The organism is Dokdonia pacifica, from assembly GCF_900188275.1.
In the GTDB taxonomy this organism is placed as follows: Bacteria; Bacteroidota; Bacteroidia; order Flavobacteriales; family Flavobacteriaceae; genus Dokdonia; species Dokdonia pacifica.
Genome location: NZ_FZNY01000012.1, coordinates 1 through 57,671, shown reverse-complemented (window position 1 = coordinate 57,671; position 57,671 = coordinate 1). Strand labels below are relative to the sequence as shown.

Genomic DNA, 57,671 nt, shown 5'->3' with positions numbered 1-57,671 from the left:
TTGTTGGAGGTGGTCTTGCAGGACTCACAAGTGCTATTCATCTCGCAAAAGAAAACATTAACGTTGTTCTCATAGAAAAAAACACCTACCCAAAACATAAAGTTTGTGGAGAATATGTATCTAATGAAGTCTTTTCTTATTTAGAATCTCTGGGTGTTCACCCCTATAACCATCAAGCAAAAAAGATTGAAAAATTTCAATTTTCAAGCCTATCTGGCAATACATTAGATATTACACTTCCTTTAGGAGGATTTGGTATCAGTAGGTATGCCTTAGATGAGATAATGGTAAAAAGAGCTATAGCTTTAGGTGTTGAGGTAATACAAGCAACAGTTGCTCATATACTTTTTAAAGAGAATCATTTTCAAGTAATTACAAATGACCATCAAGAATATATAGCAAATTATGTAATTGGAGCCCACGGAAAACGGAGTAATTTGGATAGTACGCTTTCGCGAAAGTTTATAAAGAAAAAATCTGCATGGCTAGGGGTAAAGGCACATTACAAATCAGATTTCCCTGATGATTTAGTAGCACTTCACAATTTTAATGGTGGATATTGTGGATTATCAAAAGTCGAGACAGGCAATGTAAACGCATGTTATCTGGCTGATTATAAGTCATTCAAAGCATATAAAAACATAGAGGAATATCAACAAAAAGTACTCTACAAAAACAAAGCCCTTAAATCCTTTTTTGAGAATAGTCAAATTACATTTCAAGCACCAGTAGCTATAAGTCAAATATCATTTGACAAAAAAGAACCCGTTCTTAACCATATATTTATGGTAGGTGATAGTGCTGGTTTAATACATCCATTATGTGGTAATGGGATGGCAATGGCAATCCATAGTGCAAAGATCATTTCTAGTTTACTCACAACACAGAAAGTAAATACATATAGCCGATTAGAATTAGAACAACAATACACCAAACAGTGGAGTCATACATTTCAAAAAAGACTTAAAGTAGGACGTTGGATACAAAATGCACTGCAAAACAAAAAAATAACGCGTATGGGAGTATCTATCGTAAGTACTTCACCATACCTTCTTAAAACAATTATTAAATCTACACACGGTACACCTTTATGAGAAACTTGACCTATAGAGCTACCGAAAGAGAACTTATGGATGATCCAGATATTTCTCTATTAGATTTAAAAGAAGCGCTTTATGATATTTCTAAAACCAATAGAATGCTAGGGGGTAATCGTATTACACTAAAAGCATTAAGTAATATTTTTAACGAAAACCCATTAAAAAAGCAATGGACTATCGTAGATGTAGGATGTGGAGATGGAGAGATGTTACGTCTTATTGCAGATTATTTTACATCTGAAAATTTAGAGATAGAACTTATAGGTATAGAGATAAGCGAGCAAAGCATCGTAATGGGTGAAGAAATGTCTCATTCCTATAAAAATATACGCTTTTTGAAAAAAGATATATTAAAAATAAATCATACGTCTTTTCATTGTGATATTATCATATGCACATTAACATTACATCACTTTAAAGATCAGGAGATTCTCTCCTTTATGAAACAATTTGTAACATTAGCGCAAGTTGCTGTTGTTATAAACGACTTACAAAGAAGTAAAATCGCTTATCAGTTATTTAGATTATTTAGTCGTATTTTTATCAAGAGTCATGTAGCTAAAAATGATGGACTTGTATCTATAGCAAGCGGATTTAAAAAACATGAACTAAAAAAAGTTGCACAACAATTGAAATTAAAACATTCTGAGATTACTTGGAAGTGGGCATTTCGATACCTGTGGTTAATTAAGACCCTATGAATGTAAAAATTACGACTGTAGCAAAACAACTTCCGCAATACCACAGAACTACCGATGAAATTATTCCTTTTCTTGATGTTTGGTTACACGAACAGGACGATCGTTTTAAACGAAAAGTAAAAAAGATTTTTGGAAATGCAGCGGTAGATAAACGGTATAGTATTATGTCTCCAGAAGAAGTATTTACAGCAACCAGTTTTGAAGAAAAAAATGATATTTACACACGCGAAGTTGTAAAACTAGGGGAACAAGTACTTAAAAAAGCACTTACAAAGGCAAATTGGGAGTCACAATCATTAGATTATATTATTACAGTAAGTTGTACAGGTATTATGATTCCATCTTTAGATGCTTATTTGATTAATAGCTTACAATTAAGACAAGATATTGTACGCTTGCCAGTTACAGAAATGGGCTGTGCAGCAGGTGTTTCTGGTGTGGTATATGCCAATGAGTTTTTGAAGGCAAATCCAGGAAAGAGAGCCGCTGTAATTGCTATAGAAAGCCCTACAGCTACATTTCAACATACAGATTTTTCTATGGTAAATGTAGTGAGTGCAGCCATTTTTGGAGATGGAGCCGCCTGCGTTTTATTATCTTCAAAAGAAGAAGATACGGGGCCAGAAATAGTAGATACAGAAATGTATCATTTTTATGATGCACAACACATGATGGGGTTTAAGCTTGTAAATACAGGATTGCAAATGATACTTGATCAACAAGTGCCAGAAACAATAGCCCAACAATTCCCAGATATTATACATCCTTTTTTAGAAAAAAATAAACTAAATATTCAAGATGTAGCGCATTTGATTTTTCATCCTGGTGGACGAAAAATTGTGGAGACCGTAGAAGATCTTTTTGGTAAATTGGGTAAAAATATAGAGGATACCAAGGAAGTCCTACGTTTATATGGAAATATGAGTAGTGCTACGGTATTATATGTTTTAGAACGATTTTTAGATAAGAAGTTGCCTAAAAATGATATCGGGATTATGTTAAGCTTTGGACCTGGATTTTCAGCACAACGGGTTTTATTAAAATGGTAAATAATACATGACCACACAACAGGATTATATTGGTAAATGGGCAGTCATTTTAGGGGGCAGTAGCGGTTTAGGACTAGCTACCGCACAAAAGCTTGCAAAGGAAGGAATGCATATTTGTATCGTACATCGTAGTAGGAGAAGTGTTTTAGCAGTTTTTGAAGAAGCAATGAAGGAGATGAAATTATCTGGTGTACAAGTAATTGCATTTAATACCGATGCTTTAAATGCTGAAAAACGAACACAGGTAGTTTCAGAGCTTTTAGAAATAGTAGGAACATCCCAAGTAAAATCACTTATTCATAGTGTGGCAAGAGGAAACCTAAAACCTTTATATAGTGAGGAAGGAACGGTGTTGAGTAATGACGATTTTATGCGTACGGTAGACGCGATGGCCATCAGTTTATATGATTGGGTATCCGCTTTCGCGAAAGCGAACTTATTTTCACCAGATGCGAGAGTGATTGCATTTACTAGTGAAGGAAGTCGTAAAGCTTGGAAGCAATACGGCGCTGTGGCAGTCGCTAAAGCAGCATTAGAGAGTATTACACGGAGTATTGCCTTAGAATTTGCACCAGTGCATATCAAAGCAAATTGTATTCAAGCGGGAGTGACAGATACAGAAAGTTTGCGTTTAATACCAGGAAGTGATGTAATGAAAGAAAAATCAATAGAGCGAAACCCATACGGTAGACTTACACTTCCAGAAGATGTAGCAAATGCAGTATACTTGTTGTGTAGAGATGAAGCGTCTTGGATTAATGGTGCTGTTGTGCCTGTAGATGGAGGAGATCATATACGATGAAAACGGAAGAGATCATAGCGTTATTGCCCTATACGGAGCCTTTCTTATTTGTAAACGAGATAGAAGAGGTTACTGAACAATATATTAAAGGAACGTACATATTTAAAGAAGAATCTTATTTTTATAAAGGTCATTTTAAAGATTTTCCAGTTACCCCTGGTGTTATCTTAACGGAATGCATGGCGCAAATAGGACTCGTCTGTTTAGGCATATACCTACTAAGAGATAAAACATCCTTGCACACCATGCAGGTGGCTTTTACAAATGCCGATGTTTCTTTTTTAAAACCGGTATACCCTAATGAAAAAGTAACTGTTATTTCAGAAGTAGATTACTTTCGGTTTAATAAATTAAAGTGCCATGTAAAATTATATAATCAAGCTAATGAGTTGGTCTGTCAAGGCAAGTTAGCAGGAGTTTTTAAAGTATGAGTAAACAAAGAGTAGTGATTACTGGATTGGGAGTATGTGCACCAAATGGAGTAGGAATTCCTGCGTTTACCGAAGCTATTAAAAATGGAATTTCTGGAATACGATTTCAACAACAACTTGCCGATTTAAATTTTGGGTGTCAAATTGCTGGACAACCAGAAATCCCAGATGACTTATTAAAAGAATATTTTACCCCCTTACAACTAAGGGATTTAGAGGCTACAGGAATTACATATGGTATGATTGCTGGTGTAGATGCATGGAAAGACGCTGGACTTGCGATTACGGATAAGGATACTGTAGATTATGATAGCGGGATCATTTTTGGAACCTCTCTCCTTGGCGTTGAAAAGTTTAGGAAAGCTATTTATCTTACAGATGAAGGAAAAGTAAAACGTTTAGGAAGCACTACAGTGATCCAAACGATGGCAAGTGGTATAAGTGCTTACTTAGGAGGTTATTTGGGGTGTGGGAATCAAGTAACCACCAATTCTAGCGCATGTACTACGGGAACAGAAAGTATCTTGATGGGATATGATCGAATTGCAAATGGATATGCAAAACGTATGCTTGTAGGTGGTTGTAATGATGCAGGACCCTATATATGGGGCGGATTTGATGCCATGCGTGTACTTAATAAAAAACATAATGATCAACCAGAGCAAGGAAGTAGACCGATGCAAAGTGATGCTGGTGGTTTTGTACCAGGAAGTGGGGCAGGAGCTTTAGTATTGGAAAGTTTAGAAAGCGCTCTTTCAAGAAATGCGACTATTTATGCTGAAGTATTAGGTGGTGCTGTTAATAGTGGTGGACAACGACAATCTGGGAGTATGACAGCTCCTAATAGTATTGCCGTACAACATTGTATTAAAGATGCGATGAAAAACACGGCTACACATCCTCAGGATATAGATACTATCAATGGACATCTTACTGCAACAGGAATGTGTCCTACCGAAATAAAAAATTGGAGTGACGCATTAGGAAGATCTGGTGAAAACTTCCCATATATTAACTCTCTTAAAAGTATGACAGGTCATTGTTTAGCTGCGGCTGGAAGTATAGAAACTGTGGCTACTATTTTAGAATTACAACATGGAATGGTTTTTGGAAACATAAATTGTAATGATATTCATCCAGACATTACAGCTATAATAGCAAAAAGTAAAATACCCAATAAAACCATTCATAAAGAAATACATATAGCGGCAAAAGCAAGTTTCGGATTTGGAGATGTAAATTGCTGTATGTTATTTAAAAAATATAACTCATAAACAAAACTAGATGACTATGAATACAGATAACTATGATGCATTAAAAAAGATTATTAAAATTTATTTACCTGAAGATGTTTCTGTAGATGATATCACACCTAATAGTCATTTAATTAATGAGTTGAATATTAACTCTGCAAATTTAGTAGATGTAGTCTTAGATGTAGAAGATCATTTTGATATTACTATAGAAGATGATGAGATTGAAAAAATGGATACTGTAGCAAGTGCCTTAGAGATTATTAGTCAAAAAGTTGCTAAATAGAGAGTTAGAAATACGTCATTTTACTGACATTTTGAAGAAATATGACATGTTTAATTGAAACTATTGCAATTTTAACACTTATTTAAACCGACTATAATTTACTTCTTTATTTTTCGCATCCGACAAAAGTTTACTTTTTAAAATGTTGATTTTGAATTATTTGTGTTTTTTCGGATTGTTAAGGTAACTTTTAAAATTCATGAATACCAATGTAAACTTTTATCGGTGCATACCGTATTACTTGGTTATGTACGACAATTTTGTACCTTTAGATTGTTCATATACATAATACCATCCGATATGCAAGTCCTTAAAAATATTCTTAGAACCGTCTTTTTACTCTTATTCTTCTTTAGTATCTCTAGTTTTACTACTAGTGATATAGTATTGAATGATACTCAAGTTTCAACGGATTCTCAAACAACACAAGCTGCTATTTATAAGAACGAGTCATTAGAGTGTGCAAGAATTGGAGAAGCAGGACCGGCGGTAGAAAATCTTAGAAATTATATACTTGCTACAGGAGACTTTGAGATATTAAATAATAGTGCTTTTGAGTATATATATGCCGATGCTGGTTTTATTGAATTAAAGGAAAAGTATCAAGTAAAATTAGGAATGAGTTCATTCTTTTATTTGTATGTAGGACTTATTGGATTTTTTATTGCAATTGTATTGAACCTTAGAAGAAGAACAGACAGAGTAGCTAACGGGCTTATTGGGCTATTTGTACTGATGCATTCTTTCTTTTTAATCCATACGACTCTCTTTATAAGTAATTTTACTTTAAACTATCCTCATACACAAAACATGTCGACATTCTTGTCATTTATGTATGGCCCAGTTTTATATTTCTATTTTAAGAGAATTACAGAAAATTATAAATTTAAAAAGTCTGATTTAGTTCACCTATTACCAACACTTGGATTTATCATAGTATTTATTCCAATCTATACCTTATCTGCCGAAGAGAAATTAAAAGTAATGTTAGGAGTAGGACAATATGAGACACATCCTTATATAGAATATATAACATCAATAAAGATTGCTTCACTTTTAGTGTATGGCTATTTTACCTATAAATTGTATCGTAAAAATGCTAAGAAAGCAGCCAAGACATCTCCTAAGAAAGTAAGACTTCAGCGTACGATTATGATCATTCATACAGTATATGCAGTTTCGTATATTCTATATGCATATATTTTCATTCAAAATGAAAACTTTAAAGATGCGGCTTCGAGTATTCAATTTGTGGCAATGTCATTCTTAGTATTGTATGTTGGATATATTGCATATGCAAACCCTCAAGTACTTGTAGGAACTGTTCAGGCAGTTAAAAAGAAGATTGTTAAGTATAAAAACTCTGGTTTAACACCTAGTTTCTCTAGTGAGCTTAAAGAAGAATTAGTGCGTTTACTTGAAGTTGAGAAAGTATATCGTCAAAACTCTATTAAACTTGAAACGATAGCAGAAAGATTAGGTACAACACGTCACAATGCTTCACAGGTAATTAATGAGCATTTTGGACTGAACTTCTTCGAATTGATCAATAAGTATAGAGTAGAAGAAGCTATGGAATTATTAAGGTCTAATAGTGAAAACCTCAATATTATTGATATTGCTTATGAAGTAGGTTATAATAATAAAGTGACTTTTAATAAATCTTTTAAGCGTTTTAGTAATTTGACTCCTTCGCAATTTATGAAATTAGAAAGGGCGTAATAAAAGCCTATTCTATTTGGTAGTCTTCATATTCATATGAGGCTCTTAGATAAGTTGGGTTTTGTGAAGCATCTGTTCTATAACTTTTACGCTTTCGCGAAAGCGTAAACCCATTTACTTCTATCATTTTTTCATTGATAATGAGACTGTAGTGATCTGATGTTTGTACCCAATATCCTTTCCAAGATAGATCCTCTTCATCATAATAATGTCTCCATATATCTTTAGAGCCTTCAAAAGTAACTTTTAATACATGACAAGGCATTTCTTGAAATGTTGTAATTCCTTCATAAGTAAGCGAGGCAGAAGGGTTATCAAGGGTATATGGAAGTCCTACTACAAAAGTTGCAGCATTTAGTTTTGATTGTAGTTGATTTGATGTTATTAAGGTATCAGATACCCCATTTTTAATTTGATAAATCGCGCTGTCCGAACGATGTATTTCATATAGTGTGTCTCTTTCAATCCAAGTTACTTCACGATTAATCCCGTTTATAAAGTCATAGATGTGATTTTCTTTACGGTCTATTTCTATCGATCCATCTTCACGATATAGTTGAAAAGATTTTTTATAGGACATCTTTTCTATAGAGTTCCACGCATCTTTACCTCCATTTTTATCCATAACAGCTTGCAGTAAAGATGTTCCTGTATACTCAGGTTCTTGATCAGGTAAGATATACCCGATAATCTTAAAGAGAATAAAACCAATAATTGCGATTCCTATGATATAAATAAATACATCAGATTTGTTTTTTTCTGCCATGATTCATTTTTGGTTAAATATACTATAATTGCTTTTCCTGTCTGTTTTTTATAAATTGTATAGCATATAAGCTATAAGGTGTCTAAATATAGCTATATAATACCCAACTAAAAATGTCAAAAATCATCACATTATTGTGTTGTGTTTTTGTGCTGCCTAATTTTGCGCAAGAATCAACATATGATAGTTTGCAACAGGTCCTTGCGAGAAGCAAAGATCCAAGTGAACTAGCTAATGCTCATTATGCTATTAGTGCTTCTTTTTCATCAGAACAGATAGATTCTTCACTTTTTCACCTCAGAAAAGCATATCAAATAGCAACGCATAATACGTTAGACTCTATCCGTCTTGTGTCTTCTGTAAGTTTAGCAAAAAAATATTACCATGAAGTATCAAATAAAGACTCTACTTGGTATTATATGTCAATAGGAAACAAGATAAATGAACAGTTACAATCTAAAAACAGTATGTATAGTCTTAATGCACTTAAAGCATATGTACTGGAAGGTGATGGTAAATTTGCAGAAGCAATTGAACTCCATATAAAAAACATTCCTATAGCAGATAGTCTAAAAGATGCTAAGAAAAAAGCATATGCATTTTCTGGTATTGCAGACGTATATAGATTGCAAGGTAATGGTAAGAAAGCTGTAGAGTATATGGAATTTGCTTCACAAACAGCAGCTACACTTGATGATAGTTATCTGAATACAAAATTTGCAATGTCGTTAAATCTAGCACTAGCTTATGATGTCAATGATCAACGAGAAGAAGCAGTAGCGCTTCTTGAGGCTACTATTCCTATAGCTATTAAAGACAAGCCATTTAGTGAGGCACTTATCTATCATAATTTAGGTAGGTCCTATATTATAAGTGGGAAGTATGAAGCTGCCGAAACATATTTAAATAAGGCGCTAAATATAGATGCTTGGTCTACTATTCCTAGACGAAAATTAGCATCTTTAAAAGAATTAACAACGCTTTATACAGCAATAAATCATTATGATGAAGCTGTGAAATTTGGAGAACAAACCTATGACCTAGCATGTCAGCTTGAACTTCAGTATCATCTTGAAGACGCAACTCGTAATCTAGGAGAGGCATATGAACTTTCTGGAGATTTTAAAAATAGCGTTCGATTAAAAAATGAATATATAGCGATTGTTCAAAATATTTTTGATGAAGATAAGAATAGCATTATGCTAGAGCTAGATGCAAAATATCAAACCAGTCAAAAGGAACAAGAGATTCAACAGCTCATATCACAAAATAGTATCCATAGGAGGAATACTATCATATGGATATTAGTAAGTCTTTTGGTGATCTTGTTTTTTTATTACAATAGATTTTATAATAGGAAGAAGAATACATTTTTATTAAAACAGAAAGAATTAGAAATTACTTCAGAAAAAGATCGTAATGCTCTTATTGAGTTACGTCTTAAGAATGAGAAAATATTTTCTAAACAACAACAACAGGAGAAAGAAATAATAGCACTTGAATTGAAGTTGAAAGAAAAAGAACTCACTACAAATGCAATGTCGTTATTACAACAAAAAAAGCATTACGAGTCCCTTGTAGAAAAGTTGAATGATATTCGTCACACAAGTGAAGATAAAGATGCGAGTTCTAAAATCACAGCAATTATAAATGAAACCAAAGCCTCATTAGCAAGTTATAATTGGGAAGAGTTTCAACATGTTTTTGAAAAAGTTCATGTAAATTTCTACCATAACTTATTAAAAAAGTTCCCTACAATTACATCTAATGAAAAAAAGATAAGCGCTTTTTTAAGGTTGGGATTATCTACAAAAGATATATCAGCTATTACAAATCAAACACCCCATAGTATTCTGATTGCCAGATCACGACTACGTAAAAAACTAGGGCTTTCTAAAGAGCAAAGTTTGACAAAGTACATTAGTACATTTTAAGAATTGTATATAGATTGTATAGGTGCTTTTTTTTCTCTTGTATATACATTGTATATATGTTTTTTAAGGTATATAATGAATGGATGATTACATTTATACCAATCATGACTATAGGGGTTTACAGTAGTATGATAATTCCCCAGGAATTCATATAAACTTATATAATCACCATATGGTTGTTTAATTACAAGTAGGACCATAAAAAGATTTGGGGAAGTTTATAAAGAAGTGGAACACTTGAATTTGGGGTTTAAGTGTGTTAATGATTTGTATATAACTAACTTCTTGGGGAATTTATACGTTATGGTTGTAGTAATAGCTAACCATACAAAATGTGATTTATTGATCCCGCTTTAGAGCGGGATTTTTATTTTAAAATGAAACCTATAATTCTAATGTTTGTAGTGTGTTAAAAACAATCAACAGTTATGAGCATAAAATTGTTGATTACTTCTCTTTTGTCAGGTTTTATAAGCGCTTATGATGTCTTATATTAGCCATTCTACCTACAATTATGACGAAAGAAACACAATACAACGAGGATAATATACGATCGCTTGATTGGAAGGAGCATATTCGTATGCGACCAGGAATGTATATTGGAAAATTAGGCGATGGTTCTAGTGCAGATGACGGTATCTATATTCTAGTAAAAGAAGTACTAGATAACTGTATCGATGAGTTTGTGATGGGAGCCGGAAAAACGATCGAAATTTCTATTCAAGGAGATAAAGTCATCGTACGTGATTATGGACGAGGTATTCCTCTTGGGAAAGTAGTAGACGTAGTTTCGAAAATGAATACGGGTGGTAAATATGATTCCCGTGCATTTAAGAAATCTGTCGGCCTTAATGGTGTAGGTACAAAGGCAGTTAATGCGTTATCAAATTACTTTAGAGTAGAATCTACACGTGATGGTAAGTCGGCTTCAGCAGAATTTGAACGAGGAGAACTGACCAATCAAGAACATCTTGATGAAACTTCACGAAGAAGAGGAACAAAAGTTTCTTTTATTCCAGATGAGAGTATTTTTAAAAATTATAAATTCCGTAGTGAGTATGTAGAGCGTCTCATTAAAAACTATGTATACCTTAATCCAGGACTAACCATTGTCTTTAATGGTGAAAAGTATTTTTCAGAAAACGGATTAAAAGACCTTCTTTCAGAAAGTATAGCAGAAGGAGATCGTTTGTATCCAATCATTCACTTAAAAGGAGATGATATTGAAGTAGCTATGACACATAGCCGTACACAGTATTCTGAAGAATATCACTCTTTTGTAAATGGTCAGAATACAACACAAGGAGGAACACACCAGGCAGCTTTTCGCGAAAGCATCGTTAGAACCATACGTGAGTTTTATAACAAAAATTATGATGCTTCAGATATTCGTAAGTCTATTGTCTCTGCCATAAGTATCAAGGTAATGGAGCCTGTATTTGAATCTCAAACAAAAACAAAGTTAGGGAGTACAGATATGGGAGGTGATTTACCTACAGTACGTACCTATATCAATGATTTCCTAAAACGTTCATTAGATAATTTTCTTCATAAAAATACGGAGGTTGCTGATGCTTTACAGCGAAAAATTTTACAAGCAGAACGTGAACGTAAGGATCTTTCTGGAATACGTAAACTAGCTAAAGAGCGTGCTAAGAAAGCAAATTTGCACAATAAGAAATTACGAGATTGCCGTATCCATCTTACAGATAGTAAAAAAGAACGTAATCTAGAAACCACGTTGTTTATTACAGAGGGAGACTCTGCAAGTGGATCTATTACAAAGTCAAGAGATGTGAATACACAAGCAGTTTTTAGCTTAAAAGGGAAACCACTCAATAGTTATGGGTTGACCAAGAAAATTGTGTATGAAAATGAAGAATTTAACCTTTTACAAGCGGCACTTAATATAGAAGAATCTATAGAAGATTTACGGTATAATAATATTGTGATTGCTACCGATGCCGATGTAGATGGGATGCACATTCGATTGTTATTAATAACCTTCTTCTTACAGTTTTTTCCAGAACTTATTAAAGAAGGACATTTATACATTTTGGAGACTCCATTATTTAGAGTTCGTAATAAGAAAGAAACGATTTATTGTTATAGTGAGCAAGAACGTCAAGATGCCATGGCTAAATTGGGAGCAAAACCAGAGATTACTCGATTTAAAGGACTTGGTGAAATCTCTCCAGATGAGTTTAAATATTTTATTGGAGAAGATATACGTCTAGCACCTGTAATGCTAGATAAAGCATTAATGATAGAAGAATTACTTTCTTTCTATATGGGGAAAAATACTCCTGATCGTCAGAAATTTATTATTGAAAATTTAAAAGTAGAATTAGATAGAGTGGATGAACTCTAACGAATATAGATACACTTATTTGCCTAATATTATAACTAACTAACGCGCTTTATTGCCCAATGAGTGAAGAAATAAACGAGCATAACGAAGAAGAATTAAACGAAGATATGGAGCCTCTGGAAGGTGGTGAAGCTACAGGAGAAACAATTACCCGAGTATCTGGGATGTTTCAAGATTGGTTTCTGGATTATGCATCTTATGTAATTCTAGAACGTGCAGTTCCTGCTATAGAAGATGGTTTTAAACCTGTACAACGACGTATCATGCATGCACTTAAAGAGCTAGATGATGGTCGTTATAATAAGGTGGCAAATGTAGTTGGACACACCATGCAGTATCATCCACATGGAGATGCAAGTATTGGAGATGCAATGGTAGGGATAGGTCAGAAAGATCTATTAATAGATACTCAGGGTAACTGGGGAAATATATTAACAGGAGATCGTGCTGCAGCTTCCAGATATATAGAAGCTAGACTTTCTAAGTTTGCGCTTGACGTTGTGTATAATCCTAAAATTACCGACTGGCAAGCGTCTTATGACGGACGTAAAAAAGAGCCTATTAATTTACCCGTAATGTTTCCATTACTCCTTGCACAAGGAGCAGAAGGAATTGCCGTAGGGTTAAGTACCAAAGTATTACCACATAATTTTATTGAACTTATAGATGCTTCTATAAAGCATCTTAAAGAAAAACGATTTACACTAGTACCTGATTTTCCAACAGCAGGAATTGCAGATTTTTCAAATTATAATGATGGTCTTCGTGGAGGAAAAGTACGTGTTCGAGCACGTATGTCTCAACAAGATAAGAATACACTTGTCATTACAGAAGTTCCTTTTGGGCAAACTACAGGATCTTTGATAGACTCTATTCTAAAAGCGAATGACAAAGGGAAAATTAAAATCAAAAAGATAGAAGATAATACCTCTGCAAATGTAGAAATCTTAGTACACCTCCCTTCTGGTATTTCGCCAGATAAAACGATAGATGCTTTATATGCATTTACGAATTGTGAGACTTCTATCTCTCCTTTAGGATGTGTTATTGAAGATAATAGTCCTCTATTTGTTGGCGTCACAGAAATGTTGAAACGAAGTACCGATCGTACTAAAGAGTTACTTCGTCAAGAATTAGAAATACAACGTAACGAGTTTGAAAACCAATGGCATTATGCTTCTCTAGAGCGTATTTTTATTGAAAATAGAATCTATCGAGATATCGAAGAAGAAGAAACTTGGGAAGGTGTTATTAAAGCGATAGACAAAGGGTTAAAACCACATGTAGGTCATTTAAAACGTGCTGTGACTGAAGAAGACATAACACGCCTTACAGAGATACGAATCAAGCGTATTTCTAAATTTGACATCGATAAAGCTCAGCAAAAAATTGATGCCTTAGAAGAACAAATAGCCGAAGTAAATCATCACCTTGAGCATCTTACTGAATATGCTATAGACTACTTTACGCGTTTAAAGAAAGACTACGGAAAAGGAAAAGAACGTAAAACAGAGATTAGAATCTTTGATGATATTCAAGCGACAAAAGTAGTGCTTCGTAATACAAAACTCTATGTGAATAGAGCAGAAGGGTTTATAGGAACATCACTTAAACGAGATGAGTATGTAACAGATTGCTCAGATATAGATGATATCATTGTTTTTACTAAAGAAGGTAAAATGATGGTGACCCGTGTAGGCACTAAAACTTTTATAGGAAAAGATATTATTCATGTTGCTGTTTTTAAGAAAAAAGATAAGCGTACTACCTATAATATGATTTACAAAGATGGCACTGGAGGTGCTACCTATGTAAAACGTTTTAATGTTACTTCTATCACACGTGATAAAGAGTACGATCTTACCAATGGTAAGAAAGGATCTATCATGTATTATTTTACAGCAAACCCCAATGGAGAAGCCGAATTATTAACCGTGTACCTAAGAGCAGTAGCCAGTGTTAAAAAACTTCGATTAGAAATTGATTTAGCAGATATTCTCATTAAAGGACGTGCTTCTAGGGGTAATATTGTGACCAAACATTCTGTAAAATCTGTCGAACTTAAAGAAAAAGGATTGTCTACACTTAAACCTCGTAAAATATGGTTTGATGAGACAGTACAGCGTCTCAATGTAGATGAGCGTGGGGAGCTTTTAGGCGAATTTAGATCTGAAGATAGATTGCTTATTATTAATCAACACGGAAATGTACGAACCATTGTTCCTGATGTGACAGCACATTTTGATAACGATATGATTGTTCTTGAAAAATGGGAACCTCAAAAACCAATTACGGCTATCTATTGGGATGGAGATAAAGAACGATATTATGGAAAACGCTTTTTAATTGAAAATCCAGAAAAAACAGAAACATTTATTTCTGATCATGATAATAGCCAATTAGAACTAGTCTCTACAGATCATAGACCCGTTGCAGAATTGGTATTCTACAAAGAACGAGGTAAAGACCAGAAAGAGAATGAATCTGTCAGTATGGAAGATTTTATTGCTGTAAAAGGAATAAGCGCTCTTGGAAATCAATTATATCCTCAAAAACTGAAACAACTTAACTGGTTAGAATCATTACCGTACGAAGCTCCTGTAGAAACTCCAAAAGAAGAGATGGAAGTCATTGATGAAGAAACCGTACCTTCGGTAGCTTCCGAAACGACGGCAGTTCCAAAAACAGATACCTCAACTTCAGAAAATAACACTTCCGAAAATGAGAATGGGGAAGAGTTGGATGATGAAGGGCAAATTACACTGTTTTGATAAATAACAGTTTTTCATAATCAACACTACAACGTTTTCGTTAATTTTCGTTTATGAAGTTTGAACAGTAGGCTGTTAAAGTTGTAGTCTTTTTGGTCGTTATACGTTATATTTAACTAAAACTATAGCTATTTTTAAAACAGGTTACATAGTAAAACAAATCAGTTGGTGTATTGTATTATGCGTTGTTTCCGCTTTCGCGAAAGCGCAAGATTGTGCCATATTGACAAGTCCAAATGTCTTGCCTGTTGAAGATCCTGTAACGTGGACAGATGAAGGGGTTGCTGGAGGATATATTCTTACCATTACAGATTCTGATGGAGTCACATCTACGATTCAAAGAACACCTTCTCAAACATCATATATACCAGCAATAGGTTGGCCAGAAAATGAAACCTACACCATTGTTATAGCTCTAAGGGAAGATCCTGCCGATCCAGATCCTACGACTATTTGTAATTCACAAACATTTAGCACAGGGATGATCACAACCTTACCTGGCTGTAATATGATTACGAGTCCGCTAGACGGTACCATAGATGTGTCTTTAACTCCTTTGATTACATGGAGTTATGCACCTAGAGCTACTGAGTATTTATTAAATTTAGGAACTACTTTAGGCGGTAATGATGTCATTGCAGATCAACTTATTACAAATGGAGGGCTTTCCTTTCAAGTAGTTACTCCGCTAGCAGAAGGCACCTTATATTACGTAAGTGTAACACCTCGTAATGCTATAGGGGAAGCCGTAGGTTGTGCTAATGACAGCTCATTTACAACGTTAATTAATGCTTCTGAAGTCCCAGATTGTACCATGCTTAGTTCTCCCTCTAATGGAGAGGATAATGTGGCATTAACTCCCTTGCTTACATGGTTTCCTGTTGCAAATGCAGATGGATATAGACTCACCATAGGCAGTAGTCCTACAAATTCTGATGTGGTTGATGATATAGATTTTGGGAATGTTACTTCTACATTTGTGGTAGATTTTGAAGAAGGGATCAAATATTATGTTACCATTACTCCTTATAATAGTGCCGGTGATGCTATAGATTGTACGCAAACGTGTTTTACAACCACCTTGGGTTGTGGACCTTATTTTGACCCCATTACAGGTGAAACGGTTGATTTAAACCCACAAATCGATTTAGAGGATAGTTATAGCTTTTGTACCAATGAAGGACCTCTTACTTTAAACTATAATGGCGTAGGGCAAGAATTTTCTTGGATTCAATTTGTAGATGATACCGAATTAGAAATTTCTTCTACACGCGATGTTACGATTACTGAGAGTGGTACGTATCGATTAGATGTTATTTCAGAAGTGCCTATAGAAGAAGGCATTATTATGTGTGATAGTTCACATACATTTACGGTGACATTCTCAGAAGTCCCAGTGATTGTAGATTTAAATCCAACGCTACAGAATTTAAATATTAGTATAAATGTGGAAGCAAGTGGTATAGGCGATTATGAATATTCAGTTGTTTCGGCAGAAGGACCGTATCAGGATAGCCCTATATTTACCAATCTAGGAGCATCTGATGTTGAGGTGTTTGTACGCGATAGAAATGGTTGTGGTATTGCTAGTGAGCGACTTGATTTTGATATTGATTTAGGATTTCCTAAATACTTTACGCCTAATGGAGATGGGATCAATGATTATTGGCAAGTACGTGGTACGGTAGTCAAAGGAGAGACGATTACATTTATAGAAATTTATGACCGTTATGGCAAGCGTATTACAAGTTTTAGCCCTCGTAGTATTGGATGGGATGGAACCTTTAATGGAAGGCGTTTGTTAGACGCTGGATTTTGGTATAAAGCTTCTACCTTAAGTAATAATGTGTTGATAGGACATTTTGCATTGCGTAGGTAGTAATCACTCTTCCTGATAATAATACATCGCAGTTACTTGTGTTTCTCCTACCTGTTCTCCTGCGTAAAAATAACTTGAATTTCTATGTGTAGGTAAATTATATTCATTAAACTCATAGTCACTAAACCATTCATCTGGTGGTCCTCCCGGTTCATACTCGCGAATTCTATTATTTTCAGAAAAGAACATATAAAATTGACTCATTTCTTGTCTTAATTCAGGGATAAAAGCAATGATATCTTTAAGGTTTGTATTTGAATGTAGAGGATTTCTTTGATTGTCAAACATATATGTGTAATAATGAGGGAAGATAGAGGTGAGGTTTGCATTGTAAAAACCTGTTGTCCAACCAAAATCTTCATGACAAGATTCATAAAAATAATAGGGATCTAGCTCTACGATTGTCTCCATATTACAGTACTGAAGCATTGGATTACCTTCTTCATAATAATAGGTATTGTAAAACACATCTTCTTGTGTATTTAAGAGTACACCATCTTGCATATGCTCACTGTCCTCATAATAGGTGTTTTCTTCTGTATTATAGAAGAAGGTTCTATCATTTATCTGAGAAATATTACCATTAGAATCATATGTAATATCCTGTAATACTTCAATAGTATTACCTGAAACATCTTTTTTTACAATGGCTGTTATTTTTAAGTTATCGTCTAACTCAAAATGGGTTTCAAAATCATTTGCTGCATCGCGGTATTTGAAGATGTTGCCATGAGTATCAAAGTAATACACACGTGTCGTTTGATCATTAGAAATGATATGATACTCAGTAATAATAGTAGGATCAATTTCTGTGACAGGTGTTATTTCTGTAGTTGTGTCTTCTTGAAGAATCATTTCATCTTGGTCAGTTTCACAAGAACATAAAATGCAGGTAAGAATAAACGTGAAGAAAATAGTATTTTTCATCATAGTTGTACTGATTTGGGATGTCTAATGTAGTAAAAAAGAAGGGAACTTGTTTAAAACAAGTTCCCTGCAACTCATGTTACTGAATTTATCAGTGTGATATTTTTATTGGGTATAGGATTATTTCACTTTTTTAAATACAAAGGTTTCTCCTTGGATTACTTCATAACCAGTAACTTGACCTTTTTCATTCCGTTGAAATTTGAAGGAGGCATTCACAGCTTTTAGAATAAAAATATCTTTATCTGACGGGGTTAATATTGCATCATTTGCAGGTGCTTTAGGATCACTCAGGAGTAATTGGTTGTCATATAGTTTTATTTCAAAAGTTCTTGATAATTCTTCACTTTGTAACTCATAGATTCCTATATAGTCTTGTAATTGTTCTTTGGAGATTTCTTTTTTACTGAAAATTTCGATAGGATTATTCAGTAATACACTTGCTAGATAATTTGCGAGTTCTTCGGTTCTATCAAATTTTCTATTGGCTAAAATGCAAATAAAGAGATCTTCATTGGGTAAGTATAGTCCGCTGGAAGTATACCCAAATAGGTTTCCCCCATGCTGGATGGTGGGACTTCCCTTAAGGTTTTTGATAAAAAAACCATATCCATACCCAGTCCCTTCGCCAGAATCAATGGTCTTTTCGGTGGTTAATTGCTCAACAACAAACTCAGAAATCACTGTTTTTTGTACGAGGGCTCTATTCCATAGCAATAAATCTTGTACAGTAGATACGATACCACCAGGTGCATATAATGCCGAACCTACGATTTTAGGACCTGGATATACCTTTCCATTTTTTTCATTATATCCTACAGGGATTCTATTCTTCTTGATGTTTTCAGGATACCAAAGACCACTAGAAGTCATTCCTAAAGGTTCAAAAATATGAATTCTGAGATAGTCTTTTAACGATTGTCCTGTTACTTTCTCAAGAGCAGCGCCTAGTAATGGGTAGTTAGAATTACTATAGCTCCACTTTGATCCTGGTTTAAATGTAAGCGATTCATCTTTATAATAGTGTATTAATTGCTGTGGGGTATGTTCTTGAGCTAATAAGTAAAACTCATTATCATCAACATCAAAATAATTAGGGATTCCTGAAGTTTGAGATAATAAATGATGAATGGTGATAGGATGTGTTTTGGTAGGGTAGTAGGAGACGTATTTTTGAATCGTATCTGATAAACTCATTTTACCTTCTTCCACTAATTGCAGGATAGCCGCCGAAACAAATTGCTTTGTCATCGAAGCGATTTGAAAAACCATGTCTTTCTTTAGCTTTCGTTTGGGGTCTAACGATGCCAAACCATATGCTTTTTCAAAAATTATCTCGCCATTTTTAGCAATAAGAACAGCAGCTCCAGGTTCATTTTTTGGGTATTCTTCAATTAAAAATTGTTCTATAGTTTTTAAGTGTTGTTTTTCGCTTTGCGCGAAATTTGAATGCGAAATAATGACTAGAAGTAGTGGTAAAAGGTATTTTTTCATTTGTGTTTATTTTCAAGCAAATGAATTGATTTATAAGACATCAACCTATCCAAATCTAGATTTGAGTATATGTTTAGGTCAATTTTTTATAAAAGTTTTTATGATGTTTTACCATTTCAGTGAATTCGTCATACATATGAAGTTGTATTCATTTTACCTGTTATGTCGTAGAAAAATAAATTGCATTAGGATGCTGTATTTTCATTCTTTTCCTCAAACCCTAAAGAATGGAATGAAAATTCATACTAGGGTACTTTACGTTAAGGAACATTAGTAAAAATAATATCAAATGTACAACAGGCAAGTTGTATACCTTTTCGCTTTAAGCGAAAAAAACCTTAGACATAAGAGATTCATACGTTCAAAATTTTAAAATAGAAACCATATGCATAAAAACCATTCCTTTGATTGATGCTAATAGTACATACACATATGGATCGTTGTATTCGGCATTATTCTTTCAAATCATAAGGAATATAGTTAGACCACTCCCAAGGCGTATACACATCGGCTAAAGCAACTTCTAGTAATTCCTTATAAATACGCTCTCCATTATCACTATTGGTCATGATTAACATTCCTTTACCTACTTCAGGAAATAAGATAGAATAATGCTGAAATCCATCGCCATGTCCGCCTTTTGTAACTGCCTTTCCATAGGGCGTATCAAAATATAACCACGCTAATCCGCAACTTAATTGAATATCATCGTATTTATCGGTGATTGTTTTAGAATTAGGACCAAAATGCGCTAAGGTGTTAATTCTAATCTGAGAACGAAACATTTCATCGTAAGATGTTGTACTTAGAATTTGCTCATTTAAGACAGCAGTTAAGAATTTGGTATAATCACTGGCTGTTGTTTCTAGCGTACTGGCAGATCTAGGTTCGTTATCGATATCCTTGCCATAGGTTTCACCTTTAATGTTATGTCCATGCGCGAAATCTTTTTCAAATTGCGGTTGCCATTGATATGATGTGTTGTGCATCTCTAAGGGTTTGAAGATAAATTCTTGTGCCAGTTCTTCAAGTGACTTATTTGTAAGTTTTTCTAAAACCACCTGAAGATACACTAGACCTTCACCACTATAGAAATATTGAGACCCTGGTTCGAAATTCACTCTTAATTTCCTGTCCGATTCAAAAAATCGCCAGTTATTAAATCCAGAAGTATGTGCTAGACACATTCGTGCTGTTATCTTATGATACAAACTATCTGTCTTTAGATCAGTATAGTTGTCATGCCATCTAGTGAGTGGCTCATATTCATAAATTTTCTTGGGTAAATACGATTCAAGTGGTGTGTCTAGATCAATCACATTGTTTTCTACCAATTTCATCACAAGAACACCAAATACAGCTTTACTTAAAGATGCCCCATAGATGTTTGTAGAATCTGTTAATACCAATTGTTTAGGAACATTTTTATAGCCAAATGTTTGTTGGTACACAGGACTTTTATCATTAAAAACCGTAACGGCCAATCCATGTACTTCGGCATCTTTTATGAGGTTATTGATCTTATGAGTTAGTGAATCTTTAGAGATATGAGTCCCATCCAAACGTTCAACGGATGTTACACTTGTATGGTTACAACTTGTAAAAAGTAATAATCCAATAATGATCAAACTAGGAGCTGCAAAAGACTTGCTTTTCTTCTTTTTCCTAATAAAAGGAAATGCCAATGGATAAAAACAGGTGAGTGTATTGGTTACTTTTACGATGTTGATTAACATGATGAGCATACTAAAAGGAATCACCGCTATAAAAAAGAAAAACCCCCATTTTTCAATAGTCACTAATGTAATGAGGCTTAAAAGATAAAGAATACTCATACTAATCTGGAAGTTGATGATTTTTCTACCATGTGTATCATAGATGCTATTATCCTCTCTCTTGTGAATCCACAGAAATAACGGAAATAGTATATTTGATAATGGAATGATAAACCCTAAAAATGGCGTACTGTGTAATAGAATAAGCCATTTCTTTTGAATGTCTTCTTCCTTAGGGTTTTCTAAAACCACCAGATCATCAACCTCTATTTGTAATGCATCTGCTAATAATTTGATGGTTTTAAGATGTGGCGTGACATCTCCTTTTTCTATACGCTGAATAGTTCGTACTGTTACTTTAGTTTCTTCCGATAATTGTTCTTGTGTATACCCTTTTCGTTTTCTTTGATAGATTAGATTTTTTCCGATTGAACTAGTTTCCATATGTTTCGTTTTTTGATATTACAAAGGTATGGGTGTCCCCTTGTTTTTATAGCGACATTTAGATGTCATGTAGGTGTCATTTGTTCTATAATAGGACTTTTCAACGCAATAAATTACATTTTATCACTATATGTTGTTAGTATACTAAATACGAGATAATTTTTAGGATGTTGCTGGAAAAAGGAAATTATAGGTGTTGTACTTCCACCTTTAGTACTTACTTTTTGAGTTACATAAGTAAAAATTGAGCTTTGCTCTAAGCGGAGAAAGAGGGATGAACTATGTTGATCCCAAATAGGAAATCCAATACATCAAAACGCTTCAGGCTACGCCTTGCATCTTTTTGATGCGGAGAAAGAGGGATTACAGATCCCTGCATCACACGCTGGTGACAATAAAGCTCAATCTCGCTATCGCGATCTCTGGGCTTTTTCTTTTCCTGTTCTCTTTTAAAAGCGATGCTTTTAATGTTCACATAAAAAGAAAAAGCCCGATTTCTATTCAGAAATCGAGCTTTGCTCTAAGCGGAGAAAGAGGGATTCGAACCCCCGGAGGTGTGACCCTCAACAGTTTTCAAGACTGCCGCATTCGACCACTCTGCCATTTCTCCTGAGTGCCTCATCAAGGTATTTCCTTGAATGCGGGTGCAAATATATGACGCTTTTTCTTTTTAAAAAACTTTTGAGAATAAATATTCTAAAAAAAACAGTATTCCTGTCAAAACAATGAAACCTTTCGTCTTGTAAACGCATCATTAGTAGCAGTAGCGTCATTCCGAATTCATTTCGGAATCTCATAGTGTTTGTATTAGATCATTTTAATGAGAACCTGAAACGAGTTCAGGTTGACGTTTATATAGTATCACAGAGTATCGAATTGATAAAAATAGTAGCAATACATTTCTTATTTATAAGGAAATCTTATGCTTCATATGATAATTATAAATAATAATATATGTAAAATTAACTAGATATTTGCACTCGTAATTAGAGATAATAAACACAATGAATAAAGGCACACTCATCGGTTTTATAAAAGAATATATTCAGATTCTATTTGGGATTATCCTTGCAAGTATTGGGCTAAAAGCTTTTTTACTGCCTAATGGTTTTTTAGACGGTGGTGTTACAGGAATTGCTATTTTATTGAGTAAAATTCTTGAGATAGATATTTCTTTTATTCTGATAGGCGCAAGTATTCCTTTTATAATTATCGGGATATTTACGATATCCAAACGTATTTTAATTAAATCAATCATTTCTATCCTATTGCTTTCTATTTCTATTCATTTAGAAACCTTTCCAGTAATTACCGATGATAAACTCTTAATTGCCATTTTTGGAGGTTTGTTTTTAGGCTTAGGAATTGGTCTTGCCATTAGAAATGGTTCTGTATTGGACGGATCAGAAATATTGGGAATTTTTATTTATGATCGATTTGGGATTAGTATCGGAAAGAACATTCTTATATTTAATAGTATCCTTTTTATGATTACTGCTTTTGTGATCTCTACCGAAGTGGCGATGTATTCTATATTGACGTATATCGTTACCGCCAAAATAATTGATCTAGTCATAGAAGGATTTGAAGATTTTGTAGGCTTTACTATTATTTCTAAAAAAGCTACCCAAATTGAAAGTGCATTATTAGCCGAAATAGGGGTAGGAGTTACTGTTTATAAAGGCGCTTCAGGATATGGTAGTTCAGGGCAGCAAGAAGAGATACGTATTATTCATACGGTAGTAAATCGTATTGATATTCGGAAATTGTATCGATTATTAACCAAAATAGATAAGACTGCCTTTATCATTGAATTTGATGTTAATAATGTAAAAGGAGGAGCTTTACGTCATTATTTCAATAAGAAAAAAGGAACACGTTTATCTACGTCTATTATTGCCTCTGCTAATGAATAAGTTATAAGACATCGTTTATGTTGTATCGAATTTTTTAAAATACATAGGATTTGACTTTATACGCTTTCGCGAAAGCGTACTTAGATACATTTTCATAGATATATCGTATTCCATTATCTTAATGATTCTAAATAGGGTAGTGGTCGCTTTTGCACCTACAACATCTGTTTTACTTCTTGTCTGGTCGAGCACAGTCGAAACCTTTCTGAATTACAATGAGTACTAACTAAGCTCTCGACTGCGCTCGAGATGACAGTATAGTGCGACTATTTAATTACTAGTATTTAATAATATGTACTATTGAATCCGTTGTGCATTTGATGCTATTTCTACTATTTTTCCAATGCTAAAGGGGAAATAGTAAAAATTTTCATTCCATCCTTTAGGATTTGAGGAAAAGAATGAAAATACAACATCTGTTTTACTTCTTGTCTGGTCGAGCACAGTCGAAACCTTTCTGAAAGATAATGAGTACTAAGTGAGCTCTCGACTGCGCTCGAGGTGACATTCTTATTGAATTCCCTATTTTATAGTAACCACCTTAGATACTAAATTAGTAGCCACAGAATTGTTGAGCTCATCGGCAGTAGGTTGTCTACCACCAATACTGATGGACATTTTCCCTTCTAGATATATCTTGTTACCTGCTTCATCTAATTGTGCATACAGTTTTGGTGTGATGCTAAAATCAACTGTTTTTGTCTCATTTGCTTTTAAATGAATACGTTTAAAACCTACTAGCGATCGTATAGGAGCATCATTTGTACTATTGATATGGGTGATATACACTTGTACGACTTCGTCGCCATCTACCTTACCAGCGTTGGTTACTGCAACCTTTAAAGCGATCTCTTTTTGGGCTTCTACAACATCAGATACTTCTAAATTTGTATAGATAAAATTAGTATAACTTAGTCCGTGGCCAAATGCATATAAGGGATCTCCTTTAAAATATTTGTAGGTTCTATTTCCCATATCGTAAGACTTAAAATCTGGTAAGTTCTCTACAGATTTGTAAAAAGTAACCGGCAATCTACCCGCTGGATTGTAATCTCCAAATAACACATCGGCAATAGCCTTTCCACCAAATTCTCCGGGATACCATGCTTCAAGAATAGCAGGAATGTTTTCATCTGCCCAATTGACTGCTAGGGCACTTCCATTCATAAGTACCAATACGGTAGGTTTTCCTAGCGCATGAATCTCTTTGAGTAATCTTATTTGTGTTTTAGGAAGTGTAATCTCAGAACGATCTCCTTTATCAAACCCTTCGAGTAAGACGGGCATTTCTTCTCCTTCTATATTAGGAGATAAGCCTAAACAAAGCACCACCACATCTGATTTTTTAGCTGCTTCAATAGCAGGGCTTAATAAGTCTTGATCCTTTTTTGCCCATACCAAATGAGCTTGAGGGTCTGTGTGATAATTGAAGTAGTCTATTTTAATATCGTAGGCAACTCCTTTGGTAAGCTCAGTATCAAAATATCTAGTTTTTGGTTCATGATCATCACTAAACTCAAATTGTAATTGTTCATTAAAATAGATTTTTCCACCGCTACTTGCTTTCAATCCTATTCGATAGGAACCTGTTTCTTTAGGAATAATTTGCCCTGTCCACCTAACCGAAAATTCATCATTCTGAATATCTTTTACAGGTTTTTCTGGCATCCAGATAAAATGAACGGCAGTATCATTTCTTACCAATGCGGGTTCACCTTCCCAAGATCTATTGGCGAAATAGGCTCCTTTTAAACCTTTTTTATCTCCATTTTTAAGTACAGAAGTGGGAATGGGTTCTAAAATAGGCCATCCTTCTGCTACATCACTTCCTAATGCATAATTGATTTGTGCATTGGGGAGTTTGTCTTTGATAGCTTTCAGAGGAGTAATAAATTGATGAGGTGTTCCATGATAGTTTCCTAGTAAGGCTTGTTTTGAATTTGCATTTGGACCAATCACTGCAATGGAGGTAATGTCTTTGGATAGCGGTAACAATTGGTCCTCGTTTTTAAGCAATACCATAGATTCTCTTGCAACTTTTTCAGAAAGTTGGTAGTGTTTATCACTTGCGACCACATCATACGGGGTTTGTGCCCATTTTACATCTTCAGCTGCATCAAACATACCGAGTTTAAAACGAGCCGTAAATAAGCGTTTCAAAGCAATGTCTAATTTGGATTCATCTATGAGCTCTTTGAGTACAGCTTCTTTTAAATTAGGGTCGTATACATTACCACAATTTAAATCGGTACCACTAGTTACAGCCAATGCACCAGCTTCTGCAGCTGTCTCAGTAAGACCATGTCTGTTAGGTTCCCAAAAATCTGCTATCGCCCAACAGTCTGATACCACATACCCTTGAAAGTCCCAATCGTCTCGTAAGATTTTTTGAAGTAATAAATTGCTGCCACAGCAGGCTTCATCTCTAAATCTATTATAGGCACACATTATGGAGTGTACCTTAGCTTCTTTGACAGCCGCTTCAAATGCAGGGAGATAGGTTTCATACAAATCTCTATTGGATACCTGATAATTATCTTGATGTCTAGACTTCTCAGGACCACTATGTACCGCAAAATGTTTGGCAGTTGCGACTAGTTTTAAATATTTAGGATCGTCTCCTTGTAGTCCTTTGATGTAATTGACGCCAATTCTACTGGTTAAATAGGGATCTTCTCCATAGGTTTCTTGACCGCGTCCCCATCTAGGGTCTCTAAAGATATTAATGTTAGGTGTCCAAAAGGTCAACCCTTGATAAATACCTCTCTTTCCTTCCTTGGCGAATTTATGATGTTTCGCACGCGCCTCATCAGAAACGGCAACGCCCATATCATGGATTAACGTTGGATTCCATGTTGCTCCCATACCAATTCCTTGTGGAAATACAGTGGCTTCTCCAGCACGAGCAACACCATGAAGGCATTCGTTCCACCAATTGTAGGCAGGGACTCCTAATCGCTCTATTTCTGGAGCATCATATCGCATTTGTGATACTTTCTCACCTAATGTCATCTGATGGATCAAATCTGTAGCTCTTTCCTCAAATGATATCTTAGGGTTTTGAAATGTATACTCATAGGTAGTTGTAGTATGCTCGGTACAGGCACAAAATAGCGATATTAAAATAACACCTATTAAGAATTTGTGGACAGTTTTTAAAGTAAATATAATTCGATCTGATTGCGTATTCATACGATGATTATTTATAGTATCTTATATATATTATTTCCATAATTCTTCCATCTCTTCGAGTGTTTTTCCTTTGGTTTCAGGAATAAACCTCTTGACAAATAGAAAAGCTAAAATGCCCATAATGCCATATACCCAATAAGCAAATCCATTGTGAAAATGCTCAGTAAGATAGCGGTTATCATCCATCATAGGGAATGTAAAAGAGACTGCATAATTTGCGATCCATTGTGCTGCCACTGCAATTGCCATGGCTCGTCCACGAATTTTATTTGGAAATATCTCTGATAATAATACCCAGGTTACAGGTCCCCAGCTAAGTGCAAAACTAGCGACATAAATTATCATGCATACGAGAGCGAGATAGCCTGTAGATTCGGCATAAAAAACAAAACCTAATGAAAGCATTGCTAAGGACATTCCTAAGGCACCTATCATCATTAAAGGCTTTCTTCCGTAGCTATCTACTGTTTTGATAGCAATAATGGTAAATAAGAAATTGACAATACCCACAATGATGGTTTGTAAAAGAGCACCATCGGTATCTGGATTTATATTTTTAAAGATTTCTGGGGCATAATATAAAACCACATTAATCCCAACAAACTGTTGAAAAACAGAAAGTAGTACTCCAATAATAATAACCGCCCAACCAAATGAAAGTAGTTTTTTTGAATCTGGTTTATGAATAGAGGTTTTTATCTCTTCCTGTATCTTATGGGCCTCAGATTCACCATTTACGTTGATCAATACTTCTAATGCTTGTTCTTGTTTATTTTTAAGCATTAGCGATCGTGGCGTGTCGGGCACAAAAAATAGCAATAGTAAGAATAATACTGCGGGTATGATTTCTGAAGCAAACATCCATCGCCAGCCTACAGTATTGAGCCATTGGTCAGAACCGCCAAACTTAGAGATAAAATAGTTGACAAAATAGACCACCATAAACCCAGCAATGATTGCTAATTGATTATACGATACTAATTGACCTCTTTTTTTTGCAGGCGCTATTTCTGCAATATATAAGGGAGATAGCATAGACGCTAGTCCTACACCAATACCTCCGATCACTCTGTAAATGATGAAAATAGTAGAAAATGTATGATCTGCTTCTCCAATAGGTTTTAGTAATAGTTCAGGCATCGCCGATCCTAATGCAGAAATGAGGAATAAAATACCCGCTATAACAAGTCCTTTCTTCCTACCTACGGCAGTACTAATAAAACCACTCAGTATGCCTCCTATAATACATCCAATCAAAGCACTGGAAACAATAAACCCTTTAAAAGCACTTGCTGCATTTTCGCTAAGGTTTTTTGGTGTCACAAAAAAGCTTTCTAAAGAACCCACTGTTCCTGAGATAACTCCCGTATCATAACCAAAAAGGAGCCCTCCTAAAGTAGCGATCATGGCTAATTTAATTAGGTATGAAGAATTCTTAGAAGAAGCCATAAAATGGGTGTTTAGATATATTGATTAATGATGTTTTCAAAAAGCTCTTGCTTACCACTTTGTAAAGGAAGTTCGCCATTTTCTTTTGCGATCTCATACAAGTCTTGAAGTTTCAATTGACCAGTTTCAAATGCTTTTCCTTTTCCTGCATCAAAGGAACTATAACGTTCTTCTCTTAGTTTTAGATAGGATGATGATGTCATAATCTTATCTGCAGTAATAAGTGCTCTGGCAAATGTATCTGCGCCTCCAATATGTGCATAAAAAACATCTTCCATATCGGTAGAATTACGCCTTATTTTAGCGTCAAAATTAATACCACCTCCTTGTAAACCACCAGCTTTTAAAAATACCAACATGGCTTCGGTGGTTTCTTGGATATTATTTGGAAACTGATCTGTATCCCAACCATTTTGATAATCACCTCTATTGGCATCTATACTACCTAGCATATTTGCTTTAGCTGCTACTTCCAGTTCGTGTTGGAACGTGTGTTGTGCTAATGTCGCGTGATTCACTTCTATATTTAATTTAAAATCTTTGTCAAGTCCATACTCTTTTAAGAATCCAATGGCCGTAGCAGCATCAAAATCGTATTGATGTTTCATAGGTTCCATAGGTTTTGGCTCTATGAAGAAAGTACCTTTAAAACCTTGTGATCGTGCATAATCTCTTGCCATTGTTAAGAACTGTCCCATATGGTCTAACTCTCTATGCATATCTGTATTTAGTAAAGACATATAGCCTTCACGACCACCCCAAAACACATAGTTTTCACCGTTTAACTTAATAGTTGCATCTAGTGCTAGTTTTATTTGTGCACCTGCTCTAGCCACTACATCAAACTGAGGATTGGTAGCTGCACCATTCATATATCGCGGATTAGAAAAGCAATTAGCAGTTCCCCAAAGGAGTTGAATATCTGTTTCATTTTTCTTTTGTTGGATATAATCTACAATCGTATGAAGACGTTTTTCAGATGCAGTAAATGTGGCTGCTTCTTGTACAAGGTCAAAATCATGAAAACAGAAATAATCAAACCCTAATTTTGAAATAAATTCAAAAGCAGCATCTGCCTTATCTTTTGCGGCTTGTATAGGGTCTGAGGCGCTATCCCAAGCAAAACTTTGCGTGCCGGGTCCAAAAGGATCAGATCCTTGACCACAGAAAGTATGCCAATAGGCAATGGCAAACTTAAAATGCTGTCGCATTGTTTTTCCTGCAATTACTTTATCTTGATCGTAATATTTATACGCCAAAGGATTATCTGATTGTGGTCCTTCATAAGCGATCTTTGGAATACCTTTAAAATACTCTTGGCTAGCCATAATTTTAATTGTTATTTAATGTATGTTCTAATTCTTTTTTCCAGTGTTGATATGCTTTTTGATATGGAGAAATATCTTGGGAAGGGGGATAGGTCATGATATGATCATTTGAAACTATTTGTTTGCTAAAGAATGTAAAGTCATAATCTTTAAGATTCGCAGCTCTGGCAGCGCCTACAGCACCAGTTGTATTATAAATTTCAATGGGTTTTCCAAGTAATGTAGCGATCGTTGTTCCAAAAATTTCTGATCTAAATAAATTGTCATTACCCGCTCGTAATGTATGTATCTGAGTATGATCTTCTTTTAATAATTCCATACCATATACAAAGGAGAAGGCAATACCTTCTAGCCCAGCTCTGTAAAGATGTGCATCTTGATGACGGTTTAGATCAAGATTTTTGATGTGTGTCCCTATGATACGATTATGAAACATTCGCTCTGCACCATTACCAAAAGGCAATAAGATAATGCCATCAGATCCAATAGGGATCGTAGCTGCTTTTGTATTCATTTCTTCATATGATGAGGCTTTTGTATTGTTGAGTAACCAACGGTATTGTATACCAGCACCATTTATATTTAGCAACCTTCCTATGGTAGGAGTTTCAAACGAGTAATTGGCATGTGCAAATTGATTTACACGTTGAATTTCTTTAAATGTAGATTGCTCGGTGACTGCATAGATCACACCAGAAGTTCCTCCTGTGAGTGCTGCTTGTCCTGATTCAAAAACTCCTAATGAAAGTGCGTTGTTGGGTTGATCACCAGCTCTATATGTTATAGGTGTATCCACGGGTAATCCTGTTGCTTCAGATGCTTCTGCGTTCACCTTACTTTGTAGTGTAAAATTTTCTGTAATAGTAGGAGTGAGGTCTTTAGCAATACCATACTGTTCTAGTAACACATCGGCAATGGTATGATTTTTATAATCCCATAAAATACCTTCTGAAAGTCCATTTTTAGTGGTATGAATAGTACCACTTAATTTATAAGCAATATAGTCACCAGGTAACATATATTTATGAATAGCATTATAAACATCTGGCTCATTGTCTTTTACCCATTTTAACTTGGATGCTGTAAAATTACCCGGAGCATTAAGAAGTTGATTCATACATTTTTGAGTTCCTAAATCTTCATAAGCTTTATGACCAATTGTTACGGCACGGCTATCACACCATATAATGGAATTTCGTAAAACTGCTCCTTTATGATCTACCAGTACTAATCCATGCATTTGATATGCAATCCCTATAGATTGAATGTCTTTGGGAGGTATTTGTGTTTCTTTTAGAGCGCGTTTAATGGCTTTACAGGTATATTCCCACCATGTTGCAGGATCTTGTTCTGCCCAACCCTTTTTGGGTGCATGAATTTCCATCTCTATAGAAGGCTCCTGTAAACTAATCATACATTCACCTGTAGTAATCTTAACGATAGCTACTTTAATAGATGAGCTCCCTATATCTAATCCTATACTATACATGTTTATAAGGACTCTCTAAGTGTTAGGGTAGTAGGTACATAGTGCTGCATAGGATCATCTGATGTAATAAACTCGGCGGCTTTAGTTCCTAATTCCTTAAAATCTGTTGAAATCACAGAAATCCCTTTATAAATAAATTTTTTCATAGGGGTTTCATTGTATGAAAGGAAACCAACATCTGTTCCAGGTTCAAAATTATTGTCTTTACTCTGTTCAAGAAATCTTCCTAGCATACGGTCACTAACACTTAGATAAGCAACTCCTTTCTCTACCTTGAAATTCTTAGGATCTGTAATTATCTGATAATCGAAATTGAAATCTTTACAAAATTTTTCAAAATAGACTACTGTTTCTGTTGGATGATAGGTAAAAGAAGGATATAAGAAATCGAGCCTTTTGTACTTTCGTAGTGCTGTTTCAGCTTTAGTTATTGATGTGTAGAAAGATTCTCCAAAGTCTTGAAAAACATAGTTGTTAGTAGCATCTGTATAGATGTTCCAATCTATTTGTAGTAACTTATCATTATTAATTTTTGACACCACATCTTTCACTTCTTTGTGGTCAAAATTCATGACAATGTATTTATAATACTTACCAAGACTGTTATTTATGATCGTTTTAAAATTATCAATATTATAGTGATGAAATTGTACATCAGAAATAATGTTTTCAGGTAAATTATTGATAAATGAATGGTATAGAACTTCCTTATATGCTTTAAAAGTATCTAGAACTAATAATACTTTTTTTGTGTCATGAGCGACAAAGTATCCCTTATTAGGTACCGCATCTACAACACCATTATCTTTTAAAATAGAGTAGGCCTTAAATACTGTATCTCTGGATAACTTATGTGTTTTACAAATGGCATTTACCGATGGTAACACACTTCCTTTTTTAATAGAGCTTTCTGCAACAGCATCAACTATTGATGTTACAATTTGTTGATATTTGGGGACATCACTGTCATGATTTATCTGTAATATTGATTCGTTTACATCCATTCTGTTCTGTTATGGTTCGAATTTATAAAAATTAATTTAAAAACCAGTATATCTAGATGTTTTTCTTATCAATATCGTTTTATGTGTGGTGTAAAATGTATTCAATATAGACGCTTCAAAAGCCTTTGAGGTAGGTCGTATATATGCAAATGCTAATTGAACTTTTGTGCACTTAGAATACGTTTTATCGCTTTGCTATCCTTATGCTTGTGAACCTGACTATCGGCAGGCAGGTCTCATGAGTACGCTTTACCGTTTCACTCTCCCTTTGGTCATGAATCTCACAAGTTCGCTTTCGCGAAAGCGTATACATAAAGGATCGTATAGATTTCGCTAGAATTATGTTATTTTTAAGGTGATACCTTATGTGTAAAAAGATTAAAAATGATTACAGTTTAAAAATAAAAATCACCGCTATCCATACGATAGCGGTGATTTTATATCATAAGTATCAAATATTTTATAGCCCAGTTCTAAAAATAAGGTCTAACCCAACAAATGGTGCCGCCTCAAATTCTGAATTAAGCCTCGTTCTATCATCGCCTCCCACTTGAAATGTTAGTACTTGCACTCCTACATCATCTCCTTGTGCATATAAACCATAATCTGTGGTGTCAAAACCAACGCGCGCACGTACAATAAGACTGTCATCTAGCAACCCATAGGCTGCAAATGCAGAAAATCGTATAGACTCTTCCTGTACATAAAATCCATCACCTAGTTGTGATGCGATATTATATGATTTTACAGAAGTAAGAAGATTTCCTCCTACACTAAAGTGATCAGTTACAGAATAATTTGCATCTGCTCGTATAGGTAATGTAGCGTTTATGTAAAATTTCTTGTTTTTTGACTTATACCATAAACCAATGAGTGGGGTTACCGTTGTTCCAAAATTTTCTGAAGAGACATACGTACCAAATTTTAAACTATACTTACTTGAATATCTTTTTTCTAATAATGCAAGACCTCCCATTTGAAAATCATTATCTCCTATGTTATTAAAATCTGATGCAAATTTAGGTAGCGCTACATAGGTACCACTCCATTTATTACCATGATCAAGCTTGACACCTAAATTAAGTCGGGTCATGATTAAGTTGGTTCTACTTATAGAATTATTTAAACTTAATCGTGTGTTTTCATAGGTAAAACCAGAAATTAACGTAATATCACTAGTTAATGGTAATGGGAAATACACTTCGACATTAGCATTCCCAACATCAGTCTCTTCGTCATTATCTACATTACCTAATGTAGCTGAATGGTAGGTCGCTTTTACTACATCTAAGTAATCTTGAGCATAGCTCATGGTTCCAAAAATTAAAAAAGCGAGTAAGGTTATTTTTTTTGTCATAATGATTTGGTTGTTTTGTTTATTCTTTAGATATGGAAATTAAACAAATTAAATGATTCCTAATAATTTATTACAATAAAAAATAATTATGCTATCTATAAATAGGGAGGTAACTATTGGTTTTATAGTGGTTTATAATATCAAAGCCTGATTTCTAGCAAGAAACCAGGCTTTGGTGTGTATTGTATTGGATAGACACTATATCCTTATCTAATTTATATGTGTCAGAGTTCGCTTTACCATTTCATTCTCCCTTTGGTCGTGAATCTCGCAAGCTCGATTTCGCGAAAGCGTATACCTCCACGATACTTTTATTGACGCTACTAAAGGGTAATACCCTTAGACTTGCCCCGAGGTAGTTTACCTATCTATGCCATTCTTTTTGATAAGCTGGTTTTTCTATAATCTCCTCCTGTACCGAATCAGAAAGTTGATTTCCTTTTTTATCAATTGTAATCTCCCATACATTGGTTTTACAATTGTTTTTTAAGGCTAGATTATTTGATTTGCATTCTTGTTTGGTTCCTTTAATGATATATCCTGTTTCAGTTTCTTCAGCAAAATTCCCATACTCATTATAAAAATCACCATAGGTAGCACTCCATTGCTCTTTTCCTTTGGCATCTACTTTAATCACATAGACATCATAGTTTCCATTGCCATACGAGCTTGTAAATCCTACTAGAAGATAGCCTCCGTCTTTGGTATCAATAATAGAGTTGGCTTTATCGTAGCTACTTCCTCCGTATTGTTTAAACCAAATTTCATTACCATTTTCATAATTTTTAGTCAATAAAATATTAGAACCTTTTCCTTTAGAAGCAATGGTAGTTACTTGTATAGAGCCATTGTCTGTAGGAATGATAGGTTGAAATTCTAAAGATGTTTTCTTTACAAATTTGATATTCGCCACACGATTTGTGGTAAGTAAAATTTCACGCACTCGGTTAAAAGCATCTTTTTGTACTTTTAATTTATAACCAGATACTAAAAAGAATGAAGGTGTTAACTGGGTAATTTCTGACGTTTGTTTTCTGCCTGTTTGTTTGATGAATAATGCGTCATTTTTTCTGAAAATCTCAAAAGCAACATCTAACTCTGTATTTTCATAATGACCTGTGTAGGCATCTAACTCATAACTATTTAAACTTTTATTGATCAACTTTGTATGATGTCTGGGTGCTGCTCCTGGCAGATACAACGTAAGATCTATAGGCTGTCCAGTAGTTCGAGTAAATGTAATTTTTGCATCAGAAGACTCTTCAAAAGTATATAGATTTTCTTTTTCTTTTATGAGTATAAATGGATTGTTGTTACCTCTTTGGTATTTTATTTTCCCATCTTCTTCAAAAATAGTTATGATTATATTTTCATCGGCTGTGGCATAGGTTCCTGTAAATGCTTCTAGTGATAATGGATCACCGAGAGTTAGGTTTTCAAAATCTGTTTGAGTGATTTCTACTTCCTTTTTAGGTAGTAGGACGTTTGCTACTTCATCTGCAATACCGCCACTCCAAACGTTACTATTAGAACTCATTACAAAAATAGAAAGCCTCTCCTCAGGATAACGTACCATCTCTGCACTATAAGAACCTGTACCTCCCGAATGATGTACTGCTTTATAGTTAAGTCTATTGGTGAGCTCTAATCCAAAACCATAGCTGGTAATCTCACTATTAGGTATAGGAAGCTGACTTTGTATTAATAATTGATTATTTGTTTTCTGCGCATTTTGAACGGCTTGCTCATAGATTAATTGATCCTTTAATGTTGTATATAAAAAACCATCACCATATAAATTGGTAAGCATAGGAAACTGTTGCCATACACCATCTCCCCAATCAGAGTAGGGAAGTACCTGATTTGGCATTACCGCCATGTAGTTTTTCAAAAATGATGTATTTTTCATTCCTAACCTTTCAAATAACTGTTTTGAATAGTCATGGAAATTTATTCCAGAGACTTTCTCTACAATTTTTGTCAATAGGGTATAATTAGAATTACTATACGTATAATCAGATCCAGGCGCAAAATTAAGATCTTCTTGTTTTTCTAGTAATTCAATTACATCATCATTATCTATTCCTACGCGTCGCCACCAAGGATTTCTTTGCACCCCCATTAAATCGGGATAGTCTCTAATACCACTTGTGTGATTGATGAGATGCCTTATTTTAATAGGTTCTTTTATATTTTTATATAAATTAGGAAGATAGGTACGTATATCATCTTCTAGGCTGAGCGAACCTTCTATGCTTAATTGTAAAATACATAAAGCGGTAAATTGCTTAGCTACCGATGCTATATTAGAACGAGAAGTTTTAGTTGCTTTTACTTGATGTTGTAAACTGGTAAGGCCATTATAATATTCATATACAATAACTCCATCTTTAACAACTCCTACAAATAGACTAGGATCATTTGCCTCTATTTTTGAAGAAACAATAGCGTCTATTTTATCTGTAGCAATGGTTTGTGCAATGCTTATAAAAGATAGTAGAATAAGAATAGGTGTGATTATTTTTTTCATGACGTGTTTTTAAATTGATACACAAATATCCTTTGTTTATAGGTCATGCGCGCTTCAAATCTGGATTTGAGACCTATTTTTATGCTAAAGTTGCAAGAAATTCTTTAGGAGAAAGTGATGTGTGTTTTTTGAATGCTCTATTAAAAGTAGCTTTAGAATTAAAGCCGCATTCTAACGCAATTCCTAATAAGGTCTTTGTTTTTTGAGCATCGTTTTTTAGTTGCTCTTTCACGGCTTCTACTCGGTAATAATTTATAAAATCATTAAAATTCATTTGAAACACACTATTCACCAGAGAAGAGATAAATTTTGTATTGGTCTCTAATTGTGAAGCTATATCTGAGACGGTTAAGGAAGGGTTTTCATAAAGCTTTTCTACCAACATTAAGTCTAGTAGTCGTTGTTTCCAAGTTTCAGTATCTGGAATGGTAATTTCTATTCTTTTCTTTTTTGTATTTTGAATAGATATTTCTGGCACCTCTTCATCTATAGAAGGATTTATAGGAATCATTGCCTTTACCGTATTGGAATACCCGCTCAATGCTATATAATAGTATAATGCCGAAAAACAGAGATAATACCAGAACTTACGTCCAAATTGACCCCATTCAGGATTGATAATAAAGTACAATAGCCTTAACAATAGAATAACTAAAAAAGCAATAAAGAAACGTTGTAGCCATTTAAACAAAATAGAGTCGGCAAAACTTACGGTTTCAAAAGCTATTTTTTTATAGTTTAAATAAAAACGTAAACTTAAAACTAAGTAGAACACCATAGATACTAAGCCTGCAATTTGATACCATAAGTCAAAATCTTTATCTCTACCATCTGCATAAAAATAAGGCTCGTCTACGATAAATACATCTGTGATAAAAACAATAAGGCTATACCCCATATAGACTATAGCGGGAACGAGATGGATATAATCTTTTTTTGAAATTTTAAAGGATGCATTTAATAGACTTTGCGAATAAAAATAGAGTACAGGTCCAATAAGAAATAGCTGTTGAAATGGTATGAAAAATAAGATCTCCCTATAAGGTGATTCAGAGTACCAATTGGCATACCCCAACATAAACGGGGTAATATATAAGGTACATAAGAATGTAAAAAGGCTTAACCACTTACTAGACTTGATATCATTCTGTATGCCTTTTTTAAATAACAAAAAAGAGAATACGATCCCATGAAAAAAGAAAATAAGTAAAATAGAACTCTTAAGTCCAAAGCCAAATAACATAGGTGATTCTTAGGATTGATTGATGAAGCAAATACACGAATGACATATACTATGAGCGTGATTTGCTATTTAAATTCTCCTTAAATATAGTTTTATTAAGTGATTTTTTATAAAATGTCATAAAAAAATGTCAAATATTCAAATTGTAAGATATTTCTATTTTTTTATACGTAAAAACAGTATTTTTGTACTGTTAATGAATTCAGCCCCTTATGTTTAAGCGAAAAAGAAATATGAATACAATGGATCGTGTTGCTCGATTTATTGTAGCGATTGCTCTTCTATCTGTAGTGATTTTTGGACCTCTCTGGAATTTTTTAGGTTTTTGTTTAATTATACTTTCTGGACTTTTTTTAGTTGCTAGTTTTTCTGGTTTCTGTCCTTTTTATAAATCTATAGATGTAGATTTTAATAAATCTGATGAATATTTTAAATAATGTTTTTTTATACGCTCCTGTCTGCCGACTGGCAGGTTCACGATCTCAAGGAGCACAAAATGATAATGCATATTCAGTAATTTATGATGAATGGCTATAAAATCAGCTCCTTAATCTTATCTGCATAACTGCGGCTTACTTTTACTTTCTCATCATTTTTAAGAATTAGCAAATAGCTTTTTCCATACTTAGAGACCTCTTTTATGGCAGGCAAACTCACGATACTGCTACGATGAATGCGTAAAAACTGTTTTGGATTTAACTTTTCTTCCAGTTGGCTAATCCCACGATTGCTTATATATACATCTTTTGTGTCATAAATTTTAGAGTAGTCACCATAAGCTTCTATATGATAGATATCTTCTGTAGCGAGGGTTACATATTTAGATCCTTTCTCCACAATCATACGATCAGGATATTCTGTTTTAGACATGATATGTTGATCAGCTAGCGGAACAATATGTTGAGGTGAACTATCTTTTAGTTTAGAGATTGCCTTATCAAAACGTTCTCTGGTATACGGTTTTAAGAGGTAGTCTACTGCATGTACTTCAAAAGCTTGTAAGGCATATTTGTCATAAGCTGTACTAAAAATAATGGTAGGCAATTCTTGTAGATGTTCTAATACATCAAAACCTGTCAATCCAGGCATTTGGATATCCATAAATACCAAATCAGGTTGAAATTCATTAATGATTTTTATAGCATCTACGCCATTATTAGCTTCGCCTACAAGAATAAGTTCTTTGTGATTTTCTAAATATTCTTTGATAAGCGCACGGCCTGATTTTTCATCATCTACTATGACTACTTTTTTCATTCATTATAGTTTTATAACTCAAATTGCACTTTGAGTCCGCTAGGGAGATTATCGGTTACTTTTAAAGTAGATTGATACATTTTTTGAAGACGCTTTTGAGTATTACTCAAACCAACACCTAACGTAAAGATGGCTTCTTTGTCTTCTACACCAATGCCTGTATCACTTATCTCAAAACACAATTTGTTCTCTTTTTCGTGTATACTAATATCAATACGACCTCCTTTTACAAGCGGAGAAATACCGTGCTTTACCGAATTTTCAACCAAAGGCTGTAAGATCATGGGTGGGATTTTTCGCGAAAGCAAACTATCATCCACATTGATATGTATGGAAAGACGATCTTCAAAACGCTTTTGCTCTAGTTTTAAATATTTATTGACAAACTCTAACTCTTCTGCAAGCGTTACAAAATCTTCACGACTCGCTTTTAATTGATACCTAAAAAGATCAGAAAGCTCTGCAATCATTTCACGAGTTTCTTCCATTTCTTTAGGAACACTCGCATTAATAGTATTAAATACATTGTATAAAAAATGCGGATTTAACTGTGCTTTGATGGCACTTAATTCACTCTTAAGTGCTGAGTTCTTAAGCTCTATTTCATATTGTAACCTACGTTGATTAATAATATAATGCTCATAGGCATGAAAAACGGCAAACTGTATCAAATAGAAAAGCCCTGGAATATATACATCCCAAATCTCTGCATTTCCATCTAAGTGCCAATATCCTAAATACTCGCAAATCCTATAAAACAGCGTTTTAGCAAATAGAATAAAAAATGGAAGCCCTAAAAAATGGAGAAGTAGTCGGTATTTAAGAGGCCATGATCTACATATTCTAAAAATCACAAACCACACAATGGCAGTTGCTACAAACATAAAAGTATATTGTAACCCTTTTGTAAAATACCAATCTCCTATATCCCATAGTGTATCAGCTGGATCATTTTGCCCACCTCTATTAAAATAAAGCGTCATATGATAGCAAAAGGATAGTACAAGATAAACACTTACAACAGCGATTACTTCTGGAATCCGTATATTAATTAAGCCTTTTTTCATAAAATATGTACGATAATTTCTTCAAGAACCCATATGGATAAGAAGATACTCAAAACTACGATGAATTATAGGTTTATAAAATAACTTTCGACGAGTTGCCCTATAGACCGTTCAATGGACTTTTGCCAACTCATCGAGTTATGAGACGCTCTGTCGGTTCTTTATTTAGAGTGGGATCATAGTACTTCATATTTGTGCCAAACAAACACAGATATGAACACTCGAACCCTATTTTTAGTATTATTTTTTATAGTATCCGCTTTCGCGAAAGCGCAAACCTTACAAGGCACTGTAGTGGCAGAATCACAAGAACCTTTACCGTATGTAAATGTGATTATCAATGCCGTAGATGGGACGCTAGTTAAAGCCGCGATCACCAATGAACAAGGTGTTTTTAGGATTGCAGACTTAGCGCCAGATACCTATACACTTGTACTCTCTTTTGTAGGGTATACAACCGTAGAACAAACAATTACCATCACCTCAACACCACGTATACTACCCGCTATTCAATTACCACTTGCTACCGAATCTTTAGAAGAAGTTACCGTAGTTGCACAAAAACCTATCATTCAGGTAGAGCCAGACAAAACAGTGTTTAACGTCGCAGGAACGGTGAGTAGTGCGGGTAATAATGGCATTGAATTATTACGGAAAGCTCCTGGCGTACGTCTGGACAATAACAATAATGTGATTGTAGAAGGTAAAACTGGCGTACTTATCTATATAGACGGAAGACAGAGTTTCTTGCAAGGAGACGATCTTACGGCCTATTTACAGGCTTTGCAAGCAGATACTATAGAAAGTATTGAAATCATCACACAGCCCTCCGCACGTTATGATGCAGCAGGTAATGCGGGAATTATCAATATCCGTTTGAAGAGAGAAAAAGGATTAGGAACCCGTGGAAGCATTTCTAGTACGGTCACTGTAGGAGATTATTTGCGAACTAATAACTCGGTATCCCTAACTAGCCGACTCAAAAAATGGAACCTCTATGGAACTTATTCTAATTACTTAGGACGCTCTACCAGTTTTATTGATCTGTTTAGAATTCAAGGAGATAAAATTTTTGATTCTCAAACCGATTCAGAATTGGACGGATTTTCAAATAACATCCGTTTTGGCGCAGATCATTACTTGACAAAACGTAGTACTATAGGAGGCGTCATTACAGCCAATTTTAATGATACCGAAAGCTTCTCCAATAGTCAAACGCCTATCATTGATAGAAATACAGGAGTTATCGATAGTATTTTACGCGCTCCTAATAGTTCTGAAAATACCACAGTAAATGTAGGAGTTAATTTGAACTATCGTTATCAAGATACTACAGGAACAACTTTTAGTGCAGATGTTGACTATGGCCGTTATACGCGTGACAGATTGAATAATCAACCTAACTTTTATGTTACTCCTTCTGGAGAGATACTTAATGAGAATATTACCCTGCAAGACACGCCTATCACTATTGATATTTATGCTGCCAAAGCAGATTATGAGCAAAAACTAGGCAAAGGCGTTTTTGAAACGGGTGTAAAGGCTTCTAAAGTTCGTACCGATAATATCTTTGATTTCTTTAATATCATTAATGGTACAAACATTCTCAATGTAGAGAGAAGTAATGAGTTTATTTATGATGAAAAGATTTATGCCGCTTACGCGAAATATAACGCAGGCACCGGGAAATGGAAATTTCAAGGAGGTCTCCGCGTAGAGCATACCGATTCTCAAGGAGATCTCATTGCTGCTACCGAAACCAATAACGAGTCTGTAAATCGTACGTATACCGATCTATTTCCATCAGCCGGACTAACCTATGCAGCCAATAGGAATAATTCTTTTGCATTGAATTATAGTAGAAGAATTCAACGTCCGAATTACCAAGATTTGAACCCGTTTGAATATCAGATAGATGAATTAAGCTTTAGACGTGGAAATCCGTTTTTACAACCCCAGTACACCAATAATGTCAAGCTATCGCATACCTATAAGTATACGCTAACTACAAGTTTTAGTTATTCATACGTAAGTGACTTTTTTGCACAGGTAACCGAAGCTATTGGAGACTCTAGAAACTTTTTGAGTACCAGAAATGTAGCCGATCAAGAAGTGTATAACATCAGTGTGTCGTATCCTTTTAAAGTGAATTCTTGGTGGAGTGTCTATGCAAATGTATACGGGTCTTATAACGTATTTACCGCCACCAATGATGCCTTTATTTCTACTTCACAAGAAACCTTTGGGTTTTATGCACAGAATACCATTAGATTACCTAAAGACTTTAAATTAGAAGTAAGCGGATGGTATAGCAGTCCGTCTATATGGGGAGGTACTTATGAAACCGAAAGTATAGGCTCTTTAAATCTTGCCGTACAGAAAACATGGAAACAATGGACAGGTAAAATCACTATAAATGATGTGTTATATACGATTCCTTGGAATGGTACGACACAGTTTGGTGATTTATTTATCGATGGTCGTGGAGGAAGTGACAGCCGAAATGTCAATTTCTATTTACAGTATGCTTTTGGAAACAATGATGTCAAAAAAGCACGCAAACGCAACGGAAGCCTAGAAGATGAAAAAGGAAGAATAGGAGGGTAGAGCCTCTTAACCCTCAAAAGAGGAACTTCACTAAAACTTAATTTAAAACGAAAATTAAAACACTTCCCTCCTAAAAAGGAGGGATTGAGGGAGGTGTTATTTATTATTATATTCCATAAATCCTGTTTCTTTTAATTCTAAGTCTTATTCTAAAATGAAAAACAAAAAGCTTCTTACCTCAGCTAGAGGAGGTGGCTGTATGGAGAGAACGAGATACAGATGGAGGGGAGAGAAATGAATGATACGTTTCCCAAAACACCTCTTCTGGCCAGCGTTGTTCTCGCAGATATAAGGTGTTTTTTGTCTCTAGAGAGGTAGTAAGAATGGCTTGCATATCTTGATGGTAGTTTTTCAAGGTATAGGATGATGTCTTTGTGAATACTTCACTTGCACGATGTGCTGTATAGATAGCATTGGTAATGCCATGAGAGGATAATGGGTCAAATGCCATCGCAGCATCGCCAATAGCGATCCAGTTTTCTCCAGCCATCTGTTGAGGTGCAGATGAATTTGCTTTTCCTCCATGTATACTACTTGGTGCTTCTTTTGCTAGGTATTTCCGTAGATATTTTGTGTCTGCAAGAATCGTTTTCCAATGGGAATAGTTGGTAAGTTGTGAATGTAAGCCTGTATTTTTAGTAGTATACAAGGTCATTACTTGCGTCTCTTTATTTAAGCCAGAGACAATACCCCATCCGCCAGCAAAAGATTCTGTAAGTACCTCATGAATCATATGTTTATGCTTCTTTTTGGGAAGATGACAACTAAAAGCTAATAATTCATCATATAGATTGATAGGAATTTGTAATACGTTTAGTACTATTCGATTTCGTCCAGTAGCATCTACGATATAGTTTCCTTCAATGTGTTGTTTTTTTTTTTTATGAGAGAGGGTAACAGTTACCTTGCTTGTTGTATGGTTTATCGTATCTAATTGGTCGAATGGTAAGATATGACTTGCTACTTTTTCTTTTAATGCTGTTTGAATACCCTGCTTATCTATTTTAAGTCCGTACTTAAAGGGATTGCTTGTAAAGAAGTTTGTAGTCTGTAAAGTTTTGCTTCCCCATACCGAATGATATCCATACGTTTTACGTAGTGCATTTTCTTGAAAGAATGAAAGTAACTCCAGTTCTTCCAATAAAGCCATGGCCGATGGGGGAAGTGTTTCTCCCAAAGCCATGACTTTTTGTTTCTGTACACGATCTAAAACAATATGTGGTATTTGCTTTCTCTGTAAGAGTAGCGAGAGGGTGAGACCAGAAATCCCGCTACCTATAATAATCACATCGGTTTTAATCATATGTCCTACTTATGATTGTTTTCCATTGAAGGCTACATATACAATTTTTGGAAGTCCTTTTACATGAAGTCTTCTCCCTGTAACGACGCCTATATCTTTCCATTTATAGACCATATTAATAAGTCCGTTCATATAACCTCCTTCTGCATGATATCCTATAAAACCTGTATCTGTAGTATGCAACCATGCCAAGCGTGATGCATAAATGTTATGCTTGGTTTCAAGTAAAATAGTCGGGTCAAGAAGTTTGTGATACGCATCTTCTGGTAATACCTGAACAGGTAAATTTGCTGCCCACCAAGAAGGAATAGGATATTGTTTTTCAACAAATACGGCCTGACAGCTTCCTGCATCCGATTGCCATGGGATTCCCATCCATTTGGTTAAATCACCAGGTGTTGTTTTCCATAACCAATGATCGGCTCCTTTTTTCATAGATGCTTTTATATTATCTGAATCCATTTGAAATCCAAAGTCATTATAGAAGATTTCTTTTTGTTCTTCAGGTGAAGCCGTATTGAGACGTATTTCGCGTAAGCCATAAAAACCATAGGTATAATTTTTGTGCTCTGATACCCAAGGATAAATCATCTTATTTTCTGCATACATCAGATTATGACGCATTGGCCATGTAAGCTCTACGCCAGGGTGAAACCCTCCACCGTATAAGGTTTCTAGAACGGCACGTGTCATCAATAAGGGTTTTCTAGCCTCATCTTTTGCTGCTTGCTTAAAGCGTTTACGATAGAATCTCCCCATCTGGTTGATGTTCTTAAAATCAAAACTATCTGGAGTTTCAAATTCTCCGTCTTTCCATTTACGGAGTTCCTCATAAATCATAGGAGGGATGGCAAACCATTGCGCCGGACTTCCTGGGTAATCAATTCCATCTCCAGGGTAGTACGGAAGTTTTAATTCCTCAGTACCGCTCCCTCTATTATTAATATTGGTCATATCCTTACTCGGAATGATCGGTTCATTATCATAATTATAAATAGGATTTCTGAAGAGGTGAAAGATCATTTCACGTATTTCGGTTGCTTCTTTGCGTTCTTCAGGCGTATTTCCTTTATCGTAGATGTATTTAAATTTCTTTTCTTTGGCTAGCTTATCCATCGTTTCTTTAAAAGAAGGCGAAAGGAAATCTCCAAGATTTACCCATTGCATTCTATACAAGCGATACATCATAGGAAATACCAAGCTTAATTCTGGCTCATACGTATCATTTGCAGCACCACATACTAAATCAAACATTGTAGAGATAGGCTGGATTTGAGGTGCATAATCTGGTGGGGCAGAGGCAACCCAAGCAGCACTTTCTGAATCTGTGAGTTGGTATTCTGTTTTGCCATCTTTAGATTTGATAGTTGCTGTAATACGACCATCACAGATATCGTCATACCAATTTGAATTATCTGCAAAATCAGTATTTAAGTCTGATGGATTTAAAGAAGCAGAGATTCCATCTGCTGGGTAAAAAATAAGCGTGCCGTCATCATATTCGGCAGTTCCTAGGTTTACTTGCTTTGCATTGGTATGTAGACTTTTTGCAAGCAAGCTTAAGGCCTTCCCTTTCGTAAAAGGAAACTTGCCTCGAATCTCTTGTCGCTTGTGTGATGCATTTACCGCTACAGCATCTGGGCTATTGACTAGTTCTTTACGATAGTCATAACCTCCTTCTTGACGTATACCTTGATCTAATACATTTGGATTTCTACGTTTTGCTCCTACACCGGGGGCAATGTTTTTTTCGACAAAGTTGGGAGATAAGTTTTGATTATCTGCCACAACCGAAAGATCTAAACTATTATTGAAGTCATACCAAAATGGTTTTTTATTAGCAACTTCTACAGACCAATGAATATCATAATCTTCTTCGCTAATCGCACATATAGGTTTCCCATCATCATCACATTCATAAATATAAAAACGCTGTGCTTGTTTCTTTAAAGCACCATCTTCGGTAATATAGTTTTGTTGGGTGTCGTATAAATTTTCCCAAGGAACTTCTGGACTAAAAATGACTTGGTCTTTTGTAGCAGGACCATTTCCCATTCGAGCGATTCCAATGGAGGGATAAATTCTAAACTTAGGTTGGCTCATGTTTTTGTTTTTAAAATTTGAGTTTCTAAAAATACTGCTGTGTTCTCAATTCTATATGCGTATTTATACTGGTTTCCTGATTGTTAGCTGATTTTGTGTTTCAAGCTTTAGGTTTCAGGTTTCAGGTTTCAGGTTTCAGGTTTCAGGTTTTAAGTTTCAGGTTTTAAGTTTCAGGTTTTAAGTTTCAGGTTTCAGGTTTCAAGCTTTGAGAACATAGGGTGTGGAAAATAGAGAAGAGATCTTAGATAGATTCTTGATTCTTTTAATTCTGAGTCAGCTTTATCGTTTCACTCTCCCTCTGGTCATGAATCTCGCAAGCTCGATTTCGCGAAAGCGTAAAAAAATAGAATTTAAAAACCACCCCTGACATCTTCTGTCAATGACTCAAATATTTTTGCAGTAGTAAAATTTTAAAAACAACTACATCATGAGAAACGCAGTGAATTGGTTTGAAATACCAGTAAGCAATTACGAAAGAGCAAAAAAATTCTATTCAGAAGTAATAGGAGCCGAAATTATTGACCACCATATGGAAGATAAGCATATGAAGTATGGTATTTTCCCGTATGACATGGAAAATAACAAAGTAGGCGGTGCTATTTTGCAAATGGAAGGTATGAATCCATCTACCGATGGGTCTACCATTTATTTGAATGGAGGTGAAGATTTAAGTGTACCACTAAGTAGAGTAGAAGGTGCTGGTGGAAAAATTTTGATGCCTAAAACCGATATTCAAGAAAATGGATTTATTGCTCAGTTTACCGATACAGAGGGAAACCGCGTCGCCCTCCATTCTATGGGGTAATGAGTGATTTTTTGTAGGCTTGATATAAATAACTGTTTTAACTATATAATACTATCATCTTAGTAATAGCAATTATATTCTTCGTTCATTTTCTTTGCTTGTCCAAAGAAAACGAACCAAAAGAAAAGACACTTTTTCTAAGGTATTTTTTCGCTTAAAGCGAAAAACCACCTGAGACTTCCTAAATTTTCTCCAAGGTTTCGAAAATTTTTAACGAAAGCCTCAGGTTATACTGAAGAAAAAGAGATAAAAACGGAATAATTTATATTGGACTTATATTAATATAGCAAACGCCCTGATCAAGCGTTTGCTATCTTTGTAATGTTATGTCACAACTATCTAGACTCATATCGATATTAACCCTGTTGCGCTCCAAACGATTGCTAACAGCAACAGAACTCGCCGATAAATACGGTGTGAGTGTTCGTACTATCTATAGAGATATTCGTAAACTCGAAGAAGCGGGAATTCCTGTCTATACGATTGAAGGTAGGGGGTATAGTCTAGTAGATACTTATACGGTTGCTCCAGTACAGTTTACAGAACAACAAGCCAATGCTTTAATTACAGCACAACACCTCGTAAGTCAATCGAAAGATGCTTCTTTTGTCAATGAATTTAATGAGGCATTGACGAAGATAAAATCAGTTTTTCGTACCTCCATTCAAGAAAAAAGCGAATTACTAAATGACAAAATCTTGGTGTTTAATTGGGAGCGAGAGGAATTTTCTAGTAATGCCTTGTCTGAAATTCAGTTGGCAATTACGCATTTTAAGTATATGGAAATCAATTATCAAAAAGCGGATGACCCCAATATCACTTTTCGAAAAATAGAACCTTGTGCGATGTATTCTGCGTATCACAAATGGATCTTGATTGCATGGTGTCACTTACGTCAAGATATGCGTGCGTTCCGTATAGACCGGATCCAACATTATAAAATCCTTCAAGACACCTTTGAAGATCGTAAGTTTAGTATTCAAGAGTATTTTGCGACTTGTCCTTTTGATGGGAAGTAGGTTGTTGTTTAGAAAATAGAGAAGAGAAAATAGAAAATAGAGATTTGGAATTTCATTTTTGAGTTTTTGTGTGATAAGGCGTCATTCCGAATTTATTTTGGAAGCTCACAATGCAAATAGCAGTGCAACTGGATGAGAACCTGAAACGAGTTCAGGTTGACGATTATTTATTATATTTTTTTGCTTTACCGTTTCATTCTCCCTTTGGTTGTGAATCTCACAGGTTCGCTTTCGCGAAAGCAAAAAATCAAAACGTATTGCTACAATTTTAAATCTCATTCTTTTGTTAATAACCAAAAAGTTTTTGTAAGAGATATAATCCACCACCTACAACAGCAGCTGTCGCAATTGCAGGAACAGCGGCTGTAGCTCCTGTAGCTAACATAACTCCGCCAGCTATTGTTCCTGCAACAGCAGAGCGAGCTATTTGAGAACCGGGGTTAGAAGAAATCATTAAAGAACCCAGTACGCCTAGTAAATAGCCACGTATTTGCCATTTCCCAGATCTAATATTGAGTGAAGCCCTTTTTAACCATTTATGGCTATCTTCCTCTGGTTTTAGAATATTTACTAGATAGTAATCCATGAGCTGTCCAATAGTTTCTGTATTCCAAAATATAGATACAGCACCACCATCATCTGTAGCGGCCAATCGCCCTAAATCAAATAGAAAAGATCGAGTTAAATCTTTTAGAACTGTATCTTTTGCTATTCCTTCTTCTAATTCTTCATTTACTGCATCTCCAGTATTAAGGTATAGTTCTGTATATATACTGGCCCTGGAACTTTTCCCTCCAGAAAGGCTTTTAGCTAGATTCACATGATCACGTTGTCTTGACCTTCTCCAGCTTCTACTGCCAGGAGCTTCAGCGGCATTTGGATATCCTTCAATGGTACCTCCGAGTTGATTATCATGAGGATTGCTTTGATCATGGTATTCGGCAGCAGCATTAGAATCGCCATCAGCGGTCCAACTTCCATTTGGTTGTACTTCTTTCCCCATAAGTTTATCAGCAAACGTATGTACCCCAACCTCATGTATAAACATCCCTATTAAATCTCCCAAAGAAACTCTTTCTAAATACCATTTATTAAACTGTACCCCAATATCTCCAAGTTTTCCGGGATTATTTGTTGTACCTTTTGGGTGGTTCCAAGCAGGTGTCATTTCTCCTTTATTCGTAATTTCTATTATCATAGAATCTTCTGGGAAAACTCCAGCTAGGGCTCTTTGCATAATTGCAATGAGTAGGTCCAATTTATTAATAACGGTTTCTTGGTTTCCTAATTTTTCTCTATAATCACCTTCAGGGTGAACAGCCATTCTTTGTACTGTTTTAGTGACTGTGCTTGTGCTATTTCCTTGATGGCTGTACTCTGTTTTTGGTGAAATACTAACTAATTGCAATGCTTTTGCTCCCATTACATCTGCTTCTTTCTCCAAGCCATCATCATCGTTGATGTTTACTTTTCCCTTCATTTGCACAGTAGGTTTGACAAGTCCTTGTTTTTGTTGTACTACATGCCAGACCTCATGAGGAAGATGTTTTTCTTGTCCTGGTCCTAAATGAATATCAGTGCCTTGTGCGTAGGCGTGTGCTTGTAATTGTGCTGGTTTATCAGAATTTCGATGCACCTTCACATCATCCATAGCAATACCAGAGAGGTTTTCTATTCCTGTTTTTAAGTTATCTGGTAAGCCTGTGTTGTTTTCTTTTTTCTGAATGGATTCTTGTGACGTATACGTATCTGTTGCCTTCTGCAATTTTCGTTGTGCTAGGGTTTCAGGACGGTTATCTTCTAGATACATTCCAGAAGAGCTATTGTCTTTTTTCTGAACAATGGCATTAGCTACGGATTGCCGTTCGGATATTTGTGTTTTATCTGAATAGGTATTCATACCTTCAAATTACTTATAATTAGGAAGATATAATACTTTCTGTAGTGTATAAATTGTTGTTGTCTACGAATTGTCTACGAATCTGTTATTTTTTAATAGTACAATGAACTTAGAATTGGATTTCTGATGAATGCATGATGATGCTTTTGATTCTGAGTTCGCTTTCGCGAAAGCGTATAAAAAGATACCTTTGCTTTTATGCCAAATAGTAGCACTTTATTAACTATTTTATTATTGCTAGGTACCTTGCAAGGAGTCATCACTGTGGTGGTATTGTATCGATTGCGAGTGAATAGGAATGCTAATAGACGACTGGCATGGATTATCCTTTTGATCTCTTTGGCGTGTCTTAATTTGTATTTGTTGAATGCGGTTACGGCATCGAGTCTTTTGTTAGATCTGATACAAGCTATTGTGCCTTTGGTCGTGATTATGCCGGTAGGTCCGTTGATTTATTTTTATATCCGTGCGTTATTGTATCCGGAGGATATTTTGTCTAAGAAAGATAAACGCCATTTTTACACAGTGATATTTGATGTGATGCCACATATGGTATTCCTTGTACTTATTGTGGGTGGTTTTTTTGGATTGATACCAGGTAGTGTTTTAGATACTTTTAGTTATTGGGTAGATGATTATAATACCTATGTTGATATTCCGCGATGGGTATCATTGGTAGTATATTTATGGTTTTCATACCAATTATGGCAAGAGCAACCCAAGCAACAACAAGAAAGCTCACATGGAAACTGGATAAAACGTTTTCTGATGGGATTTACCATATTCGCAGGTATATGGGCATTACATTTGATTCCGTATACAATCCCAAGTGTGTCAGCCTATTTGTTGTCCTATGTGGGTTGGTATCCTGTGTATATTCCGTTAGTAATTTTGGTGTATTGGTTGGGGGTCAATGGTTATATTATTGGGTATAAAACCATCTCTAAATCATCTGTCTCAACTGTAATCTCTCCAGAAGAGATAACAAAAACGGTTACCGCTTTGGAGGAGCTTATGGATAAGAAACAATGGTACCTCAATCCAATACTCAAGTTACAAGATATAGTGCAACACACGGGTATTCCACAAAAAACTATTTCTAGTGTATTGAATCAGCATCTAGGTAAAAGTTTTAATGAGTATGTAAATACCTATCGTGTTACCGAATTTAAAAAACGTATTCTGGACCCTGCTACAGCAAATTTAACCATCACGGGTATTGCATATGATTGCGGATTTAACTCCCAAGCCACTTTTCAGCGAGTTTTTAAAAAAATGACCCAACAATCTCCCAAAGAATTTAAAGAATTACATATAAAAAAAGCCTAATGTTTTATACTGCAATTTTAATTTAGTTACTTTAAAATGATTTTATATATTTGATTTAAAACATATTATATAAATATGGGGTTTTTAACTGGATATAAGATTATCACGATATTATTAAAAATTTACCGCTCAATTAAAGATAAAGAATATTTTACTAAAGCAGTTTTTTTTTTAATTATCGGAATACCATTTTCTGTTAACTTTTATTTTTTCCCAGACACAGCAGAGAACATAAAAATTTATGACGCTTTTACAGATTCTCTGTCAAAAGACATTACTAGTATTATTGGAATGATCTTATTTTTCTTATTATTCAAAATCATTTTACCTATTTTTTATGCTTGTATTCTTATAGGAAGTCTTGGAGGTCTTTTATTATCTCCATATAATTTTATCTTAGGAATTATTGATTTAGATTTTGACTAGTTACTATACTTTTTTGATATCTCTTAATAAATCATCATCATCATTTATACCCTAAAAACTTTAGATATTTTAACTTTTATAGTTAAAAATTGAATATATAAAAGCTCTCTTTACTAATACAGTATAAATTATAAAATGTGTGAATTAATTTCATAAGGGCTTTCATTATAATTAAAATAAAATTTTAATTGTGGTAATAATAGTCAGTTTACCTTAAGTTATTATTTATAGAAATAAAAGTTGCTTTCCATTCTAAACTACATAACCATTTGGTGTACAATTTTTTTAACCTTTAAAAGAGAGTTAGATAGTATAACTTGATATTTGCCTGAATCTTTATATTACAGGCAAACATAGATATGAACTTCTTAATGTTGGATATAAAATGCGAATCAATTTACTTTTATGTAAAGCACTCGCCGTTTAAAATCAAAAATCCAATGAAACTGTTTCATAATATTTCCGCCTAGTATGGCTGTGAAATCGGTAGAAACAGGCGTCAGATTCAAACTAGCTTCCATGTCTTGTAGGATTGTTTTTGCCAACATTACTTTTGGAATGATGACCAAATCAGATTTCATAACAGTACCATCGGTCCCTTCAGATCGCGAGTTTCTTATTTTTTCAAACTGATTTGCAAGCCCTTTTTCAGAAACCATTTTATGGTATACAATGAGATCTCCATTAAAACCTGTATCAATCATTACTGGGAATAGTACTGGAGTTTCTTTTTTGAATATGGTCATATCCATATAAAAGAGATTATTCATAAAATCTAAGGATACCTTTTCATAAGTCTTACGATTTGGAATTGTATTTTTTGAACGGTGTAAGACAATAATTTTAGATTGGTAATCTATTTCCATAATAAAATCTTCAAAGAATGGATACCCTATCACACCATCAAAAGAATAGTGCTCTTCGGGGTATGCAATTCCTATAAGCTCTTCATTTTCTCGTTTAAAAGTGCCAATTTGTATGGTATTTCCTGAGCTTACCCTTTGAGTACTTACGCCATTAGCGCCTGTATTCTCAGTAGATCCATTAAACTTTAAGTTAAGCTTATGGTCTGTTTGTGTAGTGTTTGCAACCATTGCCGAAGCACCCGTGTCAAATATAACATCTAATTCTTGAGACCCATTTACGGTAGCATTTAAGTAGATTCTATTATCGTTTCTTATCGTTATTGGGATAGTGTCTTGTGCTAAGAGCGATAGGTTTAAAAACAACAGATAACAACTTACAATATATATTTTCATGACAAACGTTTGTATGAATGACTCTATTCATAAAGATAACTGTAGATTTTTGTATATCGTATATGGAGTATTACATCTATACAAAATGGGAATCTCTATTTTTTTGCTTTCGCGAAATCGAGCCTGCGAGATTTACGACCATAGGGAGAATGAAAATAGTAAAGCGTATACATACTTCATCTATTTTTTAATAACACTAAAAAAAGAGCCACTATAATAAAAAATTATAGTGGCTGTAATATTTGATAATTAATTCTTATTTACGTTGAAATTTACGCTTCTTTAAAACTGTTTTAAGCAACTTTTAAAAATAAAGAATACAAGAAGACGACTTTTGTATTTTAAATCAATATTGAGCTTTTATATGAGAATTTACTTTTTAGGCTACATCAAATTCACTTACAAAATGCATCTTGACAGATGGGTATTTTTGTTGTGTCATTTGAAGACTAAACGCTGAATCTGCTAAAAAAACAAGTTGGTCTCTTTTGTCTTTTGCCATAAAACGTTGTTTTACACGTAAAAACTCTTTGAACTCTTCACTTTTAGGATCTTCAGGATCTACCCAACACGCTTTATGAACATTAAGCGGTTCGTAGGTACATTTTGCGCCATATTCATGCTCCAATCGATACTGAATTACCTCATATTGTAAGGCTCCTACAGTTCCTATGACTTTACGACCATTGAGTTCTAAGGTGAATAATTGTGCCACACCTTCATCCATTAGTTGATCAATCCCTTTAGCTAACTGCTTGGATTTCATTGGGTCAGCATTGTTGATGTATCTAAAATGTTCTGGTGAAAATGATGGAATTCCTTTGTAATGAATTTCTTCACCAGAAGTAAGCGTATCTCCAATTTTAAAATTACCAGTGTCATGTAATCCCACAATATCTCCAGGATAGGATATATCTACGATTTGTTTTCGCTCAGCAAAAAATGCATTTGGACTAGAGAATTTTAATTTCTTCTTATTACGTACATGTAAATAAGGAGTATTACGTTCAAATACACCAGATACAATTTTTATAAAGGCCAAGCGATCTCTATGTTTTGGATCCATATTGGCATGAATTTTAAATACAAATCCAGAAAAATCTTTTTCATCCGGAAGTACTAGGCGTTCTTCACTTTGCTTAGGACGTGGGGTAGGAGCAATTTCTACAAAACAATCTAGGAGTTCGCGAACTCCAAAACTGTTTAATGCCGATCCAAAGAATACGGGTTGTTGATGTCCATCTAAATAGGCTTCTTTATCAAAAGCAGGATATACCCCTTGTACTAATTCTAGCTCTTCTCTTAAGTTGTCTGCAGCATCACTTCCTACAAGTTTGTCAAGTATATTGTCTTGAATATCTGATACTTCTACGGTTTCTTCTATGTTTTTTCTGCTATCACCACTAAAGAGATTTACATTCTTTTCCCAGATATTATAAATCCCTTTAAAGTCATATCCCATTCCTATAGGAAAACTTAGAGGTGTTACAGATAGATGTAATTTTTGTTCTATTTCATCCAATAGTTCGAATGCATCTTTTCCTTCACGATCTAATTTATTTACAAACACAATCATAGGAATATTACGCATACGGCATACTTCCACAAGTTTTTCTGTTTGTTCCTCAACCCCTTTAGCTACATCAATTACAACAATTACACTATCTACTGCGGTAAGCGTTCTAAAAGTATCTTCTGCAAAATCCTTATGTCCAGGAGTATCTAAGATGTTAATTTTAGTTCCTTGATATTCAAATGCTAACACTGATGTGGCAACAGAAATACCACGTTGACGCTCTATCTCCATAAAGTCACTCGTAGCTCCTTTTTTTATCTTATTAGATTTTACAGCACCTGCTTCTTGGATTGCCCCTCCAAACAGTAATAATTTTTCTGTCAATGTAGTTTTACCTGCATCTGGATGCGATACAATACCGAAGGTTCTTCTTCTTGCAATCTCTTCTTTTACACTCATGAATGATAGATAATTTTAAAGATGCAAATATAATTAAACAAACCACTATATTAAGGTAAGAGGAGTTGCTTAAAATTAATAATTAATGTATGAATTGATTTTATGACCAACTTAAAATCATATACTATATATGAGTAAAGAAATACTATATTCTGTATTAATTCTTGTTTTTTAGAGTTTCATGCATAAAAAAAAGGCTTCTATTCCTTTTTAATGTTTATCTCAAAAATTTTGGTGTTGATTTGTGACCATTAATAGTACCACAACCCTATTTTATAAACCCAAATCATACAATTATGAGTATACAAACTTCTAAAAAAGTAGCATTAACAACAGTATTTATTTCTCTAGAGTATTCCTTACAGGTATTTAAATAAAAAGGAGTCTGTTAAGTAAAAAGATATAGATCATTTAGAAACTTTTTATCTATAAATTCTATCAAGTGATTTATTAACCATAATAACTTTAAGTGACTGAATAACTATCTATTATGGATAAATGTCGTAATTTTTTGAAATTTTCTTTTTTTTGGGTATACGCTTTCGCGAAAGCGTATAAAAAACTACTGAAACTATTGAATTTACTAGTATTTAAGCAATATCGCAAAATTCTCAAACATTATTTTTGGGGGGTACTTATACGTGTGTCTGAATTCCGTAATAATACCTACGGGAATACCATAATTTGTGTAGTTCATCGATGATTTGTACACAAAGGTCTAAAAACTAAAATAATACATTTTAAGTTGATATTAATCAGATATATTTGGGTCACCCAACTTGAGTATTAATAGAAAAAAACAATTTATATAAGTATAAATGTAATTATTATGGTAGCGTATAGAAATAGACATATTCATCTATTTGCTCATGGGGAAACTTCAATTATTACTGCATATCTAAAAGATGCAAGTATTATTCTTAAATCTAACGATTAGATAAGAATAAAAGACCCTCTGAACAAATTAACATAAAATTGCAACAATATTGATGCAGGTATCTATAATAGAGAACTGTGTCGTAATTTTTGATTACACTCATTAATGAAAAATATAAGTAATATGAATTATAACTACTTAAAAGTCTTAAAATCGCAAATTTTAGCACTAAGTGTTATGATCCTGTTTGTGGCTTCAGCGAATGCCCAAACAATCACCGTGACTGGAACACAAAATAATGCTGCTATAGATCAGGTGACATTAGAAGTGAATGGAAGTACTATTGTCCAAAATAATTCTTTTGGTAATAGTAATCCTACTCCTAATAATGCATCTGTTACTATAGATAACATTAGATTAGAAAACGGGGACCAGATTTTTGTTACAAATACAATGCCTGCTATTTCTAATCCCAATCCTTTAATTGGATCTAATTCAATTCCTTCTAATAGTGTAGGTGTTGTTCGAGCAAATCAAACACAGCCTATACCACATACGAATGCTAATTATTTATCTGAATTAGAGAGTGTTGTAGGGAATACAGATTTACGATCTTATTGGACTATAGAGTCAGGTTCAATACCTACTGGTGAGCGATTTGTTGATATGGTTTATACAAATCAAATTCCAAGGAATGGCTATTTATTGGTGAGTGAACGGAATGGAAATTCAGGAATTGATTTTGTACCTCTTGATGTTAATGGAAATGTCATCTCTGGTGCAACCCAAGTTCAAGTAAGAGGTTTTGACTGGGATACAGGCGTCAATCATCAAACGAATATACCTAATCAAACACAATCTTTAGTTGCTTTCAGTGCTGCTCTATTCAATACGAGTCAGCAAATTTTTGGTTTTAGAGTTATTAGTGTTAATGAGCCAGATGGAAAATTATTATTCTTTGTAAGCTCTATTTCTGCAGGACCTGATAATGCAGGTATTATTGATGGGAATACAGGACAAAATAATGTGATTAATGTTTTAGATAATGACCAACTTAACGGAGAATTTCTAAATCCTAATGATGTTACATTAACACTTGTACAGCCAGAACCTAATGGGTTTATAACATTGAATTCTGATGGTACTGTAGATGTAGCTCCCGATACTCCGACAGGAAAATACCAATTTATATATGAAATTTGTGATGGCACAGGAGCTTGTGATCAAGCTGTAGTGACAGTAGATGTTATAAATGCAGTAGCATCTGCGAGAGATTGTACCTGTAGCCCATTTGTAGAAAATGGGAATTTTAGTAATCCAACATTAGAATCTGGTTCAGATTTACAAGTAGGGGCGGTGTATCGTTTCTCAAATGTCTTTCCTAATATAGATGCATTAGTTGAGGTAGAAGAGTTTACAAACGGTGCGTCTTTATTACAAATAGATGTTGCTGGTTTTGGAATAGGTAGTGCTTTCCAACCACAAATAAACAGTACTAATAATGGTGATCAGAGTGTACTCTTTGATATTAAGTTTGTAACTTCTGGAGGAACTGCTGCTGATCAAATATTACTTTCATTTTTTGGTACACCATTGGATATAGATGGAAATGATGAAAATGCCAGAGAATATGCTGAGTTATCACTTCCTGATGCATATTATGTATCAAGTACAACGCTCTTAGATGTTAGCAATGATGCTGCATTTGTACGTGGAGAAGCACAATCAGATAGTAATGCTCCAGATGATGGAAACGGGATATCTACAGATCCTAGATATACCTTTAGTAATTATTATGAAAATTATTCAAATTTAAAATATAGAGTAGGAAAATTAGATGATGATTCTGATCGTTTCTATTCTTTCAATTTAACAAATGCAACGTATGTAGATCCAGTATCTATATTTATCACTACACCAGTAATTTGTGGTAATGTAAGTGATGAAGAAGGAAATCCTTTAGCAAATGTGCAGGTTGTAGTAGACGGAGATGACGGTACATCAACAACGGTTATTACTGATGCAGATGGAAATTATAGAGCGTTAACTGAAATAGACGATATCAATGCTGTTGTAGACTATGAGATAAGAGAAACTGACTTAACGGGTTACATCTCAATTTCTGATGCAGATGGTGCAAATGATAATTTAATAAGTAGAACAATTAATGTTCAATCTAGTTGTGATAATGATTTTGTAGACGGATTTGAACTTATTATTTCTGCAGAAGGACAAACAGATGTTCTTTGTAATGGAGAGGCAACAGGTTCTTTAGAGGTTTCTGCTACAGGAGGTGTGGCGCCATATCAATTTAGCATTAATGGAGGTTCAAATCAATCAAGTGGTATATTTAATAACTTATTAGCTGGTGTATATACAGTTACAGTTACTGATGCTCTTGGAAGAACAGAGGATATAACAATAACAATCACGGAACCAGATAATGCATTAAGTGTAAACATTACAAGAGTTGATGCAACAACTGCTCAAGGATGTTTAAATGGAGAAGCGACTGCAACCGTAACAGGAGG

General features: G+C 34.5%; 41 protein-coding genes and 1 tRNA gene (1 of these 42 running past the window's edge). 20 read left to right on the top strand and 22 right to left on the bottom strand.

Translation table 11 applies throughout. From position 1 onward, the window contains the following. From CHB80_RS23135 to CHB80_RS23100, 8 genes are all read left to right on the top strand, one after another. Positions 1 to 1,094: the 3' portion of an NAD(P)/FAD-dependent oxidoreductase gene (locus tag CHB80_RS23135; protein WP_089373901.1), read on the top strand. It extends 28 nt beyond the left edge of the window; only the last 1,094 of its 1,122 coding nucleotides appear in the window; its start codon lies beyond the left edge, outside the window; the stop codon is at positions 1,092 to 1,094. Then, a complete protein-coding gene (locus tag CHB80_RS23130) occupies positions 1,091 to 1,801 on the top strand; it encodes a methyltransferase domain-containing protein (protein WP_089373900.1) in 711 nt (236 codons plus the stop codon). Before CHB80_RS23135 ends, CHB80_RS23130 begins: the two co-directional genes overlap by 4 nt. Further along, the gene (locus CHB80_RS23125; protein ID WP_089373899.1) at positions 1,798 to 2,850 is read left to right on the top strand and encodes a type III polyketide synthase; all 1,053 of its coding nucleotides are present in this window, start codon (positions 1,798 to 1,800) and stop codon (positions 2,848 to 2,850) included. The genes CHB80_RS23130 and CHB80_RS23125 overlap by 4 nt, the downstream gene beginning before the upstream one ends. Positions 2,851 to 2,857: 7 nt before the next feature. Then, the gene (locus CHB80_RS23120; protein ID WP_089373898.1) at positions 2,858 to 3,652 is read left to right on the top strand and encodes an enoyl-ACP reductase FabI; all 795 of its coding nucleotides are present in this window, start codon (positions 2,858 to 2,860) and stop codon (positions 3,650 to 3,652) included. Further along, positions 3,649 to 4,083 carry a 3-hydroxyacyl-ACP dehydratase FabZ family protein gene (locus tag CHB80_RS23115; RefSeq protein ID WP_089373897.1) on the top strand — a complete coding sequence of 145 codons (435 nt, stop codon included), beginning with the start codon at positions 3,649 to 3,651 and terminating at the stop codon, positions 4,081 to 4,083. Before CHB80_RS23120 ends, CHB80_RS23115 begins: the two co-directional genes overlap by 4 nt. Next, entirely contained in the window at positions 4,080 to 5,357 is a 1,278-nt protein-coding gene (locus CHB80_RS23110) for a beta-ketoacyl-[acyl-carrier-protein] synthase family protein (RefSeq protein ID WP_089373896.1), read from the top strand. Before CHB80_RS23115 ends, CHB80_RS23110 begins: the two co-directional genes overlap by 4 nt. A 16-nt stretch (positions 5,358 to 5,373) precedes the next feature. Next, positions 5,374 to 5,622, top strand: a complete 249-nt coding sequence (locus CHB80_RS23105; protein ID WP_089373895.1) for a phosphopantetheine-binding protein — start codon at positions 5,374 to 5,376, stop codon at positions 5,620 to 5,622. A gap of 300 nt (positions 5,623 to 5,922) precedes the next feature. Further along, positions 5,923 to 7,344 carry a helix-turn-helix domain-containing protein gene (locus tag CHB80_RS23100; protein WP_089373894.1) on the top strand — a complete coding sequence of 474 codons (1,422 nt, stop codon included), beginning with the start codon at positions 5,923 to 5,925 and terminating at the stop codon, positions 7,342 to 7,344. A 7-nt stretch (positions 7,345 to 7,351) separates the two neighbouring features. Here the strand turns inward: CHB80_RS23100 and CHB80_RS23095 are convergent, their stop codons facing one another. Next, positions 7,352 to 8,110: a hypothetical protein gene (locus CHB80_RS23095; RefSeq protein ID WP_089373893.1), complete on the bottom strand. Its 759-nt coding sequence runs from the start codon at positions 8,108 to 8,110 to the stop codon at positions 7,352 to 7,354. 113 nt (positions 8,111 to 8,223) lie between these two features. Between CHB80_RS23095 and CHB80_RS23090 the strand changes: the two genes are divergently transcribed. The 4 genes from CHB80_RS23090 (at position 8,224) to CHB80_RS23070 (ending at position 17,065) form a co-directional block, all read left to right on the top strand. Next, the gene (locus tag CHB80_RS23090) at positions 8,224 to 10,044 is read left to right on the top strand and encodes a tetratricopeptide repeat protein (protein ID WP_089373892.1); all 1,821 of its coding nucleotides are present in this window, start codon (positions 8,224 to 8,226) and stop codon (positions 10,042 to 10,044) included. Between the two features lie 514 nt (positions 10,045 to 10,558). Further along, positions 10,559 to 12,415, top strand: coding sequence for a DNA topoisomerase IV subunit B (locus CHB80_RS23080; RefSeq protein WP_089373890.1), 1,857 nt, complete (start codon positions 10,559 to 10,561; stop codon positions 12,413 to 12,415). A gap of 59 nt (positions 12,416 to 12,474) precedes the next feature. Next, positions 12,475 to 15,186 (top strand): DNA gyrase/topoisomerase IV subunit A, encoded by a 2,712-nt coding sequence (locus CHB80_RS23075; RefSeq protein WP_089373889.1) that lies wholly within the window; start codon positions 12,475 to 12,477, stop codon positions 15,184 to 15,186. 223 nt (positions 15,187 to 15,409) lie between these two features. Beyond that, complete coding sequence (locus tag CHB80_RS23070; RefSeq protein ID WP_143337232.1) at positions 15,410 to 17,065, top strand: T9SS type B sorting domain-containing protein; 1,656 nt, start codon at positions 15,410 to 15,412, stop codon at positions 17,063 to 17,065. Between the two features lie 3 nt (positions 17,066 to 17,068). On the opposite strand, the gene CHB80_RS23065 is transcribed toward CHB80_RS23070, so the two are convergent. The 4 genes from CHB80_RS23065 to CHB80_RS23050 all read right to left on the bottom strand — a co-directional run bounded on the left by CHB80_RS23065 (position 17,069) and on the right by CHB80_RS23050 (position 22,315). Continuing rightward, the gene (locus tag CHB80_RS23065) at positions 17,069 to 17,995 is read right to left on the bottom strand and encodes a hypothetical protein (RefSeq protein WP_089373887.1); all 927 of its coding nucleotides are present in this window, start codon (positions 17,993 to 17,995) and stop codon (positions 17,069 to 17,071) included. 117 nt (positions 17,996 to 18,112) lie between these two features. Continuing rightward, the gene (locus CHB80_RS23060; protein WP_089373886.1) at positions 18,113 to 19,486 is read right to left on the bottom strand and encodes a serine hydrolase domain-containing protein; all 1,374 of its coding nucleotides are present in this window, start codon (positions 19,484 to 19,486) and stop codon (positions 18,113 to 18,115) included. A gap of 452 nt (positions 19,487 to 19,938) precedes the next feature. Next, complete coding sequence (locus tag CHB80_RS23055) at positions 19,939 to 21,705, bottom strand: serine hydrolase (protein ID WP_089373885.1); 1,767 nt, start codon at positions 21,703 to 21,705, stop codon at positions 19,939 to 19,941. 525 nt (positions 21,706 to 22,230) lie between these two features. Then, positions 22,231 to 22,315: transfer RNA gene (locus CHB80_RS23050), tRNA-Ser, on the bottom strand. A 394-nt stretch (positions 22,316 to 22,709) separates the two neighbouring features. Here CHB80_RS23050 and CHB80_RS23045 point away from each other — a divergent pair. Continuing rightward, positions 22,710 to 23,621 carry a YitT family protein gene (locus tag CHB80_RS23045; protein ID WP_089373884.1) on the top strand — a complete coding sequence of 304 codons (912 nt, stop codon included), beginning with the start codon at positions 22,710 to 22,712 and terminating at the stop codon, positions 23,619 to 23,621. Between the two features lie 15 nt (positions 23,622 to 23,636). On the opposite strand, the gene CHB80_RS24805 is transcribed toward CHB80_RS23045, so the two are convergent. The 9 genes from CHB80_RS24805 to CHB80_RS23005 form a co-directional block, all read right to left on the bottom strand. Further along, complete coding sequence (locus CHB80_RS24805) at positions 23,637 to 23,813, bottom strand: hypothetical protein (protein ID WP_179218256.1); 177 nt, start codon at positions 23,811 to 23,813, stop codon at positions 23,637 to 23,639. 330 nt (positions 23,814 to 24,143) lie between these two features. Beyond that, positions 24,144 to 26,813 carry a glycoside hydrolase family 3 C-terminal domain-containing protein gene (locus tag CHB80_RS23040; protein ID WP_089373883.1) on the bottom strand — a complete coding sequence of 890 codons (2,670 nt, stop codon included), beginning with the start codon at positions 26,811 to 26,813 and terminating at the stop codon, positions 24,144 to 24,146. Positions 26,814 to 26,843: 30 nt separating this feature from the next. Next, complete coding sequence (gene xylE, locus CHB80_RS23035; RefSeq protein ID WP_089373882.1) at positions 26,844 to 28,262, bottom strand: D-xylose transporter XylE; 1,419 nt, start codon at positions 28,260 to 28,262, stop codon at positions 26,844 to 26,846. Positions 28,263 to 28,273: 11 nt separating this feature from the next. Continuing rightward, on the bottom strand, positions 28,274 to 29,590 hold the full coding sequence (gene xylA, locus CHB80_RS23030) for a xylose isomerase (RefSeq protein ID WP_371875000.1): 1,317 nt from the start codon (positions 29,588 to 29,590) through the stop codon (positions 28,274 to 28,276). A 4-nt stretch (positions 29,591 to 29,594) separates the two neighbouring features. After that, positions 29,595 to 31,079, bottom strand: coding sequence for a xylulokinase (locus CHB80_RS23025; RefSeq protein WP_089373880.1), 1,485 nt, complete (start codon positions 31,077 to 31,079; stop codon positions 29,595 to 29,597). A 2-nt stretch (positions 31,080 to 31,081) separates the two neighbouring features. Continuing rightward, positions 31,082 to 32,083 carry a GntR family transcriptional regulator gene (locus CHB80_RS23020; RefSeq protein ID WP_089373879.1) on the bottom strand — a complete coding sequence of 334 codons (1,002 nt, stop codon included), beginning with the start codon at positions 32,081 to 32,083 and terminating at the stop codon, positions 31,082 to 31,084. A 460-nt stretch (positions 32,084 to 32,543) separates the two neighbouring features. Continuing rightward, on the bottom strand, positions 32,544 to 33,440 hold the full coding sequence (locus tag CHB80_RS23015; protein ID WP_089373878.1) for a DUF6268 family outer membrane beta-barrel protein: 897 nt from the start codon (positions 33,438 to 33,440) through the stop codon (positions 32,544 to 32,546). A 364-nt stretch (positions 33,441 to 33,804) separates the two neighbouring features. Continuing rightward, on the bottom strand, positions 33,805 to 35,970 hold the full coding sequence (locus CHB80_RS23010) for a serine hydrolase domain-containing protein (protein WP_089373877.1): 2,166 nt from the start codon (positions 35,968 to 35,970) through the stop codon (positions 33,805 to 33,807). A 79-nt stretch (positions 35,971 to 36,049) separates the two neighbouring features. After that, the gene (locus tag CHB80_RS23005; protein ID WP_089373876.1) at positions 36,050 to 37,213 is read right to left on the bottom strand and encodes a helix-turn-helix domain-containing protein; all 1,164 of its coding nucleotides are present in this window, start codon (positions 37,211 to 37,213) and stop codon (positions 36,050 to 36,052) included. 233 nt (positions 37,214 to 37,446) lie between these two features. Between CHB80_RS23005 and CHB80_RS23000 the strand changes: the two genes are divergently transcribed. Continuing rightward, positions 37,447 to 37,650, top strand: a complete 204-nt coding sequence (locus CHB80_RS23000; protein ID WP_188476235.1) for a YgaP family membrane protein — start codon at positions 37,447 to 37,449, stop codon at positions 37,648 to 37,650. 94 nt (positions 37,651 to 37,744) lie between these two features. Here the strand turns inward: CHB80_RS23000 and CHB80_RS22995 are convergent, their stop codons facing one another. Next, positions 37,745 to 38,470 carry a LytR/AlgR family response regulator transcription factor gene (locus tag CHB80_RS22995; protein ID WP_089373874.1) on the bottom strand — a complete coding sequence of 242 codons (726 nt, stop codon included), beginning with the start codon at positions 38,468 to 38,470 and terminating at the stop codon, positions 37,745 to 37,747. Positions 38,471 to 38,481: 11 nt separating this feature from the next. Further along, positions 38,482 to 39,537: a sensor histidine kinase gene (locus tag CHB80_RS22990; RefSeq protein WP_089373873.1), complete on the bottom strand. Its 1,056-nt coding sequence runs from the start codon at positions 39,535 to 39,537 to the stop codon at positions 38,482 to 38,484. Between the two features lie 213 nt (positions 39,538 to 39,750). Between CHB80_RS22990 and CHB80_RS22985 the strand changes: the two genes are divergently transcribed. Further along, positions 39,751 to 42,144 (top strand): outer membrane beta-barrel family protein, encoded by a 2,394-nt coding sequence (locus CHB80_RS22985; RefSeq protein WP_089373872.1) that lies wholly within the window; start codon positions 39,751 to 39,753, stop codon positions 42,142 to 42,144. A gap of 178 nt (positions 42,145 to 42,322) precedes the next feature. Here the strand turns inward: CHB80_RS22985 and CHB80_RS22980 are convergent, their stop codons facing one another. Both CHB80_RS22980 and CHB80_RS22975 read right to left on the bottom strand, forming a co-directional pair. Continuing rightward, a complete protein-coding gene (locus CHB80_RS22980; protein ID WP_089373871.1) occupies positions 42,323 to 43,447 on the bottom strand; it encodes an NAD(P)/FAD-dependent oxidoreductase in 1,125 nt (374 codons plus the stop codon). Positions 43,448 to 43,456: 9 nt separating this feature from the next. Next, positions 43,457 to 45,550 carry a LodA/GoxA family CTQ-dependent oxidase gene (locus tag CHB80_RS22975; protein ID WP_089373870.1) on the bottom strand — a complete coding sequence of 698 codons (2,094 nt, stop codon included), beginning with the start codon at positions 45,548 to 45,550 and terminating at the stop codon, positions 43,457 to 43,459. Between the two features lie 427 nt (positions 45,551 to 45,977). Here CHB80_RS22975 and CHB80_RS22970 point away from each other — a divergent pair, with 427 nt between their 5' ends. Both CHB80_RS22970 and CHB80_RS22965 read left to right on the top strand, forming a co-directional pair. Further along, complete coding sequence (locus CHB80_RS22970) at positions 45,978 to 46,355, top strand: VOC family protein (protein WP_089373869.1); 378 nt, start codon at positions 45,978 to 45,980, stop codon at positions 46,353 to 46,355. Positions 46,356 to 46,681: 326 nt separating this feature from the next. After that, positions 46,682 to 47,374, top strand: coding sequence for a helix-turn-helix transcriptional regulator (locus tag CHB80_RS22965; RefSeq protein WP_089373868.1), 693 nt, complete (start codon positions 46,682 to 46,684; stop codon positions 47,372 to 47,374). A gap of 105 nt (positions 47,375 to 47,479) precedes the next feature. Here CHB80_RS22965 and CHB80_RS24800 read toward each other — a convergent pair whose 3' ends face one another. After that, complete coding sequence (locus CHB80_RS24800; protein WP_179218255.1) at positions 47,480 to 47,653, bottom strand: hypothetical protein; 174 nt, start codon at positions 47,651 to 47,653, stop codon at positions 47,480 to 47,482. A gap of 7 nt (positions 47,654 to 47,660) precedes the next feature. Continuing rightward, on the bottom strand, positions 47,661 to 49,274 hold the full coding sequence (locus tag CHB80_RS24895; RefSeq protein ID WP_218823102.1) for an eCIS core domain-containing protein: 1,614 nt from the start codon (positions 49,272 to 49,274) through the stop codon (positions 47,661 to 47,663). Between the two features lie 198 nt (positions 49,275 to 49,472). Between CHB80_RS24895 and CHB80_RS22950 the strand changes: the two genes are divergently transcribed. Next, a complete protein-coding gene (locus CHB80_RS22950; protein WP_089373866.1) occupies positions 49,473 to 50,603 on the top strand; it encodes a helix-turn-helix domain-containing protein in 1,131 nt (376 codons plus the stop codon). A 75-nt stretch (positions 50,604 to 50,678) separates the two neighbouring features. Further along, positions 50,679 to 51,029, top strand: coding sequence for a hypothetical protein (locus CHB80_RS22945; RefSeq protein WP_089373865.1), 351 nt, complete (start codon positions 50,679 to 50,681; stop codon positions 51,027 to 51,029). Positions 51,030 to 51,421: 392 nt separating this feature from the next. Here CHB80_RS22945 and CHB80_RS22940 read toward each other — a convergent pair whose 3' ends face one another. Together CHB80_RS22940 and CHB80_RS22935 are read right to left on the bottom strand one after the other, a co-directional pair. Then, entirely contained in the window at positions 51,422 to 52,288 is an 867-nt protein-coding gene (locus CHB80_RS22940; RefSeq protein WP_089373864.1) for a retropepsin-like aspartic protease, read from the bottom strand. A 379-nt stretch (positions 52,289 to 52,667) separates the two neighbouring features. After that, entirely contained in the window at positions 52,668 to 54,263 is a 1,596-nt protein-coding gene (locus CHB80_RS22935; RefSeq protein ID WP_089373863.1) for a peptide chain release factor 3, read from the bottom strand. A gap of 1,060 nt (positions 54,264 to 55,323) precedes the next feature. Here CHB80_RS22935 and CHB80_RS22930 point away from each other — a divergent pair. Further along, on the top strand, positions 55,324 to 57,671 hold a 2,348-nt coding region (locus tag CHB80_RS22930; protein ID WP_218823101.1), incomplete at its 3' end, for an Ig-like domain-containing protein.

What these genes read in the sequence shown, in the direction of transcription:
- CHB80_RS22985 (WP_089373872.1), top strand. Translation starts at nt 39,751, where the DNA reads ATGAACACTCGAACCCTATTTTTAGTATTATTTTTTATAGTATCCGCT.
- CHB80_RS24800 (WP_179218255.1), bottom strand. Translation starts at nt 47,653, where the DNA reads ATGAGATTTAAAATTGTAGCAATACGTTTTGATTTTTTGCTTTCGCGA.
- CHB80_RS23105 (WP_089373895.1), top strand. Translation starts at nt 5,374, where the DNA reads ATGAATACAGATAACTATGATGCATTAAAAAAGATTATTAAAATTTAT.
- CHB80_RS22935 (WP_089373863.1), bottom strand. Translation starts at nt 54,263, where the DNA reads ATGAGTGTAAAAGAAGAGATTGCAAGAAGAAGAACCTTCGGTATTGTA.
- CHB80_RS23025 (WP_089373880.1), bottom strand. Translation starts at nt 31,079, where the DNA reads ATGTATAGTATAGGATTAGATATAGGGAGCTCATCTATTAAAGTAGCT.
- CHB80_RS23095 (WP_089373893.1), bottom strand. Translation starts at nt 8,110, where the DNA reads ATGGCAGAAAAAAACAAATCTGATGTATTTATTTATATCATAGGAATC.
- CHB80_RS23065 (WP_089373887.1), bottom strand. Translation starts at nt 17,995, where the DNA reads ATGATGAAAAATACTATTTTCTTCACGTTTATTCTTACCTGCATTTTA.
- CHB80_RS22945 (WP_089373865.1), top strand. Translation starts at nt 50,679, where the DNA reads ATGGGGTTTTTAACTGGATATAAGATTATCACGATATTATTAAAAATT.
- CHB80_RS24895 (WP_218823102.1), bottom strand. Translation starts at nt 49,274, where the DNA reads ATGAATACCTATTCAGATAAAACACAAATATCCGAACGGCAATCCGTA.
- CHB80_RS23000 (WP_188476235.1), top strand. Translation starts at nt 37,447, where the DNA reads ATGAATACAATGGATCGTGTTGCTCGATTTATTGTAGCGATTGCTCTT.
- CHB80_RS23045 (WP_089373884.1), top strand. Translation starts at nt 22,710, where the DNA reads ATGAATAAAGGCACACTCATCGGTTTTATAAAAGAATATATTCAGATT.
- CHB80_RS23125 (WP_089373899.1), top strand. Translation starts at nt 1,798, where the DNA reads ATGAATGTAAAAATTACGACTGTAGCAAAACAACTTCCGCAATACCAC.
- CHB80_RS22965 (WP_089373868.1), top strand. Translation starts at nt 46,682, where the DNA reads ATGTCACAACTATCTAGACTCATATCGATATTAACCCTGTTGCGCTCC.
- CHB80_RS23075 (WP_089373889.1), top strand. Translation starts at nt 12,475, where the DNA reads ATGAGTGAAGAAATAAACGAGCATAACGAAGAAGAATTAAACGAAGAT.
- CHB80_RS22970 (WP_089373869.1), top strand. Translation starts at nt 45,978, where the DNA reads ATGAGAAACGCAGTGAATTGGTTTGAAATACCAGTAAGCAATTACGAA.
- CHB80_RS23100 (WP_089373894.1), top strand. Translation starts at nt 5,923, where the DNA reads ATGCAAGTCCTTAAAAATATTCTTAGAACCGTCTTTTTACTCTTATTC.
- CHB80_RS23015 (WP_089373878.1), bottom strand. Translation starts at nt 33,440, where the DNA reads ATGACAAAAAAAATAACCTTACTCGCTTTTTTAATTTTTGGAACCATG.
- CHB80_RS22975 (WP_089373870.1), bottom strand. Translation starts at nt 45,550, where the DNA reads ATGAGCCAACCTAAGTTTAGAATTTATCCCTCCATTGGAATCGCTCGA.
- CHB80_RS23005 (WP_089373876.1), bottom strand. Translation starts at nt 37,213, where the DNA reads ATGTTATTTGGCTTTGGACTTAAGAGTTCTATTTTACTTATTTTCTTT.
- CHB80_RS23060 (WP_089373886.1), bottom strand. Translation starts at nt 19,486, where the DNA reads ATGAAAAAATACCTTTTACCACTACTTCTAGTCATTATTTCGCATTCA.
- xylE (WP_089373882.1), bottom strand. Translation starts at nt 28,262, where the DNA reads ATGGCTTCTTCTAAGAATTCTTCATACCTAATTAAATTAGCCATGATC.
- CHB80_RS23020 (WP_089373879.1), bottom strand. Translation starts at nt 32,083, where the DNA reads ATGGATGTAAACGAATCAATATTACAGATAAATCATGACAGTGATGTC.
- CHB80_RS23110 (WP_089373896.1), top strand. Translation starts at nt 4,080, where the DNA reads ATGAGTAAACAAAGAGTAGTGATTACTGGATTGGGAGTATGTGCACCA.
- CHB80_RS23055 (WP_089373885.1), bottom strand. Translation starts at nt 21,705, where the DNA reads ATGGAAACTAGTTCAATCGGAAAAAATCTAATCTATCAAAGAAAACGA.
- CHB80_RS23010 (WP_089373877.1), bottom strand. Translation starts at nt 35,970, where the DNA reads ATGAAAAAAATAATCACACCTATTCTTATTCTACTATCTTTTATAAGC.
- CHB80_RS22950 (WP_089373866.1), top strand. Translation starts at nt 49,473, where the DNA reads ATGCCAAATAGTAGCACTTTATTAACTATTTTATTATTGCTAGGTACC.
- CHB80_RS22940 (WP_089373864.1), bottom strand. Translation starts at nt 52,288, where the DNA reads ATGAAAATATATATTGTAAGTTGTTATCTGTTGTTTTTAAACCTATCG.
- CHB80_RS23040 (WP_089373883.1), bottom strand. Translation starts at nt 26,813, where the DNA reads ATGAATACGCAATCAGATCGAATTATATTTACTTTAAAAACTGTCCAC.
- CHB80_RS23115 (WP_089373897.1), top strand. Translation starts at nt 3,649, where the DNA reads ATGAAAACGGAAGAGATCATAGCGTTATTGCCCTATACGGAGCCTTTC.
- CHB80_RS22980 (WP_089373871.1), bottom strand. Translation starts at nt 43,447, where the DNA reads ATGATTAAAACCGATGTGATTATTATAGGTAGCGGGATTTCTGGTCTC.
- CHB80_RS23080 (WP_089373890.1), top strand. Translation starts at nt 10,559, where the DNA reads ATGACGAAAGAAACACAATACAACGAGGATAATATACGATCGCTTGAT.
- xylA (WP_371875000.1), bottom strand. Translation starts at nt 29,590, where the DNA reads ATGGCTAGCCAAGAGTATTTTAAAGGTATTCCAAAGATCGCTTATGAA.
- CHB80_RS23090 (WP_089373892.1), top strand. Translation starts at nt 8,224, where the DNA reads ATGTCAAAAATCATCACATTATTGTGTTGTGTTTTTGTGCTGCCTAAT.
- CHB80_RS23120 (WP_089373898.1), top strand. Translation starts at nt 2,858, where the DNA reads ATGACCACACAACAGGATTATATTGGTAAATGGGCAGTCATTTTAGGG.
- CHB80_RS22995 (WP_089373874.1), bottom strand. Translation starts at nt 38,470, where the DNA reads ATGAAAAAAGTAGTCATAGTAGATGATGAAAAATCAGGCCGTGCGCTT.
- CHB80_RS23130 (WP_089373900.1), top strand. Translation starts at nt 1,091, where the DNA reads ATGAGAAACTTGACCTATAGAGCTACCGAAAGAGAACTTATGGATGAT.
- CHB80_RS22990 (WP_089373873.1), bottom strand. Translation starts at nt 39,537, where the DNA reads ATGAAAAAAGGCTTAATTAATATACGGATTCCAGAAGTAATCGCTGTT.